The sequence below is a fragment of the Blastococcus sp. SYSU D00669 genome (assembly GCF_054050715.1).
Window position 1 is genome coordinate 57196 of sequence record NZ_JBJGZV010000009.1, and the last position, 55419, is coordinate 112614.

At 76.4% G+C, this 55419-nt stretch carries 59 protein-coding genes and 2 pseudogenes (2 of these 61 cut by a window edge); 30 read left to right on the top strand and 31 right to left on the bottom strand.

Annotated features, from left to right (window positions below; translation table 11 throughout):
- The 4 genes from ACI8AF_RS08615 to mraZ form a co-directional block, all read right to left on the bottom strand.
- A protein-coding gene (locus tag ACI8AF_RS08615) for a peptidoglycan D,D-transpeptidase FtsI family protein (RefSeq protein ID WP_456539277.1) crosses the window boundary here: on the bottom strand, positions 1 to 1461 show its 5' portion. It extends 372 nt beyond the left edge of the window; the window shows 1461 of its 1833 coding nt (coding positions 1–1461); its start codon is at positions 1459 to 1461; its stop codon lies beyond the left edge, outside the window.
- Between the two features lie 2 nt (positions 1462 to 1463).
- Positions 1464 to 2060 (bottom strand): hypothetical protein, encoded by a 597-nt coding sequence (locus ACI8AF_RS08620; RefSeq protein ID WP_456539278.1) that lies wholly within the window; start codon positions 2058 to 2060, stop codon positions 1464 to 1466.
- On the bottom strand, positions 2057 to 3031 hold the full coding sequence (rsmH, locus tag ACI8AF_RS08625) for a 16S rRNA (cytosine(1402)-N(4))-methyltransferase RsmH (protein ID WP_456539279.1): 975 nt from the start codon (positions 3029 to 3031) through the stop codon (positions 2057 to 2059). Before rsmH ends, ACI8AF_RS08620 begins: the two co-directional genes overlap by 4 nt.
- 383 nt (positions 3032 to 3414) lie before the next feature.
- Positions 3415 to 3849, bottom strand: a complete 435-nt coding sequence (gene mraZ / locus ACI8AF_RS08630) for a division/cell wall cluster transcriptional repressor MraZ (RefSeq protein ID WP_456539280.1) — start codon at positions 3847 to 3849, stop codon at positions 3415 to 3417.
- Between the two features lie 246 nt (positions 3850 to 4095).
- Here mraZ and ACI8AF_RS08635 point away from each other — a divergent pair, with 246 nt between their 5' ends.
- Genes ACI8AF_RS08635 through ACI8AF_RS08645 form a run of 3 tightly spaced genes read left to right on the top strand, consistent with a single transcriptional unit; the run spans position 4096 to position 8871 of the window.
- Entirely contained in the window at positions 4096 to 5079 is a 984-nt protein-coding gene (locus ACI8AF_RS08635) for an AAA family ATPase (RefSeq protein ID WP_456539281.1), read from the top strand.
- A gap of 4 nt (positions 5080 to 5083) precedes the next feature.
- Positions 5084 to 6475, top strand: a complete 1392-nt coding sequence (locus tag ACI8AF_RS08640; RefSeq protein ID WP_456539282.1) for a DUF58 domain-containing protein — start codon at positions 5084 to 5086, stop codon at positions 6473 to 6475.
- Positions 6472 to 8871 carry a transglutaminase family protein gene (locus tag ACI8AF_RS08645; RefSeq protein ID WP_456539283.1) on the top strand — a complete coding sequence of 800 codons (2400 nt, stop codon included), beginning with the start codon at positions 6472 to 6474 and terminating at the stop codon, positions 8869 to 8871. The genes ACI8AF_RS08640 and ACI8AF_RS08645 overlap by 4 nt, the downstream gene beginning before the upstream one ends.
- A gap of 159 nt (positions 8872 to 9030) precedes the next feature.
- On the opposite strand, the gene ACI8AF_RS08650 is transcribed toward ACI8AF_RS08645, so the two are convergent.
- Both ACI8AF_RS08650 and dinB read right to left on the bottom strand, forming a co-directional pair.
- Positions 9031 to 9429 (bottom strand): DUF3040 domain-containing protein, encoded by a 399-nt coding sequence (locus ACI8AF_RS08650; RefSeq protein ID WP_456539284.1) that lies wholly within the window; start codon positions 9427 to 9429, stop codon positions 9031 to 9033.
- Between the two features lie 124 nt (positions 9430 to 9553).
- A complete protein-coding gene (dinB, locus tag ACI8AF_RS08655; RefSeq protein ID WP_456539285.1) occupies positions 9554 to 10882 on the bottom strand; it encodes a DNA polymerase IV in 1329 nt (442 codons plus the stop codon).
- A 198-nt stretch (positions 10883 to 11080) separates the two neighbouring features.
- On the opposite strand from dinB, the gene ACI8AF_RS08660 reads away from it, so the two are divergent.
- Genes ACI8AF_RS08660 through ACI8AF_RS08670 form a run of 3 tightly spaced genes read left to right on the top strand, consistent with a single transcriptional unit; the run spans position 11081 to position 13562 of the window.
- Positions 11081 to 11365, top strand: a complete 285-nt coding sequence (locus ACI8AF_RS08660) for a BatC protein (protein WP_456539286.1) — start codon at positions 11081 to 11083, stop codon at positions 11363 to 11365.
- Positions 11362 to 12642 (top strand): cupin domain-containing protein, encoded by a 1281-nt coding sequence (locus ACI8AF_RS08665; RefSeq protein ID WP_456539287.1) that lies wholly within the window; start codon positions 11362 to 11364, stop codon positions 12640 to 12642. The genes ACI8AF_RS08660 and ACI8AF_RS08665 overlap by 4 nt, the downstream gene beginning before the upstream one ends.
- Positions 12639 to 13562 carry a sucrase ferredoxin gene (locus tag ACI8AF_RS08670; RefSeq protein WP_456539288.1) on the top strand — a complete coding sequence of 308 codons (924 nt, stop codon included), beginning with the start codon at positions 12639 to 12641 and terminating at the stop codon, positions 13560 to 13562. The genes ACI8AF_RS08665 and ACI8AF_RS08670 overlap by 4 nt, the downstream gene beginning before the upstream one ends.
- Here ACI8AF_RS08670 and ACI8AF_RS08675 read toward each other — a convergent pair.
- From ACI8AF_RS08675 to ACI8AF_RS08700, 6 genes are all read right to left on the bottom strand, one after another.
- On the bottom strand, positions 13559 to 14728 hold the full coding sequence (locus ACI8AF_RS08675; RefSeq protein WP_456539289.1) for an alkaline phosphatase family protein: 1170 nt from the start codon (positions 14726 to 14728) through the stop codon (positions 13559 to 13561). The genes ACI8AF_RS08670 and ACI8AF_RS08675 overlap by 4 nt on opposite strands.
- The gene (locus ACI8AF_RS08680) at positions 14725 to 15474 is read right to left on the bottom strand and encodes a class I SAM-dependent methyltransferase (RefSeq protein ID WP_456539290.1); all 750 of its coding nucleotides are present in this window, start codon (positions 15472 to 15474) and stop codon (positions 14725 to 14727) included. The genes ACI8AF_RS08675 and ACI8AF_RS08680 overlap by 4 nt, the downstream gene beginning before the upstream one ends.
- A 10-nt stretch (positions 15475 to 15484) precedes the next feature.
- Positions 15485 to 15979 carry a VOC family protein gene (locus tag ACI8AF_RS08685; RefSeq protein ID WP_456539291.1) on the bottom strand — a complete coding sequence of 165 codons (495 nt, stop codon included), beginning with the start codon at positions 15977 to 15979 and terminating at the stop codon, positions 15485 to 15487.
- Positions 15980 to 16069: 90 nt separating this feature from the next.
- Positions 16070 to 19780 carry a DNA polymerase III subunit alpha gene (locus ACI8AF_RS08690; RefSeq protein WP_456539292.1) on the bottom strand — a complete coding sequence of 1237 codons (3711 nt, stop codon included), beginning with the start codon at positions 19778 to 19780 and terminating at the stop codon, positions 16070 to 16072.
- Positions 19777 to 20274, bottom strand: coding sequence for an SAV_6107 family HEPN domain-containing protein (locus ACI8AF_RS08695; RefSeq protein WP_456539293.1), 498 nt, complete (start codon positions 20272 to 20274; stop codon positions 19777 to 19779). The genes ACI8AF_RS08690 and ACI8AF_RS08695 overlap by 4 nt, the downstream gene beginning before the upstream one ends.
- On the bottom strand, positions 20274 to 20621 hold the full coding sequence (locus ACI8AF_RS08700) for a DUF6504 family protein (RefSeq protein WP_456539294.1): 348 nt from the start codon (positions 20619 to 20621) through the stop codon (positions 20274 to 20276). Before ACI8AF_RS08700 ends, ACI8AF_RS08695 begins: the two co-directional genes overlap by 1 nt.
- Positions 20622 to 20919: 298 nt before the next feature.
- Here ACI8AF_RS08700 and ACI8AF_RS08705 point away from each other — a divergent pair, with 298 nt between their 5' ends.
- From ACI8AF_RS08705 to ACI8AF_RS08730, 6 genes are read left to right on the top strand one after another with little or no spacing between them, the layout of a single operon-like run.
- Complete coding sequence (locus ACI8AF_RS08705) at positions 20920 to 21450, top strand: YbaK/EbsC family protein (protein WP_456539295.1); 531 nt, start codon at positions 20920 to 20922, stop codon at positions 21448 to 21450.
- A complete protein-coding gene (locus tag ACI8AF_RS08710) occupies positions 21447 to 22019 on the top strand; it encodes a GNAT family N-acetyltransferase (protein ID WP_456539296.1) in 573 nt (190 codons plus the stop codon). The genes ACI8AF_RS08705 and ACI8AF_RS08710 overlap by 4 nt, the downstream gene beginning before the upstream one ends.
- Positions 22020 to 22024: 5 nt before the next feature.
- Positions 22025 to 23602, top strand: coding sequence for a phytoene desaturase family protein (locus ACI8AF_RS08715; RefSeq protein ID WP_456539297.1), 1578 nt, complete (start codon positions 22025 to 22027; stop codon positions 23600 to 23602).
- Entirely contained in the window at positions 23599 to 24375 is a 777-nt protein-coding gene (locus tag ACI8AF_RS08720) for a carotenoid biosynthesis protein (protein ID WP_456539298.1), read from the top strand. The genes ACI8AF_RS08715 and ACI8AF_RS08720 overlap by 4 nt, the downstream gene beginning before the upstream one ends.
- Entirely contained in the window at positions 24372 to 25508 is a 1137-nt protein-coding gene (locus ACI8AF_RS08725) for a glycosyltransferase family 2 protein (RefSeq protein WP_456539299.1), read from the top strand. Before ACI8AF_RS08720 ends, ACI8AF_RS08725 begins: the two co-directional genes overlap by 4 nt.
- Positions 25505 to 26152: a flavin reductase family protein gene (locus ACI8AF_RS08730; protein ID WP_456539300.1), complete on the top strand. Its 648-nt coding sequence runs from the start codon at positions 25505 to 25507 to the stop codon at positions 26150 to 26152. Before ACI8AF_RS08725 ends, ACI8AF_RS08730 begins: the two co-directional genes overlap by 4 nt.
- A gap of 23 nt (positions 26153 to 26175) precedes the next feature.
- Here ACI8AF_RS08730 and ACI8AF_RS08735 read toward each other — a convergent pair whose 3' ends face one another.
- Both ACI8AF_RS08735 and ACI8AF_RS08740 read right to left on the bottom strand, forming a co-directional pair.
- The gene (locus ACI8AF_RS08735; RefSeq protein ID WP_456539301.1) at positions 26176 to 27153 is read right to left on the bottom strand and encodes a carbohydrate kinase family protein; all 978 of its coding nucleotides are present in this window, start codon (positions 27151 to 27153) and stop codon (positions 26176 to 26178) included.
- A gap of 57 nt (positions 27154 to 27210) precedes the next feature.
- Positions 27211 to 27903 carry a CDP-alcohol phosphatidyltransferase family protein gene (locus ACI8AF_RS08740; protein WP_456539302.1) on the bottom strand — a complete coding sequence of 231 codons (693 nt, stop codon included), beginning with the start codon at positions 27901 to 27903 and terminating at the stop codon, positions 27211 to 27213.
- A gap of 55 nt (positions 27904 to 27958) precedes the next feature.
- Between ACI8AF_RS08740 and ACI8AF_RS08745 the strand changes: the two genes are divergently transcribed.
- Genes ACI8AF_RS08745 through ACI8AF_RS08755 form a run of 3 tightly spaced genes read left to right on the top strand, consistent with a single transcriptional unit; the run spans position 27959 to position 31653 of the window.
- On the top strand, positions 27959 to 28765 hold the full coding sequence (locus ACI8AF_RS08745) for a lipase family alpha/beta hydrolase (protein ID WP_456539303.1): 807 nt from the start codon (positions 27959 to 27961) through the stop codon (positions 28763 to 28765).
- 44 nt (positions 28766 to 28809) lie between these two features.
- Positions 28810 to 30516, top strand: coding sequence for a LuxR C-terminal-related transcriptional regulator (locus ACI8AF_RS08750; protein ID WP_456539304.1), 1707 nt, complete (start codon positions 28810 to 28812; stop codon positions 30514 to 30516).
- 36 nt (positions 30517 to 30552) lie between these two features.
- A complete protein-coding gene (locus tag ACI8AF_RS08755; RefSeq protein ID WP_456539305.1) occupies positions 30553 to 31653 on the top strand; it encodes a class I SAM-dependent methyltransferase in 1101 nt (366 codons plus the stop codon).
- Here ACI8AF_RS08755 and ACI8AF_RS08760 read toward each other — a convergent pair.
- Positions 31620 to 31919, bottom strand: coding sequence for a hypothetical protein (locus ACI8AF_RS08760; RefSeq protein WP_456539306.1), 300 nt, complete (start codon positions 31917 to 31919; stop codon positions 31620 to 31622). The genes ACI8AF_RS08755 and ACI8AF_RS08760 overlap by 34 nt on opposite strands.
- Positions 31919 to 32092: a hypothetical protein gene (locus ACI8AF_RS08765; RefSeq protein ID WP_456539307.1), complete on the bottom strand. Its 174-nt coding sequence runs from the start codon at positions 32090 to 32092 to the stop codon at positions 31919 to 31921. Before ACI8AF_RS08765 ends, ACI8AF_RS08760 begins: the two co-directional genes overlap by 1 nt.
- 129 nt (positions 32093 to 32221) lie before the next feature.
- On the opposite strand from ACI8AF_RS08765, the gene ACI8AF_RS08770 reads away from it, so the two are divergent.
- The 3 genes from ACI8AF_RS08770 (at position 32222) to bla (ending at position 34598) form a co-directional block, all read left to right on the top strand.
- Positions 32222 to 32890: a hypothetical protein gene (locus ACI8AF_RS08770; RefSeq protein WP_456539308.1), complete on the top strand. Its 669-nt coding sequence runs from the start codon at positions 32222 to 32224 to the stop codon at positions 32888 to 32890.
- A gap of 52 nt (positions 32891 to 32942) precedes the next feature.
- A complete protein-coding gene (locus ACI8AF_RS08775; RefSeq protein ID WP_456539309.1) occupies positions 32943 to 33581 on the top strand; it encodes a dihydrofolate reductase family protein in 639 nt (212 codons plus the stop codon).
- 87 nt (positions 33582 to 33668) lie between these two features.
- On the top strand, positions 33669 to 34598 hold the full coding sequence (gene bla, locus ACI8AF_RS08780) for a class A beta-lactamase (protein WP_456539310.1): 930 nt from the start codon (positions 33669 to 33671) through the stop codon (positions 34596 to 34598).
- Here the strand turns inward: bla and ACI8AF_RS08785 are convergent.
- From ACI8AF_RS08785 to ACI8AF_RS08810, 6 genes and pseudogenes are all read right to left on the bottom strand, one after another.
- Positions 34591 to 35169, bottom strand: a complete 579-nt coding sequence (locus tag ACI8AF_RS08785; RefSeq protein WP_456539311.1) for a GNAT family N-acetyltransferase — start codon at positions 35167 to 35169, stop codon at positions 34591 to 34593. The two genes, bla and ACI8AF_RS08785, sit on opposite strands and share 8 nt — an antisense overlap.
- Before the next feature lie 14 nt (positions 35170 to 35183).
- Positions 35184 to 35993 carry an ABC transporter permease gene (locus ACI8AF_RS08790; protein WP_456539312.1) on the bottom strand — a complete coding sequence of 270 codons (810 nt, stop codon included), beginning with the start codon at positions 35991 to 35993 and terminating at the stop codon, positions 35184 to 35186.
- On the bottom strand, positions 35990 to 36919 hold the full coding sequence (locus tag ACI8AF_RS08795) for an ATP-binding cassette domain-containing protein (RefSeq protein WP_456539313.1): 930 nt from the start codon (positions 36917 to 36919) through the stop codon (positions 35990 to 35992). Before ACI8AF_RS08795 ends, ACI8AF_RS08790 begins: the two co-directional genes overlap by 4 nt.
- On the bottom strand, positions 36916 to 38025 hold the full coding sequence (locus tag ACI8AF_RS08800; RefSeq protein WP_456539314.1) for a sigma-E factor regulatory protein RseB domain-containing protein: 1110 nt from the start codon (positions 38023 to 38025) through the stop codon (positions 36916 to 36918). Before ACI8AF_RS08800 ends, ACI8AF_RS08795 begins: the two co-directional genes overlap by 4 nt.
- Before the next feature lie 47 nt (positions 38026 to 38072).
- Complete coding sequence (locus ACI8AF_RS08805; protein WP_456539315.1) at positions 38073 to 38333, bottom strand: HNH endonuclease signature motif containing protein; 261 nt, start codon at positions 38331 to 38333, stop codon at positions 38073 to 38075.
- A gap of 86 nt (positions 38334 to 38419) precedes the next feature.
- Positions 38420 to 38710 (bottom strand): annotated as a pseudogene (locus ACI8AF_RS08810) (DUF222 domain-containing protein); the annotation flags it as partial.
- Positions 38711 to 38719: 9 nt separating this feature from the next.
- Here ACI8AF_RS08810 and ACI8AF_RS08815 point away from each other — a divergent pair.
- Complete coding sequence (locus ACI8AF_RS08815; RefSeq protein WP_456539316.1) at positions 38720 to 39334, top strand: hypothetical protein; 615 nt, start codon at positions 38720 to 38722, stop codon at positions 39332 to 39334.
- Here ACI8AF_RS08815 and metF read toward each other — a convergent pair.
- The gene (gene metF / locus ACI8AF_RS08820; protein WP_456539317.1) at positions 39318 to 40208 is read right to left on the bottom strand and encodes a methylenetetrahydrofolate reductase [NAD(P)H]; all 891 of its coding nucleotides are present in this window, start codon (positions 40206 to 40208) and stop codon (positions 39318 to 39320) included. The genes ACI8AF_RS08815 and metF overlap by 17 nt on opposite strands.
- Positions 40209 to 40334: 126 nt before the next feature.
- On the opposite strand from metF, the gene ACI8AF_RS08825 reads away from it, so the two are divergent.
- From ACI8AF_RS08825 to ACI8AF_RS08835, 3 genes are read left to right on the top strand one after another with little or no spacing between them, the layout of a single operon-like run.
- Complete coding sequence (locus ACI8AF_RS08825; RefSeq protein ID WP_456539318.1) at positions 40335 to 41528, top strand: polyprenyl synthetase family protein; 1194 nt, start codon at positions 40335 to 40337, stop codon at positions 41526 to 41528.
- Positions 41525 to 43006, top strand: a complete 1482-nt coding sequence (gene crtI, locus ACI8AF_RS08830; RefSeq protein WP_456539319.1) for a phytoene desaturase family protein — start codon at positions 41525 to 41527, stop codon at positions 43004 to 43006. The genes ACI8AF_RS08825 and crtI overlap by 4 nt, the downstream gene beginning before the upstream one ends.
- On the top strand, positions 43003 to 43938 hold the full coding sequence (locus ACI8AF_RS08835) for a phytoene/squalene synthase family protein (RefSeq protein WP_456539320.1): 936 nt from the start codon (positions 43003 to 43005) through the stop codon (positions 43936 to 43938). Before crtI ends, ACI8AF_RS08835 begins: the two co-directional genes overlap by 4 nt.
- Here the strand turns inward: ACI8AF_RS08835 and ACI8AF_RS08840 are convergent.
- The 3 genes and pseudogenes from ACI8AF_RS08840 to ACI8AF_RS08850 all read right to left on the bottom strand — a co-directional run.
- A pseudogene (locus ACI8AF_RS08840) lies at positions 43935 to 44177 on the bottom strand (hypothetical protein); the annotation flags it as partial. The gene ACI8AF_RS08835 and the pseudogene ACI8AF_RS08840 sit on opposite strands and share 4 nt — an antisense overlap.
- On the bottom strand, positions 44141 to 44482 hold the full coding sequence (locus ACI8AF_RS08845; protein ID WP_456539321.1) for a lycopene cyclase domain-containing protein: 342 nt from the start codon (positions 44480 to 44482) through the stop codon (positions 44141 to 44143). The pseudogene ACI8AF_RS08840 and the gene ACI8AF_RS08845, both read right to left, overlap by 37 nt.
- Before the next feature lie 7 nt (positions 44483 to 44489).
- Positions 44490 to 44813: an Rv2175c family DNA-binding protein gene (locus tag ACI8AF_RS08850; protein ID WP_456539322.1), complete on the bottom strand. Its 324-nt coding sequence runs from the start codon at positions 44811 to 44813 to the stop codon at positions 44490 to 44492.
- 61 nt (positions 44814 to 44874) lie between these two features.
- Between ACI8AF_RS08850 and ACI8AF_RS08855 the strand changes: the two genes are divergently transcribed.
- From ACI8AF_RS08855 to ACI8AF_RS08885, 7 genes are all read left to right on the top strand, one after another.
- Complete coding sequence (locus tag ACI8AF_RS08855) at positions 44875 to 45294, top strand: pyridoxamine 5'-phosphate oxidase family protein (RefSeq protein ID WP_456539323.1); 420 nt, start codon at positions 44875 to 44877, stop codon at positions 45292 to 45294.
- A 107-nt stretch (positions 45295 to 45401) separates the two neighbouring features.
- A complete protein-coding gene (pknB, locus tag ACI8AF_RS08860; protein ID WP_456539324.1) occupies positions 45402 to 47399 on the top strand; it encodes a Stk1 family PASTA domain-containing Ser/Thr kinase in 1998 nt (665 codons plus the stop codon).
- A 2-nt stretch (positions 47400 to 47401) separates the two neighbouring features.
- Complete coding sequence (locus ACI8AF_RS08865; RefSeq protein ID WP_456539325.1) at positions 47402 to 48328, top strand: deoxyribonuclease IV; 927 nt, start codon at positions 47402 to 47404, stop codon at positions 48326 to 48328.
- 90 nt (positions 48329 to 48418) lie between these two features.
- Entirely contained in the window at positions 48419 to 48613 is a 195-nt protein-coding gene (locus ACI8AF_RS08870) for a (2Fe-2S)-binding protein (protein ID WP_456539326.1), read from the top strand.
- A gap of 38 nt (positions 48614 to 48651) precedes the next feature.
- Positions 48652 to 49149: a bacterioferritin gene (gene bfr / locus ACI8AF_RS08875; RefSeq protein WP_456539327.1), complete on the top strand. Its 498-nt coding sequence runs from the start codon at positions 48652 to 48654 to the stop codon at positions 49147 to 49149.
- 79 nt (positions 49150 to 49228) lie between these two features.
- Positions 49229 to 49555 carry a GYD domain-containing protein gene (locus ACI8AF_RS08880; protein ID WP_456539328.1) on the top strand — a complete coding sequence of 109 codons (327 nt, stop codon included), beginning with the start codon at positions 49229 to 49231 and terminating at the stop codon, positions 49553 to 49555.
- Between the two features lie 148 nt (positions 49556 to 49703).
- Positions 49704 to 50867 (top strand): S8 family peptidase, encoded by a 1164-nt coding sequence (locus tag ACI8AF_RS08885; protein WP_456539329.1) that lies wholly within the window; start codon positions 49704 to 49706, stop codon positions 50865 to 50867.
- Positions 50868 to 50875: 8 nt separating this feature from the next.
- Here ACI8AF_RS08885 and ACI8AF_RS08890 read toward each other — a convergent pair whose 3' ends face one another.
- The 3 genes from ACI8AF_RS08890 to ACI8AF_RS08900 are packed head-to-tail and all read right to left on the bottom strand — an operon-like array spanning position 50876 to position 54295.
- Positions 50876 to 51913 carry a threonine aldolase family protein gene (locus tag ACI8AF_RS08890; RefSeq protein WP_456539330.1) on the bottom strand — a complete coding sequence of 346 codons (1038 nt, stop codon included), beginning with the start codon at positions 51911 to 51913 and terminating at the stop codon, positions 50876 to 50878.
- Positions 51906 to 53243: a class II 3-deoxy-7-phosphoheptulonate synthase gene (locus ACI8AF_RS08895; protein ID WP_456539331.1), complete on the bottom strand. Its 1338-nt coding sequence runs from the start codon at positions 53241 to 53243 to the stop codon at positions 51906 to 51908. The genes ACI8AF_RS08890 and ACI8AF_RS08895 overlap by 8 nt, the downstream gene beginning before the upstream one ends.
- A 26-nt stretch (positions 53244 to 53269) precedes the next feature.
- Positions 53270 to 54295 (bottom strand): 6-phosphofructokinase, encoded by a 1026-nt coding sequence (locus tag ACI8AF_RS08900; protein ID WP_456539332.1) that lies wholly within the window; start codon positions 54293 to 54295, stop codon positions 53270 to 53272.
- Between the two features lie 125 nt (positions 54296 to 54420).
- Here ACI8AF_RS08900 and ACI8AF_RS08905 point away from each other — a divergent pair, with 125 nt between their 5' ends.
- Positions 54421 to 54816: a PaaI family thioesterase gene (locus ACI8AF_RS08905; protein WP_456539333.1), complete on the top strand. Its 396-nt coding sequence runs from the start codon at positions 54421 to 54423 to the stop codon at positions 54814 to 54816.
- 17 nt (positions 54817 to 54833) lie between these two features.
- On the opposite strand, the gene ACI8AF_RS08910 is transcribed toward ACI8AF_RS08905, so the two are convergent.
- Both ACI8AF_RS08910 and ACI8AF_RS08915 read right to left on the bottom strand, forming a co-directional pair.
- Entirely contained in the window at positions 54834 to 55409 is a 576-nt protein-coding gene (locus ACI8AF_RS08910) for a GNAT family N-acetyltransferase (RefSeq protein ID WP_456539334.1), read from the bottom strand.
- 1 nt (position 55410) lies between these two features.
- Positions 55411 to 55419: the 3' portion of an N-acetyltransferase family protein gene (locus tag ACI8AF_RS08915; RefSeq protein WP_456539335.1), read on the bottom strand. It continues 486 nt past the right edge of the window; the window shows 9 of its 495 coding nt (coding positions 487–495); the start codon falls outside the window, past its right edge; it ends in the stop codon at positions 55411 to 55413.

Below are 55419 nucleotides of genomic sequence, written 5' to 3' on the forward strand. Positions count from 1 at the left end.
GGTCCCCTCGGGCGCGGTCTCCCGGGTCACGGTGCCGTCGGCCGCGGTGACCGACTCGACGACCCGGGGCGGGATCCGCACGCCGCCGTTGGCGATGGCCTGGTACACCGACGCCATCTGCAGCGTGGTCACCGAGACGCCCTGCCCGATCGGGACGTTGGCCGCGCGGCTCTCCGTCCAGTCGGCGGAGTCCTGCAGGATGCCGTCGCTCTCCCCGGGCAGTTCGATGCCGGTGGCGCTGCCGATGCCGAAGGCCCGCAGGTACCGCTCGAGGGTCTCGTCGCCCACCTCGCGGGCCAGCATGATCGTGCCGACGTTGCTGGACTTGGCCAGGATGCCGGTGACCGTCCAGTCGATCGGCTCGTGGTCGTGCGCGTCGGTGACCACCCGGTCGCCGGCCTGGATGTGGCCGTCGACGGTGAGCACCGTGTCCGGGGTGGCCACGCCCTCCTCCAGCGCCGCGGCGAGGGTCACCGCCTTCATCACCGAACCGGGCTCGAAGACGTCGGACACCACGGGGTTGCCCAGCAGGTCCGGGTCGGTCTGCGAGTACTCGCCCGGGTCGTAGCCGGGGCAGGAGGCCATCGCGACCACCTGGCCGGTGCGCACGTCGAGGACGACGGCCGAGGCGCGGGTCGTGGCGCCGTCGGCGCACGCCTCGGCGAGCCGCTGCTCGGTCACGTACTGCAGGTCCTGGTCGAGGGTGAGGGTGACCGTGCTGCCGTCGACGGCCGAGGTGGACTCGTCGATCCCCGACGGGATCGGGTTGCCGCCGGTGCCCACCTCGACCCGGCGCTCGCCGTCGGTGCCGGCCAGGTCGTCCTGGAAGCGCCGCTCGACCCCGGCCAGCCCCTCGCCGTCGCGGCCGACGAAGCCGACCACCTGGCCGCCGACGAACCCCGCCGGGTACAGCCGCAGCGGGTCGTCCTCGAAGAAGATGCCGCCGAGCTCCAGCTCGGAGATCTGGTCGGTCACCTCGGGCAGGACCTGCCTGGCGAGGACGGCGTAGCGGCTGTCCGCCGACAGCTCCTCGGTCAGCTCGGAGACCGGGACGTCGAGCAGCGTGGTCAGCGCCAGCGCGGTGCGCTCGGGGTCGGCGATCACCGTGGGGTCGGCGACCACCCGCGAGGCGTCGACGGTGTAGGCGAACGGGTTGCCGTCGCGGTCGACGATCTCGCCGCGCAGCGCGGCGATGGGATAGGTGCGCAGCCGGTCCTGCTGGGCGGCGGTGGCGTAGTCGCCGCCGTCGACGCCTTGGAGGAAGACCAGGCGGACCAGCACCAGCGTGAGCAGCAGGACGAGGGCGATCAACCCCCACCGGTTGCGGCGGCCGCGCTGCTCGATCGTCAGGCCGCCGGAGCTGCGCCGGCTGCCCGGCGGGCGGCGCGGGGTGAACGGGCTGGTGCCGCGCGGCGACGGCGGGCGGCCGGCCGGGCGCGGCGGACGCAGGGTGCTCGACACGGTCAGTCCACCCCCGACGCGCCGTCGTCCGACGGGTCCGGCGCGGGTTCCGGCTCACCGCGGACGGTGGAGCTGCCGTCGGGCTCGACCACCAGGTAGGCGGGCGGGCCGGCGGGCACCAGCCCCTCCTCCGCCGCCGCGCGGGCCAGTTCGGCCGGGGTGTTCCCCTGCACCACCCGCTGCTCGAGACGCTGGACGTCCTCCTGCCGCTGCGCGTTCTCGGTGCGCAGCTGGGTGGCCTTGAGCGAGTCGACCGCGATCGCGGTGTTGAGGAACAGCAGGCCCAGCGTCGTGGCGAGCAGCATGACCACGACCAGGAGCACGAACGGCGCGCGCCGCCGGGGCGTCGTCCGGGGGCGGCGGGCGGCCTCGCCGGCCGGCACCAGCCAGAGGTCCGGCCGCGTCGGGGTGCTGCGGGTGGCGCGGCCGGCGGCCCCGGTGGCGCTGGAGGGGCGGAGGTTCCCGGTGCGGACCACGCCGGTGCGGTGGGTCCGGGTGCGCGGCGCCGTCGTCCTCGGGGTCGCCTTCGGGGTCGTCGTCCTCGGGGTCGCCTTCGGGGTGCCGGACGGCGTCGCCGGGCGGCGGGCGGGCGTGGTCACGCGGCCCGCCGGGTGCGCTCGGCCGCGCGGACGCGGGCGGAGGCCGCGCGCGGGTTGGCCGCGGCCTCGGCGTCGGACGGCGCCTCGCCGCCGCGGGTCAGCAGCCGCAGCACCGGGCGGTGCTCGGGCAGCGGCACCGGCATGCCCGGCGGGGTGGAGTCGGTGGCGCCGGCGGCGAGGGTCTGCTTGACGAGCCGGTCCTCGAGGGAGTGGAACGTGATCACGGCGATCCGCCCGCCGACGGCCAGCGCGTCCAGCGCCGCCGGCAGGGCGCGGCGCAGGGCGCCCAGCTCGTCGTTGACCTCGATCCGCAGCGCCTGGAAGGTGCGCTTGGCCGGGTGCCCGCCGGTGCGGCGGGTGGCCGCCGGGATGGACTCGCGGACCAGCTCGGCCAGCCGCCCGGTGCCGGTGAACGGCTCGCGGTCCCGCTCGCGGACGATCGCGGCGGCGATCCGGGAGGCGAAGCGCTCCTCGCCGTACTCGCGCAGCACCCGCGCCAGCTCGCGGGCCGGGTAGGTGTTGACGACGTCGGCGGCCGACCGGGGCGCAGTGGGGTCCATGCGCATGTCGAGGGGGGCGTCGGCGGCGTAGCTGAAGCCGCGCTCGGGGCGGTCCAGCTGCAGCGAGGAGACGCCGAGGTCGAACAGCACCGCCTGCACCTCGGTCAGGCCGAGCCGGTCGAGGACGTCGGGCAGCTCGTCGAAGACGGCGGGGACGACGGTGGCCCGGTCGGCGACGCCCGCGGCCGCCAGCCGGCGCCCGGCCTCCGCCCGCGCCTCGGGGTCGCGGTCGAGCCCCACCAGCCGCAGCCCGGGGTGGGCGGTGAGCAGGGCCAGCGAGTGACCGGCCAGGCCGAGGGTGGCGTCGACGAGCACGGCGCCGTCGGCGGCGCAGGCGGGGCCGAGCAGCTCGAGGACCCGGTCGAGCAGCACGGGCACGTGCACCGGCGGCGCGTGCTCCTGGCTGCTCATCGTCGACTGCCTCTCGAACGGGTCGGGCGGCGTCCCCCGATGGTGACGGAGGGACGCGGCGGACTGTGGGAGCCCGGCGGCGAGGCGCGCGGATCGGCGCAGGGGTGCGGCCGAGGTGGGGCGGAGTGGGGGAAGTGGAGCCGAGTGGGGTGGCGTCCCGAGCCGGACGGGGGAGCCCGTCCCCCGCGGGGCCCGCCTGGCGCCGGGGAAGTGCGTCAGGTGGGGCCCCGCGGGGACGGGGTGGTCCGCCGTGCCCTGCGGGCTCCGGGTGCGTGGACCGAGCCGCGGGGAAGGCGGTTCGGGCCGGTCCTGATCGAGCCGCGGGGAAGGCGGCTCGAGCGGGTGCGTCGGGGTCCGGGCGGTGGCGGACGAGGTCTCGGGGGTCACGACAGCGTCGGCATCCCCTCGCTCTCCATGTCGGCGAAGGCGGCCTCCTGCTCGGCCACGTAGGCCTCCCAGGTGGCGGCGTCCCAGATCTCGAAGCGGGTGTCGACGCCGACCACGACCACGTCGCGGTCGAGGTGGGCGTACTCGCGCAGGTTGGCCGGGATGGTGATGCGGCCGGTCTTGTCCGGCTCGACCTCGACCATCGAGCCGAAGCTCATGCGGGCGCGCATGCGGGCGGCCGCGGTGTCGGCGGGGGCCATCTGCTGCAGCGCGGCGCTCTGCTCGGCGACGCGGGACATGGTGAGGCCGTAGAGGCAGTGCTCCTGGCCCTTCTTGATCACCATGCCCTCGGCCACCTGCTCGCGGAAGCGGACGGGAAGAGCGAGCCGGCCTTTCTCGTCGAGCCGCAGCGGATAGCTGCCGACGAACACCGGATCACCCCCGTCACTGGTCCTCCCCCGGTTGCGCAGCTCCCCCTGGACCGGGAGCTGCTCCCCACCGGGCGACACAGTAACCCACTAGCCCCCACTGGACACCACTCGACGCCGTGTCGTGACCTTCTCGGCCCCCTCCTCCCGCCGCAGGTCAGTGCCGCCAGGAGGCCGGTGGGGGGCCGGTGGGGCGCGGTGGGGCGCTCGACCCCCTCCGGACGCGCCGGGCCACGTACCTTGGTGCGCGTGACGGAGGCGACACGGACCGCCGACGGAACGGCCGGGTCCTCGGTCGACGTCGCAGCGGAGGGCGCGCGGATCGCGGCCAACATCGGCCGGGTCATCGAGGGCAAGCCGGACGTCGTCCGTCTCGCGCTGGTGGTCCTGCTCGCCGAGGGGCACCTGCTCATCGAGGACGTGCCGGGCGTGGGCAAGACGACCCTGGCCAAGGCCCTCGCCGCGTCGATCGACGCCAGCGTCCGCCGCATCCAGTTCACCCCCGACCTGCTGCCGAGCGACGTGACCGGCGTCAGCGTCTACGACCAGGAGACGCGCGAGTTCGAGTTCAAGCCGGGCGCGATCTTCGCCAACCTGGTGGTCGCCGACGAGATCAACCGGGCCTCGCCCAAGACCCAGTCGGCGCTGCTGGAGTGCATGGAGGAGCGCCAGGTCACCGTCGACGGCGTCAGCTACGAGCTGGCCCGCCCGTTCCTGGTCATGGCCACCCAGAACCCGATCGAGATGGAGGGCACCTACCCCCTCCCCGAGGCGCAGCGCGACCGGTTCACCGCGCGGGTGTCCATGGGCTACCCCGACCGCGAGGCGGAGCTGGCCATGCTCGACGAGCGGGCCACCGCCGACCCGCTGGCCTCGCTGCCACCGGTGGCCGACGCCGCGACGGTCCAGGCGCTCATCGGCGCCGTGGGCGGGCTGCACGTCTCCGAGGCGGTCCGCCGCTACGTCGTCGCCCTGGTCGACGCCTCCCGCCGCTCCCCCGACCTGCGCCTCGGCGCCTCGCCGCGCGCCGGGCTCCAGCTGCTGCGCGCCGCCCGCGCCGCCGCCGCGCTCTCCGGCCGTGACCACGTGCTGCCCGACGACGTCCAGGCGCTGGCCGCGCCGGTGCTGGCGCACCGGCTGCTGCTCACCGCCGACGCCACCCTGGCGCGCCGCAGCGCCGAGCAGGTCGTCGCCGACCTGCTGGCGACGGTGCCGGTCCCCCGCGGGCGCTGACGCGGTGCGGGGGCGGGTCGGGACGGCGCTGTCGTCCCTGACGCTGCGCGGGCGGTGCCTCATCGCGGCCGGCGGCACCCTGCTCGCGCTCGGCGCGCTGCTCGGCGAGCGGGCGCTGGTGCAGCTATCGGTCTTCGTGCTCGCGCTGCCGCTGCTGTCGGCGGCCGCCGTGGCGCGCGAGCGGTTCCGGCTGGCCTCGCGGCGCACCGTCACCCCGGCGCGGGTGCCGCGCGGGGAGGACGCCGACGTGCTGCTGGAGGTCACCAACGCCGACAGCCGCACCGGCGGGCTGTGGCTGCTGTCCGAGCAGCTGCCCGCGGAGCTCGGCCCCTCCCCCGGGTTCGTGGTGGAGCGGCTGGCCGGTGGGGAGTCGGCGGCGCTGACCTACCGGGTGCGCGGCACCCGCCGCGGCCGGCACACGCTCGGCCCGCTGCGGCTGCGGCTGGTCGACCCGTTCGGCCTGGTCCTGCGCACGGCCACCGGCGCGGACACCGTGCCCCTGGTCGTCGTCCCGCGGGTCCGGGCGCTCGGGCCGGGGGGTCCGGCCGGCGGGCACGGCGGGGGCGGCGAGGGCGACCGGCGGTCGATCGCCGTCCACGGCGACGACGACGTGAGCGTGCGCGAGTACCGGCACGGCGACGACCTGCGCAAGGTGCACTGGCGGACCACCGCCCGCACCGGCGAGCTCATGGTGCGCCTGGAGGAGCGGCCGTGGCGGGCGCAGGCCACGCTGCTGCTCGACACGCGCACCCGCGCCCACCTGGTGGCCAACCGCGACGCCGCCGCCCGCGGGGCCGCCGAGGTCGCCGGGCCGCCCGGCGACGACTGCCCGCCGCCGGACAGCCTCGAGTGGCTCGTCGAGGCGGCGGCCAGCATCGGCGTCACCCTGGGCCGGCGGGGCGCGACGCTGCGGCTGGTGACCGAGGCCGGGGAGCTGTCGACGACGGGCGGCCGGGGCGGGCTGGCGCCCGCGGAGCTGCTCGACGCGCTGGCCGGCCTGCGCCCGTCGAAGGTCTCGGGCCTGGCCACCGGGGTGGAGCAGCTGGCCCGGGCCGCCGGTGACGGCCCGGTGGTCTGCCTGCTCGGCGCGGTGGGGTCCGACGACGTCGCCGACCTGGTCCGCGCGCGCTCGGGGCCGACCACCGACTTCGCCGTCCTCGCCGACATCGGCAGCTGGGCCGACGCCGGGCTGGTGCGGGGCCGTCGCTCCCCCGCGGCCACCGCGCGGGCCGAGCTCGACCAGCAGCGCGACGACGCCGCCACGCTGCTGCGCGCCGCCGGCTGGCGGGTCGCGATCGCCCGGGCCGACGTCGCGGTCGAGCAGGTCTGGGCGGAGCTGACCGGGCCCGACGCCGGCGCCCTCCCGGTGGTCGGCGGCGTGGGGGTGCCGGCGTGAACCGGCGGGACGTCACCTCGGCGGTGGCCGCGGCCGCCGCGACGCTGCTCGGCGCCTTCGCGCTCACGCCGGTGTTCGCCGGCCGGGCCTGGTTCGGCCCGGTGCTGGCCACCGTCGTCGTCGTCCTCGCCGGCGGGCTGCTGCTGCGCAGCGCGGGACCGGCGCTGTGGGCCAGGGTCTCGGGCGACCGGCCGGTGCCGCCGCGCCTCGGTGCGCTGGCCGTGCCGCTGGTGCCGATCGGCCAGATCGCCCTCATCGTCTGCCTGCTCGTCTCGCTCTACGCGCCGGCGCAGGCCCTGTTCGGCGTCGTCCCCACGCCGGCCGCCGTCGCCGACCTGCTGCGGGTGCTCGCCGACGGCTCGGCCGAGCTGCGCGAGCAGGCCACCCCGGCGCTGCCGCTGCGCGGCCTGCTGGCGCTGACCGTCGTCCTGGTCGGCCTGGTGGCGATCGCGGTCGACCTGGTCGCCGTCGCCGGGCGGCAGCCGGCGCTGGCCGGCCTCGGGCTGCTGGTCCTCTACTGCGTGCCGGTGGCCACGATCACCGGCGGGATCGGGCTCACCGCCGTCGCCGCCCCGGCCGCCGGGCTGGCGTTGCTGCTGTGGGCCGACCAGAGCCGGCGGCTGGCCCGCGGCGGCCGCTCGGGCCGCCGGGCGCCGCTGGGCACCGGCACGCTGCTGGCCCTGCGCACCGGGGTGCTCGCCCTGGTGGCGGGGCTGGTGCTCGGCGCCGTGGTGCCGACCCTCGCCGAGAACTCCTTCACCACCGGGCTGGGCGGCGGCGCCGGGGACAGCAGCGCCACCGGCACCTCGCTCGACCCGGTCGCCGCGATGCAGGGGCAGCTGACCCTGCCCGAGGCGATCGACCTGCTGCGGGTCGACGCCACCGTCGACGACCCCGGCTACCTGCGTGCGGTGTCGCTGGACTTCTACGACGGGCAGGACGGCTGGACGCTGTCCAACCTCGACGGCGAGACCTCCATCGCCGACGACGACCAGCTGGCCCCGGTGCCCGACCGCGAGCAGAGCCGGCCGGTCTCGGCGACGATCACCGCGCTCGGGCACACCGACCGCTTCCTGCCGGTGCTCACCTCGCCGCAGGAGGTCGACGTCACCGGCGACGGCGACGACGACTGGCGCTTCGACCCCACCACCGGCACGGTCTTCGGCCGCGACGTGACCACCGCCGGCCTGACCTACGACGTGCGCGCCGCCCAGCCGCAGCCGGGCGTGGAGGCGCTGGAGTCCTCCCCGGCGCTGGCCGGCTCCTCGACGCTCCAGGCGCGCTACACCGAGCTGCCGCAGCTCGACCCGACGGTGGTGGACCTGGTCCGGGAGCTGACCGCCGACGCGGCGACGCCCTACGCGCGGGTGCGGGCGATCCACTCGTTCCTGACCGACCGGGCCAACGGCTTCGTCTACAGCCTGTCGACCGCGCCCGGGACGACCGGTGACGACCTCGCCGACTTCCTGCGGCTGCGGCGCGGCTACTGCGAGCAGTACGCCGGCGCGATGGCGGTCATGGTCCGCGCGGCCGGCGTGCCCGCCCGCGTGGCGCTGGGCTACACGCCGGGCGACCAGCAGCCCGACGGGACGCGGCTGATCACCAGCGACGACGCGCACGCCTGGGTCGAGGTCTACTTCGCCGACCTGGGCTGGGTGCCGTTCGACCCGACGCCGATCGCCACCGAGCGCCGGGTCGAGCTGCCGTGGGCACCGCGCGGTGACGCCCCCGAGGAGGGCGAGCCGGCCGCCGAGCCCTCGGCGCCCACCGCCTCGGCCACCGCCGGTGCCACCGTCGAGATCGACCGCGACGACCAGTTCGTGCCGCTCGACCTGCCGCAGGAGCAGACGGCGCCGTGGCTGCGCCCGGTCCTCCTCGGTGCGGGCGGGGCGGTGCTGGTCCTCGCGCTGCTGGCCGGTCCGGCGCTCGCGCGGGGCGTGCAGCGGCGCCGGCGGCTGGCCGACGGCAGCGCCGCCGCGCTGTGGGACGAGCTGGCCGCCTCCGCGCGCGACCTCGGGGTGGGCCTGCACGCCGCGCGCACCCCGCGGCAGACCGCCCGGCAGCTGGCCGCGGTGGTCACCGGGACCGCCGGAGCAGGGGCCGCGGTGCGCCGGCCGGACTCCGCCGACGAGGCCGCCGCCGTCGACGCGCTGCGCCGGCTGGCGCTGGCCGAGGAGGCGGCGAGCTACGCGCGGCCGGGTGCGGCGGCCGATCCCGGGCTGGCCGCCGCGCTGCGCACCGCCCGGCGGGGGCTGGTGCGGGCGACGCCGCGCCGGGCCCGGCTGCTGGCCCTGCTGTGGCCGGCCTCGCTGATGTCCGGTGCCGGGCGCCGGGCGGTCGAGACGCTGGGCCGCCGGCTCACCGCGCTGCTCCGCCGCCGCCCCCGCCCCGCCTGAGGCCGCCCGCCGGGATCAGCGGCGGCGACCCGCGCGGCGTGGTCGCGACCCGCGCCGCACACCGTGGAGATGGCGACCACACGCCGCGGGAGAGCGCCCCCCGGGAGATGCGAACGGCCGCCGTCCCGGAGGGGACGGCGGCCGGTCGGCGTCGGGCGGCTACTGGTCGTAGCGGCGGCGGAAGCGCTCCTCGAGGCGGTTCTTCAACGGCTGCTTGCGCGGACGGCCCTTGCGGCCGGTCGCACCGCGCGGACCCGCGGCACCCGGAGCGCCGGCCTCGACGGCACCGGTGGCGGACTTGTAGTTGAGGACGCCGAGCGCGGCACCGCCGAACATCACGAGGAAGCCGGCGACCCCCAGCCACACCGAACCGGCGACGGCGCCGCCGATCAGGCCGGCCAGGCCGACGAGCACCAGCAGCGCACCCAGCTGCAGCTTGCGGCGCGCCTTGACGCGGCGGTCACCGCTGCGGACCGAGGAGGCGAACTTCGGATCGTCGTCGACGAGGGCGCGCTCGATCTGCTCCAGCAATCTCTGTTCGTGCTCGGAGAGCGGCACGTCGACCTCCAGTGGGCCCAAGCCAAGACCGCCGGCACGTCCGGCCGGCGTGACATCGAGGATACGAGCCGATCGCAGGGTGCGAAAGGCGAGTCTGCGGCGACCCGCCGGGTTCCTGCGGAGATCACTCCCCCGGGTGCCCCCCGGCCGTCGCCGGAGCGGCCGGGGGGCCCTGGTCGGCGGCCGCCGTCCCGCGCCGGGCCCGCTCGGGACGCGGGATCACCCGGCTCGCGGCGAGGCCGCCCTCCCCCTCCCCGCGGGCCCACCGGTCGCGGTGCAGCAGCGTGGCGGGGCGCACCGCCCCGGCCCCGAACCGGCGGGCGGCCCGGTCGGCGGCCAGCTCGGCCTCGCGCCGGCCGTGCTCGCGGGCCCCGAGCTCGAGCTGCCGCGGTGCGGAGTCGGCGTCGACCAGCCGCTCCGCGCGCACCCCCACCAGCCGGATGCGCGCGCGGTCCAGGCCGAGGGCGTCGAAGAGGGCGCGCGCGGTGTCGTAGAGCTCCTGCCCGACGTCGGTCGGGACGGCGAGGGTGCGGCTGCGGGTGATCGTGGCGAAGTCGGCGAAGCGCACCTTGATGCTCACCGTGCGGGCCAGCGCCCCGTGCGAGCGCAGCCGCCCGGCGGTGCGCTCGGCCAGCCGCAGCAGCTCCCGGTGGATCACCGCGGGGTCGTCGACGTCGGTGGCGAAGGTCTCCTCCGCCCCGGTGGAGCGCTCCGGCTCGTCGGGGACGACGCGGCGGGGGTCGCGGCCCCACGCCAGCTCGTGCAGGTGCGACCCGGCCGCCGCGCCGACCGCCCGCTGCAGGGTGCGCGCCGGCACGTGCGCGAGGTCGCCGACGGTGCGCAGCCCGAGCCGCAGCAGCTGCTCCTCGGTCTTCGGGCCCACGCCCCACAGCGCGCCGACCGGCAGCGGGTGCAGGAAGTCCATGACCTCGGCCGGGCGGACGACGAGCAGCCCGTCGGGCTTGGCGGAGGTGGAGGCCAGCTTGGCCACGAACTTCGTGGGCGCCACCCCGACCGAGCAGGTGATCCCCTGCTCGTCGTAGACGCGGGCGCGGGTGTACTCGCCGATCTCGGCCGCGTCGCCCAGCCGCCGGCCGGCGCCGGCGACGTCGAGGAAGGCCTCGTCCAGCGAGAGCGGTTCGACCAGCGGGGTGATCGACCGGAACAGCGCCATGACCGACCGCGACACCTCGGCGTAGAGGGTCATGTCGCCGGGGAGGACGGTGGCCGTCGGGCACAGCCGCAGCGCCCGGGCCGTGGGCATGGCGGCGTGCACGCCGAAGCGCCGCGCCTCGTAGGTGGCCGAGGTGACCACCCCCCGGTTGCCCGCACCCCCGACGATCACCGGCGTGCCGGCGAGCTCCGGGTGCCGCCGCACCTCGACGCTGGCGAAGAAGGCGTCCATGTCGACGTGCAGGACGGTGCACCCCTCGGCGCGGCCCGGCGACGGCATGACGGCCCCTCCTCCCAGCTCGAACACGTGTTCGATACCCGGGCAGCGTAGCGGGCAACCGGAGCACCGCCCGGACGGCGCGCGCGGGGCGTTCCGTGGTGCACGACCTTTCAGGTGTGCGCCGTGATCGACTGCGGTAGGAAGGGCGCCGGAGGGGTGCCCACCCGAGGTCGCCCCGAGTCAGGAGCGGAGGAGCCAGTGGCGCTCGACGACGACGACATGACCAGCACGGAGGGCCCGGCCGACGGCGGTGCCTCCGGCACCCCCGGGGTGCACGACGGCGGGGCCGACGGCGGGGCTGACGGCGGGGCCGACGGCGGGGCCGACGGCGGGGCTGACGGCGGGGCTGACGGCGGCGCGGACGGCGGTGCCGACGGCGGTGCCGACGGCGGTGCCGACGGCGGTGCCGACGGCGGCGCGGACGGCGGTGCCGACGGCGGGGCCGACGGCGGCGCTGACGGCGGGGCCGACGGCGGCGCGTGAGCGAGGACCTCACCACGCAGGGCCGGACGGGACCGTCGTCCCGCCCGGCCCTGTGGCGGTGCACGCACACCGATCCCGAGGACTTCGCCCGCGACCACTGGGCCCGCCGGCCGCTGCTGGCCCGCGCCGAGGAGACCGGTGAGTCCTTCGCCGACCTGCTGACCCTCGACGCGGTCGACGAGCTGCTCACCCGCCGCGGGTTGCGCACCCCGTTCCTCCGGATCGCCAAGGACGGCGCCGTCGTCGACCCCAAGCGGTTCACCGGCTCCGGCGGCGCCGGCGCCGAGGTGGCCGACCAGGTCACGTCCGACGCGGTGCTGCGGCTGTTCGCCGAGGGCAGCACCGTCGTCCTGCAGGGCCTGCACCGGCTGTGGCCGCCGCTGATCGAGTTCGCCGACCAGCTGGCCGCCGACCTCGGCCACCCCACGCAGGTCAACGCCTACGTCACGCCGCCGTCCTCGCGCGGGTTCAGCCCGCACTACGACGTCCACGACGTCTTCGTGCTGCAGTTCGCCGGCGAGAAGCACTGGCGCATCCACGAGCCGGTGCTCCCCGACCCGCTGCGCACCCAGCCCTGGCAGGACCGCTCGGCCGCCGTCGCCGCGGCCGCGGAGCGCGAGCCCGTCGTCGACACCGTGCTGCGGCCGGGCGACGCCCTGTACCTGCCCCGCGGCTACCTCCACTCCGCCGAGGCACTGGGCGCGATCAGCGGCCACCTGACCATCGGCGTGCACTCCGTGACCCGCTGGGCGGCCGCGGAGTCGGCGCTCGACCTCGTGCGCACGCTCGCCGCCGACGACCCCGAGCTGCGCCGCTCGCTGCCGCTGGGGCTGGACCTGGCCGCACCGGCCTCCGTGGCCGACGACGTCGCCGCGGTGATCGCCGGCCTGCGCGACTGGCTCGGCCGGGTCGACCCCGAGGAGGTCGCCGACCGGCTGCGGGCGCGGACGTGGGCGCAGGTCCGGCCCGAACCGGTCGCCCCCCTGGCCCAGTCCGCGGCGGCCGCGGCGCTCGGCACCGACACCGTGCTGCGGCTGCGGCGCCGGCTGCGGGTGCAGCTGCGCCCCGCCGCCGACGACCGCGTGACGCTGGTCGCCGGCCGGCGCACCCACGAGCTGCCCGCCGCCACCGCGCCGGCCCTCGCCGAGCTGCTGGCCGTCGGGGAGCTCAAGGTCGGCGACCTGCCCGGCCTCGCCGCCGACGAGCAGGTGACGCTCGCCCGCCGCCTGGTCACCGAGGGGGTGGCCACCGTGCCGGACGCAGCCGGGACGGCGTGAGCACCTCCCCCGGCAGGACGCGCCCGGCGGGGCGGCTCGACCCGTCGCGCTGCTCGGTGCAGGCCCTGGCGCGCGGCGACCTCATGGTGGCCACGGCCTCGCTGGCCCAGCGCTGGGTGCTCGTCGAGCAGCCCGGGCCGTGGGGGCGCGACGCGCTGGCCCAGTCGCGGTTCGACCCGGCGGTGGCCCCGCTGCTGGCCCGCCGGTCCCGCGCGGAGAACGTGCGGCTGCTCCTGGTCCGCCGCCCCGGCGACCGGCTGACCGACTCCGGCCGGCGGTGGGCCTACGTCGACTCCCGCCCCGGCAGGGAGGGCCTGTGGTGGTCGGTCCGGTCCAGCGACGCCGACCTGCTCGAGGCGCCGTGGGACGGCTCGGTCGGCGAGCCGGCGCACGGCCCGGTCTACCTGGTCTGCACCCACGGCGGGCACGACGCCTGCTGCGCCCTGCGCGGGCGGCCGCTGGCCCGGAGCCTGCCGGCGCCCGGCCCGGCCGACGTCTGGGAGTGCAGCCACCTCGGCGGCGACCGGTTCGCCGCGAACGTCGTCGTCCTCCCCCACGGCTACTACTACGGGCAGGTGCCCGGGGACGGCGCCGAGCTCGTCGCGGCGCACGGCGCCGGACGGGTGGCGCTGCCCTGGCTGCGGGGCCGCGCCGGGTTCGCGATCCCGGCGCAGGCGGCGCAGCACCTCGTGCGGGAGGAGCGGGGCCTGCTGGGCGTCGACGACCTGCGACCGCTGGGCGTCCGGCACCTCACGCCGGCCGGCGCGGAGGTCGAGCGCTTCACCGTGACCCTGGCCGGCCCCGACGGCGCGCTCGCGGCCACGGTGGAGAGCCGCCCGTCGGAGCACGCGGCGCTGCTGACCTGCTCGGCGCGGCACCCGGCGCACGTGCGCACGTGGCAGCTGGAGTCGCTGGTCTAGAGCGCGGCGCCGCGGGCGAGCAGCAGCGGGATCGCGAGCTCGGTCGCGGTGAGCGACCCGTGGTAGGCCGCCAGCCGGCTGGGCCCCGGCTCGAACCGGCTCGAGGTGATCGCCCAGCTTCCGCGGGCCAGCGCGACGACGTCGCCGACCCGCGCGGCCACGGCCGCGTCGACCGCGCCGAAGACGCCGCTGGCGATGGCCTCGTCGCGGCCGGCCACCCAGGCACGGGGGCCGAGGACGCCGCGCCAGCGGTCGAGCAGGTCGGCCTCGGCACCGGGCAGGGCGTGCACGTAGCGGGCGCGCGGCTCGCCGGCCAGCACGCGGACGCCGTCGAGCAGCTCGGGCTCGTCGTCGACGTCCAGGCGGGTGTCGGCGGGGACGTCGAGCATCCCGTGGTCGGCGGTGACCAGCAGCGCCGCGTCGTCGGGCAGGCCGGCGACCAGCTGCTCCACCACCCGGTCGACGATCGCCAGCTGCGCGCGCCAGCTGTCGGAGTCGACGCCGCGGACGTGGCCGGTGAGGTCGAGCTCGGGGATGTAGGCGTAGACCAGCGCCCGCGGCGCCGCGCGCAGGGCCTGCAGGGCGACCGCCGTAAGGTCGCCCGGGCTGACCACGCCCGCGTAGTCGGCACCGCGGTAGGCGGCCTCGGACAACCCGGAGCCGCGGTAGGCGTAGGGGCCGACGGCGGTGACCGCGACGCCGGCGTCCCAGGCCTGCTCGAACACCGTGCGCCGGGCCTGCCAGGCCAGCGGGTCGGGGTCGTCGGTCCACCGGGTGTGGTTGAGCAGCCGGTTCTCGCCGGGCACGTCGGTGACGAACCCCAGGACGCCGTGGCTGCCGGGCGGCAGGCCGGTGCCCAGGGTGGTGAGGCTGACCGGGGTCGTGCTCGGGCAGGGGGCCTGCAGGTCGCCGACCGGGGCGGCGAGCGCGGCCAGGATCGGGGCGAGGCCCGCGTGCGCGCGCACCAGGTCGGCGCCGAGCCCGTCGACGAGCAGGACGAGGACCCGGCGGGCGCCGCCGAGCGCCGCGGTGAGGCCGAGGGGGTCGGCGGGCAGGTCGCCGCGCTCGACCGGCACGCCGACCGCCGCCGCGGCGCCGGGCAGGACGTCGGCGAGGGTGGCCGTGCCGTAGCGCGGGCGGACCAGGTCCGGCGGGAGCGCGCTCACGGCCGGGTGGCGAGCACGTGCAGGCCGGTGGCGACGTCGCGGTAGGGCGAGGTCTCGGCCAGCGCCAGCTCCAGCGCCCGCACGTTCGCCGGGTCGGCGCCGGAGGCGGCGTCGAGCAGGTCGGCGACCACCGAGACCCCGCGCCACGTCGTCGCCCGCAGCCCCGCCCCCTCGACCAGGGCGAGCAGCTCGTCGGGGCCGAACCGCCGCCGGGCCGGCCGGGCGCGGGTGGGGGCGGGATCGCGGTCCTCCACCAGGGCCAGGGCCTCGACCGGGTGCCCGGAGAGGGCGCGGGCCAGGACGGCGCCGGCGCGGTTGACCGTCGCCACGCTCACCTGGCCGCCGGGCCGCAGCACCCCGGCGATCTCCCGCAGCGTGACCGCCGGGTCGTCGACCACCTCGAGCACGGAGTGGCACAGCGCGAGGTCGAACCCGCCCGCGCCCCCGGCCGCCGGCAGCACCTCGTGCAGCAGGTCGCCGTCCCCCTGCATGGCCCGGACCCGGGCGCCGACGCCGGCCGTGCCGGCGCGGCGGCCCAGGGTGGCCAGGGCGTCGGCGCTGGGGTCGACGACGGTGACCTCGTGGCCGAGCTGGGCCAGCGGGACGGCGAAGATGCCGCTGCCGCCGCCGACGTCGAGGACGCGCAGCGAGGTGCCGGCGCGGACGACCGGGTCGAGGGCGGCCCAGACGGCCGCGGTGCGGGCGGACGGCTGCTCCGCGGCGGGCGAGGCGGGGGCAGGCGGCACCCGGCCGAGCCTAGTGGCGCCGCTGGGCCGGCACGTGGTCGGCGGCGCGCTCCAGCTCGGCGATGTCGATCTTCTTCATCGTGAACATCGCCTGGACGGCGCGCTGCCGGCGCTCGGGATCGGGGTCGTTCTGCAGCTCGATCAGGCGGATCGGCACGACCTGCCAGGACACGCCGAAGCGGTCCTTGAGCCAGCCGCAGGGCGCCTCCTCGCCGCCGTCGGTCAGGCGGGTCCAGTAGTGGTCGACCTCGTCCTGGTCGGTGCACATGATCTGGAAGGAGATGGACTCGTTGAAGGACCAGCCCTGGGGGCCGCCGTTGAGGCCCACGTACTCGGTGTCGCCGAGGCGGAAGCTCACGGTCAGGGCCTGGCCCTCGCGCTGGGGGTCCTCGGCGCCGTAGCGGACGGTGCCGAGCAGCTCGGCGTCGGGCCAGACCGACGTGTAGAACCGCGCCGCCTCCTCGGCCTCGGTGTCGAACCACAGGCAGATCACGGTCCTGGGCATGGTCGCGTCCTCTCGTGCGGGGTCCGTCGCAGTGAGAACCGCCGGGCCGCCCGGAACTCATCGCTCGGCCGGCCCACCCCGCGGTGACGCTCAGTGGCCCGAGCTGCCGGGGCTGGAGTGCCAGAGCTTGCGCGGTGCGGCGGCGCGGCGGGCGGCGAGCTTGGTGTCCTCGCCGGCCGGCTTGATGTCGGCGTAGGGCGACATGCGGAAGCCGGTGGGGTGCACCAGCACCGGGCGCACCATGACCGGCCGCGACCCGTGGGACGCCGCGGCCCCGGCGATGGCCTGCTCGGTGTACCGGCCGGGAGCGGCCATCTGCTCGGCGACCGCCGCCAGCCCGCCGGCCTCCCAGGCCTCGTGCAGCGCCGGCAGCTCCCACGCCCCGGTAGCCCGCAGCGACACCCCGCGCGGTCCGGTGCGGCGGACCACGCCGCGGATGACCAGCAGCCACGAGTGGAACACCGTCGCGGCGTAGGGGCCCTGCACGTCCTCGAAGAAGGTGGAGTCGGTGCAGCCGGTGCCGTCGTCGAGGGTCACGAAGACCACCCGCCGCCCGGAGCGGATCGGCGGCGTCTGGGTGGCCACCTTGACGCCGGCGACCAGCACCTCGGACTCGCTGCGGCAGGTGAGCACCTCGCTCGCCGGGACGGCGCCCAGCTCGGCCAGGAAGCGCCGGTAGAAGTCGACCACGTGCCGGCTGGCGTCCAGGCCCAGCACCTCGAGCTCGGCGCGCACCAGCTCGGCGTCGGTGAACTCGGGCAGCCCGCTGCTGTCGGCCCAGTCGGGGGTGGCCTCCTCCTCCGGCAGCTCCAGCCCCATGAGGTCGAGGCTGAGCTGCCCGCGGGCCGTGGCCCGGGCGCCGCTGCGGGTCCACCGGTCCAGCTCGCCGATCTGCAGCAGCAGGTCGCGCCGGTTGACCTGCCGACGGCGCCGGGTGGGCCGGCCGGCCTCGCGGTCGCGCAGCCCGAAGCCGTAGAGGGAGTCGAACCCGCCGGCCAGCACCAGCCGCTCCACCACCGGCCGGGACACCGCGGCCCGCTGCCAGAAGTCGGCCAGCGACCGGTACGGCTGGCCGTCGACGATCCGCCCGACCTCCTCGTCGGAGATGCCCTTGACGTCGGCCAGCGCCAGCCGGATGCCGTAGCGGGACGGGTCGGGCATCGACACCGGCATCCACTCCGGCAGCGGCCGGGGCTCACCCTCGTCCTCAGGGTCGGGGTCCAGCCGTTCCACCCGGTAGGTGTCGGCGGAGGCGTTGACGTCGAGGCCCAGCACGCGGATGCCGAAGTTGCGGGCGTCGTCGAGGATGAGCCGCTTCGGGTACATGCCCGGGTCGTGGGTGAGCACCCCGGCGAGGAAGGCCGCCGGGTGGTGCGTCTTGAGCCACGCCGACTGGTAGGTGGGCAGGGCGAACGCCGCGGCGTGCGCCTTGCAGAAGCCGAACGAGCCGAAGGCGGCCAGCACCTCCCACACCCGCTCGGCGACCTCGACCGGGTAGCCGGCGTCGAGCACGGCGGGCATGAACCAGGCGCGCACCTCCGGGTGGGCGTCCTTCTCCCCCAGCGCCCGGCGCACCTCGTCGGCCTCGGCCAGGGTCACGCCGGTCATCCGGGAGACGATCTGCAGCACCTGCTCGTGGAAGACCACCACCCCGGCGGTCTCCTCGAGGCAGAACTCCAGGTCGGGGTGCGGGTACTCGGTCTCCCGCCAGCCGTTCCGGGCCATGAGGAACGGCGTCACCATGTCGCTCTTCACCGGCCCGGGCCGGAACAGCGAGATGTCGATGACGATGTCCTCGAAGGTCTGCGGCCCGAACTTGCCGACCAGCTCCCGCTGCCCCGGCGACTCGATCTGGAACATGCCGAGCGTCCGGGTGCTGCGGATCAGCTCGAACGTCGTCGGGTCGTCGCGGGGGATGGCGTCGATGTCCACGGTCTCGCCGTCGACCCGCTCGATCTCGTCGAGGGCGTGCGCGATCGCCGACTGCATGCGGATGCCCAGCAGGTCGAGCTTGAGCAGCCCGAGCTCCTCGACGTCGTCCTTGTCGAACTGGCTCATCGGGTAGCCGAGGAAGCTGTTCTCCACCGGCGTGCGGTCGAGCAGCGTGGCGTCGGAGAGCAGCACGCCGCACGGGTGCAGGGCGATGTGCCGGGGCAGGCCGTCGAGCCGGGCGACCAGGTCGAACATCAGGTCGAGGTCGCCGGTCCCGCCGCCGCGCTTCGACCCCATCCGGCTGGCCCGCAGCTCGGGCAGGTCGCGCAGCGCGGCGTGCACCTGGTTGGCCCGGATGTGCGGGAACGCCTTGGCGATCGCGTCGACCTCGGCGATCGGCATGCCCAGCGCGGCGCCGACGTCGCGGACGGCGTGCCGCACCCGGTAGGTGTCCATCATCGAGATGCAGCTGACCCGGTGGGCGCCGAAGCGGTCGATCACCGCGTCGTAGACCTCCATCCGCCGGGCCGACTCCACGTCGATGTCGATGTCGGGCAGCTGGTGGCGCAGCGGGGAGATGAAGCGCTCCATCAGCAGGCCGTAGCGGATCGGGTCGACGTCGGAGATGCCGAGCAGGTAGGTGACCAGGCTGCCGGCGCCGGAGCCGCGGGCGGCCGCGCGGACCCTCGAGCTCTTGATGAGGTCGACCACGTCGGCGACGGTGAGGAAGTAGGAGGGGTAGCCGAGGGAGTCGATGACCGCCAGCTCCTCCTCCAGCCGCACGCGGACCCGCTCGGTCAGCGCCATCCCGCGGCGGCCCAGGCCGGCCTCGCACCGCGCGCGCAGCACCTGCGAGGGGCCCATCCCCCGCTCGGCGGCGGTGGTGACGACGTCGAGCTCGGGATAGCGCACGGTGCCGATGCCGAGGTCGTCGCGGACGTCGACGGCGCACTGCTCGGCCAGCCGCGCGGTGCCCTCGAGCAGCCGCAGCGCGGCGTCGCGGTCGGGACCGACGAGGTCCTCGGCGACCTCGGCCATCTCCTTGCCCGACTTCAGGTAGCCCTCGGCGGTGCGCCGGTCGACGTGCCGCAGGTCCAGCGGCACGAGCCGCCGGGCGGCGTCGAGGACGTCGGCGGTGGGCGCGTCGAGGGCGTCGACGTAGCGGACGGCGTTGCTGAGCACCACCGGCACCTGCTGCTCGGCGGCGAACCGCAGCATCGCCTGCGCCCGCGCCCGGTCGCCGCGGCCGCGGTGGTGGACCAGCTCGACCGCCAGCCGCCCGGGCCCGAACACCGCGCGCCAGGCGGCCAGGACGGCGGCGGCCTCGTCGGCCCGGCCCTCGGCCAGCGCCCGCCCCACCGGCGACTGCGGCCCGAGCAGCGCGACCAGGCCCGGGGCGTGCTCGGCGGCGACCGCCAGCGAGCTCACCGGCTCGCCCCGGGTGCCGCGCAGGTGGGTGGCGCTGGTCAGCCGGCACAGCGAGCGCCACCCCTCGCCGTCGCGGGCGAGGAAGGTGACCCGCGGCAGCCGCGGGTCGACGCTGGACCCGCCGCGCGCGGGCACCCGGCGGGCGGGCGACGGCCCGCTCAGCCGCGACGCCTCCCCCAGCGGCCGGGCCAGGGGCCGCGGGACGGCGGAGTCGACGGCCGGCGCCATCGCGAGGTCCACCCCGAAGATCGGCCGCACGCCGGCCGACCGGCAGGCGAGCGCGAACTTCACCGCGCCGTAGAGGCCGTCGCGGTCGGTGAGCGCGAGCGCGCCCATGCCGTGCTCGGCGGCCCGGGCGACGAGGTCGGCGGGATGGTTCGCGCCGTACCGCATCGAGTAGCCCGAGGCGACGTGGAGGTGGACGAAGGGGTCGGCGTTCACTTCCTCGAGCCGGACCCGCCGACCACCCGGGGACGGGGGGCGGCCGGCCGGACCGGCTCGGGGACGAGGGTGCCGAGGGTGTGCTCGACCACGGTGAGGAAGGCGCCGACGTCGCGGACCAGGTCGGCGGCCTCGCGCTCGGTGACCGCCCGGGAGAGCCCGGCCTCGGCCGCGGCCCGCTTGGCGGCGCCGGCGGCGAAGAAGGTGGCCCACTCCCCCAGCTCGGGCGCGACCTGGCCGAGCAGCACCCAGGCGCTGCGTGGCCGGCGGCGGCCGGCCTCCGGGCGGGTGCGGGCGGCGAGCACGGCGGCGGCGCCGCGCAGCGCGCCCAGGTGCGCGGTGGCGTACCGACGGCGGGGGTCGTCGGTGCACGCCGCGGCCTCGGCCAGGGCGCGGCGCGCCTGGTCGAGCAGCCCTGCGGCCGCCGGGGGCAGGGGCGGTGGCAGGGGCAGCTGGTCGGCGGACTCGAACGACATGGCTCGCGCGGCGCCCATCAGTCGTGCACCCGCACGAGCCACCAGCGGTTGCCGGCGGCGTCCCAGGACAGGTCGTAGACGCCGGCGAAGCTCATCCGCGACCGGCCGGCCCGCACCGCCTCGACCCGCCACACCTCGCGGGAGGCGACCAGCTCGGCCGAGGCGCCGGAAGAGGACCCGGAGGAGGCGGCGTGCTGCCGCCACCACGGGGCGGTCTCCACCCAGGAGTCGAGCAGCTCGCCCACGACGTAGCGCGACTGCCCGCGCCAGAACTGCGCCGGGCCGAGCGGGCCGCGCTCGACCTGCACCTCCTCGCCGAGCCGGGTCCGATCCCCGACCCCGGCCCCGCCGAGCACCCGGCTCATCGCACACTCCCCTGCTCTGCGTCGCCGCCGGTCCACCGCCCGGGCGGGGAAGGACCCGAGAGCGGCGGATGCCGGCTGCGCTCGGACCCACCTGGTGATCGAACATCTGTTCGAACACCAGGAAGTACACCGGACGGGCACGGGCCCGTCAAGTCGAGCGCCTCCCGGCGCGCCGCCCCTCTCGACCCCGATGGAAGCAGCCACCACCGACGGTTTCCGCGGTCGGCGGGGACCTGGGAGCAGGACCCGGGGGCGGATCGGGGCGCGCGGGTTCCGGGGCCGGTGGCAGGATTCCCCCATGACCCGTCCCGCGCACCCACGGGTCGCCGAGATGGCCGAGCTGCTGGCCGCCTCCGGCGCCTCCGGCCGGGTGCGCGAGCTGCCGGGCAGCGCCCGCACCGCCGCCGAGGCCGCCGCGCAGCTGGGGGTGCCGGTCGGCGCCATCGCCAGCAGCCTCGTGTTCGACGTCGACGGGGCGCCGCTGCTGGTCCTCACCAGCGGCGGCCACCGCGTCGACGAGGTCCAGGTGGCCGGCCTGCTCGGCGTCCCGAACGTGCGGCGGGCCTCGCCCGACTTCGTCCGCCGGCACACCGGCCAGCCGATCGGCGGCGTGGCCCCGATCGGCCACCCCGACCCGATCGGCACGCTGGTCGACGTCGAGCTCGCCCGCTACGACCAGGTGTGGGCCTCGGCCGGGCACCCGACGGCGGTCTTCCCCACCAGCTACGACGAGCTGCTCCGGCTCACCGCGGGCACCGCCGCCGAGGTCGGTGGCGCCCTCGAGCCGGGCACCGGCCCCGACGTCGAGGAGGCGGTGGAGGCACCGTGACCGGCACCCGGCCCGCCGTGCGGGTCACCGAGCTGCCCGTGCGGTGGATCCGCGACCACATGCACGAGGCGCTGGCCATCTACGGCCTGGCGATGGGCTACGACCCCTCGGTCGTGGCCGGGCGCTACGGCTACGCCATGCAGCACACCGAGCGCGCGGGATTCCGCGCGGTGGGCGCCTTCGCCGAGACGCCGGACGGCGAGGAGCTGGTCGGCTTCGGCTACGGCTACCTGGTCGCCCCTGGGCAGTGGTGGCACGACCAGGTGCGCGCGGCGCTGGACCGGCGGACGGCGAAGCGCTGGCTGCCCGGCGCGTTCGAGGTCTGCGAGCTGCACGTGCACCCCGACCACCAGAGCCGCGGCCTGGGCCGGCAGCTGCTGCACGCGCTGCTGGCCGACCTGTCCTACCCGGCGGCGCTGCTGTCGACCCCGGACGCCGACACCAAGGCCTTCCGGCTGTACCACGCCGACGGCTTCGTCGACCTCGCCCGGGGCCACCACTTCCCCGGCGACTCCCGCCCGTTCGCGATCCTCGGCGCCCGCCTGCCGCTGCGCCCCGCCGCGACCTGACCGGCGTGCCGCAGACCTCCACCGTCGACGCCGTCGTCGTCGGCTCGGGCCACAACGGCCTGGTCGCCGCCTGCTACCTCGCCCGCGCCGGCCTGTCGGTGGAGGTCGTCGAGCGCGACGACGTCCTCGGCGGCGCCGTCTCGACCGTCGAGCGCTGGCCCGGCGTGCGGGTGGACCGCGGCTCCAGCGCCCACGTGATCGTCCGGCACAGCGGGATCGTCGAGGAGCTCGACCTCGCCGCCCACGGCCTGGAGTACGTCGACTGCGACCCGTGGGGCTTCGCCCCCGGGGACCCGCCGCTGGTCTTCTCCCGGGACCTCGACGCCACCTGCGCCTCGATCGCGGCCGCCTGCGGTCCGGACGACGCCGCGGCCTACCGGCGCTTCGTCGAGGTCTGGGGCCCGCGCAGCCGGGCGGTCGTCGCCTCCTTCGGCCGCCGCCCGGCGGCGGGCAACCTGCTCCGCGCCTTCTGGCCGCTCGGGGCGCCCCGGGGCGGCCGACCCCGCACGCCCGGCGGTGATCTGGCCGTCGACTTCCTGGGCTCCGGCGACGCGCTGCTCGACCGGTGGTTCACCAGCGAGCGGCTCAAGGCCGCGCTGGCGTGGTTCGGCGCGCAGTCCGGCCCGGCGGTGTCGGAGCCGGGGACGGCGGCCATGGTCGGCTGGGTCGCGCTGCTGCACGACGTCCCGCCCGGGCACCCGGTGGGCGGGTCCGGGGGGCTGACGCAGGCGCTGCGGCGCCGGCTGGAGGCCGACGGCGGCCGGGTGTCGCTCGGCGACGCGGCCACCCGCCTGCTGGTCACCGACGGCCGGGTCACCGGGGTGGAGACGGCGTCCGGACGGCGGATCGCGGCCGGCACCGTCGTCGCCGCGTGCCACGTCCTGGCCACCCGCGCGCTGGCCGGCGACGCGGCTCCCCCGGCGCTGGCCGACGCCGACCCGCCGCTGGGCAACGGCTTCGGCCTCGTCGTCCGCTGCCTCACCGACGCCCCGCCGTCCTACCCCGGCGCCGGGCCCGGAGCGCTGGCCGGGCTGCAGCTGCTGTGCACCGACCGCGCCGAGCTCGCCGCCGCGCACGGCGACTGGCGGGCCGGCCGGCTGCCGCGCGTGCCCGTGCCGCTGGCCATGTCCTTCTCCGCGAGCGACCCGACGCTGGCCCCGCCCGGGCGGCACGTGGTCACGCTCTGGGGCCAGTGGTACCCGTACGACCTGGCGGACGGCGGCGACTGGACGGCGCTCGCCGACGCCGAGGCCGACCGCCTCATCGCCGCCGTCGACCGGTTCGCGCCGGGTTTCGCCGCCTCGGTGCTCGACCGCTACGTGCAGACGCCGCTGCGGCTGGAACAGGAGCTGGGCCTGGTGCGTGGCAACGTCATGCACGTCGAGATGGGTCTGGCCAGCATGTTCGCCCTCCGGCCCACGCCGGCGCTGGCCGGCTACCGGGTGCCCGGGCTGGCCGGCCTGTACCTGGCCGGGGCGTCCACCCACCCCGGTGGCGGGGTCTCCGGCAACTCCGGGCGCACCGCCGCCCGCCTGGTGCTGGCCGACCGGCGCCGGCGCCGCCTGGCGCGGTGGCGCCGGTGACGACGGCGACCGCGCCCGGGGTGGCCGCGCGGCACCTGCCGCTCGCCCTGGCCGGCCTGCTGGTGCTCACGGCGATCGCCTACCCGCTCACCGACGGCGGCGCCCGCGACGCGGTGAGCTGGGCGATCGTGCTGCTCGGCTCGGCGGTGTCGGTGGCCCACGCCGGGATCTCGCGCGGGTGGCGCACGGGGCTGGGCGTCGCGGCGCTCGTCGTCGTCACGTCGCTGGTCTTCGAGGCCGTCGGGCTGGCCACCGGCTTCCCCTACGGCAGCTACACCTACGGCGACGTGCTCGGACCGCGGCTGCTCGGCGTGCCGTTCCTGGTGCCGCTGGCCTGGCTGATGATGGCCTGGCCGAGCTGGGTGCTGGCGGCCCGCCTGGCGCGCCGGCCGGCGGTCCGCGTCCCAGTCGCGGCGGGCGTCTTCGCCGCCTGGGACGTCGTCCTGGACCCGCAGATGGTGCAGGCCGGCTACTGGACGTGGGCGCACCCCTCCCCCGGGCTGCCGGGCATCGACACCGTGCCGCTGACCAACCTGGGTGGCTGGCTGCTCGCCGGTCTGGTGCTCATGGCCCTGCTCGACGCGCTCGTGCGCCGCACCGCCACCCCACCGCGGATCGGGGACGCCGCGCCCCTGCTCGCCCTCGGCTGGATGACCCTCGGCGGCGCGCTGGCGCACGCCGGCTGGCTCGGGCTGCCGGGCTCGGCGGCGTGGGGTGCGGCGCTCGCCGTCCCGGTCCTGGTGGCGCTCGCCGTGCAGCGGCGCCGCGCGTGAGCGGCGCCGTCGTCCGGCTGCTGGCCGGTGCCTCGGTGGCCGGGGCGCTGCACGCCGCCGTCAACACCGCCCTGCTCCGCCGCCCGCCGGCGGCGCCGCCCCGGGTGGCGCGGCCGGTGACCGTCGTCCTGCCGGTGCGCGACGAGGAGCGGCAGGTGGCCGCCTGCCTGGGCGGGGTGCTCGACCAGCGGGGCGTGCCCGACCTCCGGGTGGTGGTCGTCGACGACGGCTCCACCGACGGCACCGCCGCGGCGGTCCGGGCGGTCGGCGACCCGCGGGTGCGGCTGGTCGCGGCCGGCGAGCCGCCGCCCGGGTGGCTCGGCAAGCCGCACGCCTGCGCCGTCGGCGCGGCCACCGCCGGGGTCGACGACGTCCTGGTGTTCCTCGACGCCGACGTGCGGCTGTGGCCCGACGCGGTCGCCGCCGCCGTGGCGGTGCTCGACGAGCACGACCTCGACCTGGTCTCGCCGTGGCCGCGGCCGCTGGCCGGCACCGCGGCCGAGCGGCTGGTGCAGCCGCTGTCGCCCTGGCTGTGGGCCACCACGCTGCCGCTGCGGCTGGCCGAGCGGTCGCCGCGACCGTCGCTGGCCGCCGCCAACGGGCAGTTCCTGGTGGTGCGCGGACGCGCCTACCGGGCGGCCGGCGGGCACGCCGCGGTGGCCGGCGAGGTGCTCGAGGACATCGCGCTGCTGCGGGCGGTCAAGCGGGCCGGCGGGCGGGGCGTGCCGGTCGACGGCTCGCGGCTGGCCGCCTGCCGCATGTACGAGGGGTGGGCGCAGCTGGGCGAGGGCTACGCCAAGTCGCTGTGGGCGACGGTCGGCGGCTCTCCCGCGGCGAGCGCGGCCGCGGCCGCCGCGCTGACCGCCGTCGGCGTCGTCCCGGCGCTGGCCGCGCTGCGCGGCTCGCGCGCCGGGCTCGTGGGCTACGCCGCGGGCGTGGCCGGCCGGGCCGTGGTCGCCGCCCGCACCGGCGGCCGGGTGTGGCCCGACTCCCTGGCCCACCCGCTGTCCCTGCTGCTGCTCGACGTGCTCATGGCCCGGTCGGTGGCCGGCCACCGGAAGGGGACGCTGAGCTGGCGCGGGCGCACCCTGCCCACGCCGGCCGCACCCGGGCTGACGACGATGGGGCGGTGACCTCGCCCGCTCGCGTCCTGTTCGACCCCGCCGAGATGAGGGGGCGCGACTTCTACCGGATCCTGAACTCCGTCGTCGTCCCCCGGCCGATCGCCTGGGTGTGCACCCGCTCGGCCGACGGGGTGGAGAATCTCGCGCCGCACTCCTTCTACACGGTCTCGTGCGTCAAGCCGCCGATCGTGCAGTTCACCTCGGTGGGCCGGAAGGACTCGCTGAACAACGCGGAGGCGACCGGCGAGTTCACCATCAGCCTCACGCCGCGGTCGCTGTTCGAGCAGGTCAACGCGACGGCGACGGACTTCCCGCCGGACCAGAGCGAGGCCGAGCACACCGGTGTCCGGCTCGAGCCGAGCGACCGGGTGGCCGCCCCGCGGGTGGCCGACTCGCCGGTGAGCATCGAGTGCACGCTGCACTCCACGATCAAGCTGGGCGACTGCTGGGTGGTCCTCGGGCGCGTCGTCGCGGTGACGGCCTACGAGTCGGCGGTCCGCGACGGCCGGCCGCGGATCGAGCACCTCGACCCGGTGGCCCGCCTGGGCGGCAACGAGTGGACGACGCTGGGCGAGGTCCTGGAGATCCCGCGGATCCCCTACCGCGACTGGTCGGAGGACCCGGGCATCGGCGAGCGCCTCCGCGGCGGCTGAGGGTGCTCCCGACCGGCGCCGCGTCAGGCGGGGAGGTGGACGGCGACCTCGTCGGCGGCGTCGGAGCCGAACGCCTCGGCGAACCGGGCGAGGAAGGCCCGCCGGTCGAGCGCGTACTCCTGCGTGCCGATGACCTCGACGGCCTCGGTGGCGATGGCCGAGCCGAGCTGGGCCGACCGCTCGGCCGACAGGCCCCAGGTGCGCCCGGCGATGAAGCCCGCGCGCAGCGCGTCGCCGCCGCCGGTGGGCTCCACCGGCTTGGTCTCGGGCACGGCCGCCACCGCGATGGGCTCCTCGCCCGCGCGGCGGACCAGCACGCCCTGGGCGGCGCGGGTGGTGACCCAGCTGCCGACGCGGTCGAGGACCTCCTCGAGCGTCCAGCCGGTCTTCTGCAGCAGCAGCGCGGACTCGTACTCGTTGGTGAAGAGCAGCTCGGCGCCCTCGACGAGCGAGCGGATCATCGCGCCGTCGGCCCAGGCGAGCTGCTGGCTGGGGTCGGCCGCGAACGCGTAGCCGCGCTCCCGGCACTCCTCGGTGTGCCGCACCATCGCGCGCGGGTCGTTCGGGCCGACGACGACGATGTCCGGCGCGCCGACCCGGTGCGCGACCGGCGCCAGCTCGATGTCGGCGGCCTCGGACATGGCCCCCGAGTAGAAGGAGGCGATCTGGTTGTTCTTGACGTCGGTCGTGCAGACGAAGCGCGCGGTGTGCTTCATCTCCGACCAGTGCACGCTCTTGGTGTCGACGCCGTGCCGGGACAGCCAGGCCTCGTAGTCGGCGAAGTCGCTGCCGACGGCGCCCACGAGCACGGGGTTGAGCCCCAGCAGCCCCATGCCGTACGCCATGTTCGCGCCGGCCCCGCCGCGGTGCTGCACGAGGTCGTCGACGAGGAACGAGAGCGACACGTTCTCCATCTGGCCCTCGACGAACTGCTCGCTGAAGCTGCCCGGGAAGGTCATCAGGTGGTCGGTGGCGATCGAGCCGGTGACTACGACGGGCACGGGAGGGGCTCCTCGGGGTTGACCGGCGCAGGAGGACGGCGCGGAACGCAGAACAGCCTACGGCCCGGGGTCCCGGTGCGCCGGTCGGTCCCCCAGCGCCCGGCGCAGCGACAGCCCCAGCTGGCCCACGGCCACCGCGCCCAGCAGGACGCCGACCGCCGTCCCCACCGTGACCACGGTGCCGGCGTGCGGACCGGCGCCGGCCAGCGCCAGGATCCCGGCGCCGCCCAGCGTGAACCCGGTCAGCGCCACCCGCGTGGGGCGCTCGAACACCGAGATCGCGCCCGTCTCGGTCACCCCGGCCTGCCCGGCGCGGGCGCGCAGGTAGTCGGGCAGCCAGCACACCGCCCCGAAGGCCGCGGCCAGCCAGCCGGGGGCGCCGGCCGCCCAGAGACCGGCGGCGTAGGCGGCCTCGGTCAGCCGGTCGACGGCGGAGTCGAGGACGAACCCGCGCCGCGACGCGCGGCCGGTCGCGATGGCCAGCGCGCCGTCCAGGCTGTCGAGCAGCCCGGACAGCCCGACGAGCAGACCGGCGGCCACCAGCCAGCCGCCGCCGGGGACGGCGAGCGCCGCGCCCCCGACCGCGACCAGCAGCCCCAGCGCGGTCGCGAGCAGGGGCGGCACCCCTGCCAGCGGGCGGGCCAGCGCGTACGCCGTCGACAGCCAGCCGCGGACCAGCGCGCTGGCGGTGGGATCGGTCCCGCCGTGCCACCGCGCCCACGCGGTCAGGTACTCCTCGCGGCTCAGCACAGGCGGCAGTCCACCAGCCCGTGAAGAGTCCGGCGAGAGCGGGGACAGTGGGAGCGTGCTCGCCGGCCTCTCCCCCGCCCGCCGACGCGTCGTCCTGGGGCTGCTGGCCGTGGTCGCCGCGGCGCTCGTCGCCCTCGCCGTCGTCCTGCTCGAGCCCGGCGACCCCGGGCGCTCGTCGGAGGCGGTCTCGCAGGACGAGGTGGGGCCGGTGCTGCTGGTCCCCGGGTACGGCGGCTCGACCGCCTCGCTGCAGGAGCTGGCCGGGCGGCTGACCGCCGCCGGGCGGGACGCCGTCGTCGTCCCGCTGCCCGGCAACGGCACCGGTGACCTCGCCGGGTCGGCCGACGCGCTGGCGGCGGCCGCCGAGCAGGCGCTCGAGCGCACCGGCGCCGACAGCGTCGACGTCGTCGGCTACTCGGCCGGCGGCGTCGTCGCCCGGCTCTGGGTGGCCGACGGCGGTGCGGACGTCGTGCGGCGGGTGGTGACGCTGGGTTCGCCGCACCACGGCACGGCGCTGGCCGACCTCGCCGGGCAGGTGGCGCCGGAGCAGTGCCCCGAGGGGTGCCGGCAGCTGGCGCCGGGCAGCGACCTGCTCGCCCGGCTCAACGCCGGCGACGAGACCCCCGCCGGCCCGAGCTGGGTCTCGATCTGGACGACGCAGGACGAGACGGTGACGCCGCCCGACTCCGCCCGGCTGGACGGCGCGCTGAACCTGACCGTGCAGTCGGTGTGCGCCGACGCGCGGGTCGGGCACGGCGGGCTGCCCCGGACGCCGCTGGTGATGGCGATGGTCGAGGCCGTGCTCGCGCCCGGCGACCCGGTCCCGCTGACCGCCGACGACTGCAGCCGCCTCGGGGGCTGACCGCCGCTAGGCTGGGCCGCCCCCGGACCGTGGGGAGGCCAGCCGTGAGCGACCCCGGACCCCTGCTGGCAGCCGCCCGCACCGCGCACGCGCAGCAGCGCTGGGACCAGGCGCACGCGGCGTTCGGCGCCGCCCGGGCCGAGGGCGGGCTGACCGCCGACGACCTCGCCGCGCTCGCCGACTGCGCCTGGTGGCTGGGCCGGGTCGACGAGTCGATCGCCGTCGGGGAGGAGGCCTTCCGGGCGGCGGTGCGCGAGGAGCGCCCGCGGGCGGCGGCGATGGCCGCGATCGGGGTGGCGGTCAACCTGGTCATGCGTGCCGACGAGGTCCCCGGGTCGGGCTGGCTGCAGCGGGCCGCGGCGCTGCTCGCCGGAGAGCCCGAGTGCGCCGAGCAGGGCTACCTCGCCTACCTGCTCGAGGTGGAGGGTGCGCTCGACCAGCCCGACCAGGAGCCGGTGCTGGCCGCGGCGCGGCGGGTCGTCGAGCGCGGACGCCGGTTCGCCGAGCCGACGCTGGTGGCGGCGGGCCTGCTCGGCGAGGGGCGGGTGCTGGTCCGCCGCGGCGCGGTGCCCTCCGGGCTGGCGTGCTTCGACCAGGCCATGAGCTACGTCCTCGCCGGTGAGGTGCTGCCCGAGTTCGCCGGCAACATCTACTGCCACCTGATGTCGGCGACGTACGAGCTGGGCGACCTGCGCCGGGCGTGGTCCTGGGTGCGGGCGACCGCCGCCTGGCTGGAGACGCTGCCCGCGGCGGTGCTGTTCACCGGCATCTGCCGGGTGCACCGGTCGCAGGTGCTGCAGTCCGCCGGGGCGTGGGCGCAGAGCGAGGCCGAGGCGGCCCGGGCCTGCGCGGACCTGGCCGACATCGCCTGCCTCACCGCCGCCGAGGCGCACTACCAGCTGGGCGAGCTGGCCCGGCTCCGCGGCCGCTGGGCCGACGCCGAGGAGTCCTACCGCCGCGCGCACGAGCTGGGCCGGACCCCGCAGCCGGGACTGGCCCTCCTCCGCCTGCGCCGGGGCCGGACCGACGCCGCCGGCGCGTCGATCCGGGCGGCGCTGCTCGCGCAGACGGCGAACCCGCTGGTCCGTGCCCGCCTGCGGGTGGCGCAGGCGGAGATCGCCCTGGCCGCCGGGGACACCACCGCCGCGGAGGAGGCGGTGACCGAGGTGGAGGAGGTCGCCCGCCGGTACGCCAGCCCGCTGTTCTCCGCGGCCGCCCGGCAGTGGCGCGGGGCGCTGCTGCTGGCGACCGGGCGGCCGCACGAGGCCCTCCCCCTGCTGGCCGCGGCGTGCGCCGGCTGGCGAGAGCTGGAGGCGGTGCACGACTGCGCCCGCGTCCGCGTCCAGCTGGCGGCGGCCTACCGCGCCCTCGGCGACGCCGACGGCGCCGAGCTCGAGCTGGCCGCCGCGGCCGAGGTCTTCGACCGGCTGGGCGCGGCGCCCGACGCCACCGCGGTCGCCGAGCTGCGCGGGATCCCCGCGCAGCCCGGGGGCCTGACGTCCCGGGAGGCCGAGGTCCTCGTCCTCGTCGCGGAGGGCCGGACCAACGCCCAGATTGCCGACGCGCTGGTCATCAGCCGCAAGACCGTCGCGCGGCACCTGTCCAACATCTTCACCAAGCTGGCCGTCACCACCCGGACCGCGGCCTCGGCGTGGGCCCACGCCCACTCCCTCGTCGGGACGAACGACCCATCCGGCGCCGGCGCGGGATGGACCGTCCGCCCGATGCCGGGCACCCCGCCGCGTTCCTAGCGTCGCCCCGTCGACCGACGACGGAGGAGGGGCGAGATGGCTGCGGACACGCGGACGACCGGCGCGGGGCCGGACACCGCTGCGGTCGAGGTCTTCGCGGAACGGCTGCTGGGCACGTTCACCGAGAGCGTGGTGACGCTGCTGGTGGACGTCGGCTTCCGCACCGGGTTGCTGGAGGCCGTCGCCGCCGGGGCGGGCACCAGCGAGGAGGTGGCCGAGCGGGCGGGGCTGGTCGAGCGCTACGTCCGCGAGTGCCTCGGCGGGCTGGCGACGGCGGGCATCGTCGAGTACTCCCCCGCGACGCGCACCTACTCGCTGCCGCCGGCCCGCGCGGCCTGCCTGACCGGCCCGGGAGCGCAGAACATGGCGTCGCTGAGCCGCATCACGGCGCTGCTCGGCCGGCACGTGGGTGAGGTCGCCGAGGCCTTCCGCACCGGCGGCGGCGTGCCGTACGCCCGGTTCCGCCCGGAGCTCACCGACGTGATGGACGAGGCCTCGCGGGGCCTGTTCGACGGCGTCCTGCTCGACGGGATCCTGCCGCTCACCGGAGACCTGCCCCGTCGCCTCGCGGCCGGCGCGCGGGCGGCGGACGTCGGGTGCGGCACCGGGCACGCGGTGAACGTGCTGGCGCGGGCGTACCCGCGGTCGCAGTTCACCGGCTACGACATCGCCGCCGACGCCGTCGAGCGCGCCCGCGCCGAGGCCGCCGGGTGGGGGCTGGCCAACGCCGCCTTCGAGGTCCGCGACGCGACCCGGCTGCCGGTCGAGCCGCCGTTCGCCGGGGTGTTCGCCTTCGACGCCGTGCACGACCAGGCCGATCCCGCCGGCGTGCTGGCCCGGGTGCACGACGCCCTCGAACCGGGCGGGGTGTTCGCGATGGTCGACATCAAGGCGGCCAGCGACCTCGAGGGCAACCTCGGCAACCCGCTGGCGCCCTGGTTGTACGGCGTGAGCACGCTGCACTGCCTGACCGTCTCCCTCGCCGAGGGCGGCGCCGGGCTCGGTGCGGTGTGGGGCGAGCAGGTGGCCCGCCGGATGCTGGCGGAGGCGGGGTTCGTCGACGTCGTCGTGCACGAGCTGCCCGACGACCCGGTCGACGTGCTCTACGTCGCCCGGAAGCGGGCGGACGCGCGATGAGCACGGCGGTGGTGATCGGCGCGAGCGTGGCGGGGCTGTGCGCCGCCCGCGTGGCCGCGGAACGCCTCGACCGGGTCGTGGTGGTCGACCGCGACCGTCTGCCCGCTGCGGCCGAGGCCCGTCCCCGGGTTCCGCAGGGGCGGCAGCCGCACCTCCTGCCGGCCGAGGGCGCCCGGCTCCTGGAGGCGTGGTTCGCCGGCGTCGGCGCCGAGCTGCGCGACGCCGGCGCGGTCGACCTCGACCTGTGCGCCGACTTCTCGTGGCATCAGGCGGGCGGGGTGCTGCGCCGTCCGGTCTCTGCGCTGCGCAGCCCCTCGATGTCCCGGCCGCTGCTGGAGCGGCTCGTGCGCGCGCACGTCGAGCAGCTGCCGGGGGCCGTCGTCCGGGACGGCGAGGCGGTCATCGGGCTGACGGTCGACGAGCCCGGCACCAGGGTCACGGGGGGTCCGGCTGGCGGACGGCGGCACCCTCTCGGCGGACCTCGTCGTGGACGCGACCGGGCGGTCGGCGCACAGCGTGGCCTGGCTGGCGGACCTCGGCTTCCCCCCACCGCACGACGGTGGTCCGGGTGGACACCCGCTACGTCTCGCGCACGTACCGCCGGTCCGGTGCGCCGGAGCGGGACGGGAAGGCGGCGGCGGTCGTCGACACCCCCGTGGCGCGGCGGCTGGGGATGCCGCTGCCGGTCGAGGACGGGCGCTGGATCGTGCTCCTCGCCGGCTTCGGCGACGAGTCGCCTCCCGTGGAGGAGGCGGCACGCCTCGCCTACGCGCGCAGCCTGCCCTCCCTCGTCATCGCCGACGTCATGGCGTCCTCGGAGCCACTGGGAGAGCCGGCCACCCACCGTTTCGTGGACGACCAGCGGCGGCACGTGGAGCGGCTGCGCCGGTGTCTCGACCGGTCGGGGGACGTCGACCGCGCCTTCGCCCGCCGGTCCTCGCCGCGGCGGGCAGGGCCGTCGCCGCGCCGTGGTCGATCGCGGTCGGGGGGCGACTTCGTCTTCCCCGACACCCGGGGGGCCGAGCCGCCGGGGACGGACGCGCTCAACAGGTACCTGACCAGGGCGACGCGTGCCGCCCACCACGACGACGCGGTCGTGCTGCGCCTGAGGGAGGTCCAGGCCCTCGTCCGCCGTCCCGAGTCGCTCCTGGCACCCGGGTTCGCCGTGCGGGTGCTGCGGCGCGGAGGGCGCGCGGTGGCGATGTCGACGAGTCCGGCGGAGGCGGCCCGCCGATGACTTCGGCAGGCCGGCCCGGTCTGCCCCTCGACGCCGACCCGAGGAGGCCTCCGTGCCCAAGCTGCGCGTGCACTGCCTGTCCGTGTCCCTCGACGGGTACGCGGCCGGCCCGGACCAGGGCCTGGACCACCCGCTCGGCGTCGGCGGGGAGGACCTGCACGCCTGGCTCGTCGCCACCGCGACGTTCCACCGGATGCAGGGCGCCGAGGGCGGCACCACCGGCCCGGACGACGACTTCGCCCGCCGCGGCGACGAGGGCATCGGCGCGACGATCATGGGCCGCAACATGTTCGGCCCCGTCCGCGGGCCGTGGGGGGACAGCGACTGGGCGGGCTGGTGGGGGCCGGAGCCGCCGTACCACCACCCGGTGTTCGTGCTCACCCACCACGCGCGCGACCCGGTCGAGATGGCCGGCGGGACGACGTTCTCCTTCGTGACCGACGGCATCGGGTCGGCCCTGGAGCAGGCGTTCGCGGCGGCCGGCGGCCAGGACGTCCGCCTCGCCGGCGGGGCGGCCACGGTCCGCGAGTACCTGCGCGCCGGCCTGGTCGACGAGCTGCACGTGGCCGTGGCCCCGCTGCTGCTCGGCACCGGCGAGCGGCTGCTCGGCGACGGCGTCGCCACCGACCTCGTCGTCGCCGAGCACGTGGCGACCGAAGCCGCCACGCACGTCCGGCTCGTCCGGCCCTGACCGGACCGGCACGGCCTGTCGGACTTGCCCTCGCGGCGGGTCCTGCGGTCTCGTGGGCACCCGGTGCGGAGGGACGGGAGGTCGGGCATGCGCCGGTTCGGCCGTCGCGCGCTGGTGTGCCTGGCCCTCCTCGCCACCGCGGCCTGCTCGTCGACCGCGGACGCCGACCGGGCGGCGCCCGGCACCGGCGCCGTCGCGACCGGCGAGGCGCCGGGCACCACCCCGCCGCCGGACGTGGCGGGTGAGCTCGCGGCGCTCGAGGAGCAGTTCGACGCCCGCCTCGGCGTCTTCGCGCTGGACACCGGCTCGGGCGCGACGATCGCGCACCGCGCCGACGAGCGCTTCGCGTACGCCAGCACCATCAAGGCCCTCGCCTGCGGCGCGCTGCTGGCGCAGACCTCGCCGGCCGACCTGCAGCGCGGCGTGCCGATCCAGCAGAGCGACGTGTCGTCGGCCTGGTCACCGGTGACGAGCACCCGGGTCGGCGGCAGCATGACCTTCGCCGAGCTCTGCGACGCCGCCGTCCGGTACAGCGACAACACCGCGCTCAACCTGGTCCTGCGCGAGCTCGGCGGCCCGGCCGGGCTCGACACGGCCCTGGAGCGCGCCGGCGACGACGTCACGAACGTCGCGCGGACCGAACCGGAGCTCAACAGCGCGGTGCCCGGCGACGAGCGGGACACCACCACCCCCCGCGCGCTGGCCACGACGCTGCAGGCGTACACCCTCGACGACGACGTCCTCGACGAGGCGGACCGCGCGCTGCTGCTCGACTGGCTCCACCGGAACACCACCGGGGACGCGCTGATCCGGGCCGGCGTCCCGGCCGACTGGGAGGTCGGCGACAAGACCGGCAACGGCGCCTACGGCACCCGCAACGACGTCGCCGTGCTCACCCCGCCCGGCCGCGCCCCGATCGTGCTCGCCGTCATGTCGAGCCGCGACGCCCAGGACGCCGAGCACGACGACGCCCTCGTCGCAGCGGCCGCCCGCGTCGTGGCCGGTGCGCTCAGCTGAGGGCGCGGCGCATCAGGACCCGCGGGAACCCGCCCGCCACGGCGTCGGTGTCGGCGGCCTTGGTGAACCCGGCCTTCTCGAACAGGCTGCGGGTGCCGACGAAGGCCATGGTCGTGTCGACCTTCCGGTCCCCGTTGTCGGCCGGGTACCCCTCGACCGCCGGGGCGCCCTGGGAGGCGGCGTAGTCGACCGCCCCGCGGACGAGCGCGTGCGCGATGCCCTTGCCGCGGTGGCCCGGGCGCACGCGGATGCACCAGAGGGACCACACGGGCAGGTCGTCGACGTGCGGGATCTTGGTGGAGCGCTGGAAGGGCAGCTCGGCGCGCGGCGCGACCGCGGCCCAGCCGACGACCTCGTCCCCGTCGTAGGCGAGCACCCCGGGCGCGACCGGGCGGCCGGTCAGCTCGCGGACGTACTCGCGGCGGGCCGGCCCGACGAGCTCCCGGTTGGTCTTCGAGTCGAGGCGGTGGCTGAGGCACCAGCAGACGTTGGAGGCCGGGTTCTTCGGCCCGAGCATCGTCGCGACGTCGTCGAACCGCGCGCTCGTCGCCGGCGCGATCTCGATCCCCACCCGGTGCACGCTAGTCAGCTGGTGACGTCCTTGGTGGCGAAGTTCGCCCACGCCCCGGCCAGCAGCACGCCCACGTACACGCCCTGCAGCGCCAGGCCGCGGACGATCTCCCGCCACAGGACCGGGTCGCGGAAGAAGTCGACGAACGACAGCCAGTAGCGCGTGGGCAGGTACGGCGCGATCGGCGAGGCGGCGTCGAGGGTGAACAGCAGCGACGAGGCGACCAGGACGGCGAGGGCGCCCATCGTCGCGCCCAGCGGCGAGTCGGTGAACGTGGAGAAGAACAGCGCGAACGCGGCCACGCCGAGCATCGACACCGCCACGTAGCCGATCGCCATCAGCGTGCGCAGGGTCAGCTCCTCGGAGCTCAGCGAGGTCCCCGACACCGACGTCCCGCCGGTCGGCTGCGCGTCGAAGAGCGTGCTGCCGAGCAGGTAGCCGACGGCGGCCACGACCACCACGGTGACCAGCACGAACGCCAGGACGGCGACGAGCTTGGCGACCAGCAGCCGGGTGCGGCCCGCGGGCCGGGCCAGCAGGTAGCGCAGGGTGCCCGCCTGGGCCTCGCCGGCGATCGAGTCGCCGGCGACCACCGCCACCGCGATGGGCAGGAACAGCGGCAGCACGATGGCCAGCGCGGCGAGGGTGAACAGCTGCCCGTTGGCCAGGACGGCGGACAGGAACGGCGGCCCCTCCCCCGGCCGCGGCGCGAGGTCGGTCAGGACCAGCAGCAGCGCCACGGCGATCGGCAGCGCGTTGAGGACGGCGATCGTCGCCCACGTGCGGGGCCGGCGGAACAGCTTGCGCAGCTCGACGGCGATCACCGGAGGGACCCCCGCCGCTCCACCCGGTCGGTGCTCGTGCCGGCCGCGGCCAGCACCACCTCCTCGAGCGTCGGGCGCTGCAAGGTCAGGCCGGTCACCGGCACGCCGGCCTGCACCAGGAGCGCGTTCACCTCCGCCGGGTCGTCGCCCTTCACCACCACCCGCCGGCCGTCGACCGCGGTGACCCGGCCGTCCAGCGCGGCCCGCACGTGCTCGGGTGCCGGGCTCTCCACGACCGTGGCGCCGGTCGGCGCGGTGAGCACGGCCAGCTGCTCCTGGAGCACCAGCCGGCCGCGGTCGAGCACACCGACCCGGGTGGCCATCTGCTCGACCTCGGCGAGCAGGTGGCTGGAGAGGAAGATCGTCGTCCCGCCGCGGTGCAGGTCGAGCAGCAGCGACCGGATCTCGGCGATGCCCTGCGGGTCCAGCCCGTTGGTCGGCTCGTCGAGCACCAGCAGCTCCGGACGGCGCAGCAGCGCGCCGGCCAGCCCCAGCCGCTGCCGCATGCCCAGCGAGTACGCCTTGACCGGGCGCCGTCCCACCCCGGCCAGGCCCACCTGCTCGAGCACCTCGTCGATCCGGGCGCGCCGGGTGCGCCGGCGGCCGCCGGGCCCCGAGGCGTCGAGCAGCGACAGGTTCTCCCGCCCGGACAGGTGCCCGTAGTGGGCGGGGCCCTCGATCAGCGCGCCCACCCGCGGCAGCACCCGCCGGCCGGCCCGCGGCATCCGCGCGCCGAGCAGCTCCACCTCGCCGCTGGTCGGCAGCACGAGGCCGAGCAGCATCCGCACCGTCGTCGTCTTGCCCGAGCCGTTGGCGCCGAGGAAGCCGTAGACGTCGCCCTCGCGGACGTCGAGGTCGATCCCGTCCACCGCGTGCAGCCGGCCGTACCGCTTGACCAGACCGCGGGTGACGATCACGGCGCTCACGGGCGGCTCCGCAGCTCGGGGAGCTCGCGCGCCGCGGCCTCGAGCGCCTCGAGGGTGACCGTGCCGGTGAGCACGTAGGACTGCTGCCCCGGCGAGCCGACGAGCATGATGCCCACCGGCCCGGCGGCCAGCCGGACGCCGAGCTCGTCGGACACCGCGGACGGGGTGGTGTCGGCGACGCGGCGCAGGTCCTGCGCGAGCCGGAAGGGCACCGGGACGACGGCGAGCAGCGTGACGCCGCGGCCGTACAGCCCGATGGCCTCCGGTGCGCCGGCGACCGTGCGGCGCGGCAGCCCGGCCAGCGTGCCGGGCAGCGCGACCGTGCGCAGCCGCTGGTCGGCGAGGGTCAGGACGTCCTCCTCGTAGTCGCGGCCGAAGTACGCGCCGCCGGGCGGGGTGAAGGCGACCACCTCCGCCGACGGCCGGCGCAGCTCCAGGTCGAGGAAGCGGGTGTCCAGCGCCGGGTTGGTCGCGTCCTCGGAGTACAGCTGCACCTGCAGCGGCAGGCCGGTGGCCGCGTCGACCCACAGGTCGATCCGCGCCACCGACGACGCCTCGTCAGCAGGCACCAGGCGCAGGCCGAGGGCGTCGCGGCCGGCGACCCGGGCGGCGCCGGTGCGGCTGAGCTCCTCGTCGGTGGCCTCGGAGAGGAGGCGGCGGGCCAGCGTGGGCGGCAGCAGGTCGGGCGGCTGGGGCAGTTCGAGCGGTGCCACGCCCGAGCGGGTGGCGCGGTTGGCCTCGTACTCCCACGTCCACGAGCCGCCCTCGTCGCGGTGCACGCCCGTCTCGCCGGTCGGGGTGACGACGTCGACGCGGTGCGAGGTGGCGCTGCGCCACCAGACGCGCATCGTCGTCCGGTCGCTGAACAGGTCGGCCAGGGCCGGTAGCTCGTCGCTCACCGGCAGGGCCAGCCCGCCGGCCGACTCGGCGTAGCCGGAGAAGCCGAGGTCGGCGGTGGCCAGGGCGGCGGTGCGCAGGTCGGCGGCGGAGACGTCGGCGTCCTCGGCCGGCAGCGCCCCGACGACCGACGGCAGCGCGGCGAGGACGGCGACCAGCGCGAGCACGAGCGCCCAGCGCCCCGCGGCACCGCGCCGCCGAGATAACACTCTGGTAACGGTACGAGGAATGCCTGTGCCCGGCCTGTGCGGACCGCTCAGCCGGCGCGGGCGAGCTCGGCGGGTGGCCGGATGGCGTGGATCTCGGTGCCGTCGGGCCGGTAGGCGTGCCACCGCCCCGCGTCGTCGCGCTCGATGCGGAAGCCGTGGTGGACCTGGGTGTGGTGCCGCTCGCAGAGCAGCCCGGAGTTGTCCAGGCTGGTCTCGCCGCCGAGCGCCCAGGCGAGCAGGTGGTGGACCTCGCACCGGTGGTGCGGGGCGTCGCAGCCGGCGAATGGAAGGACCCCGCTGCCCCCCACGCCTCGCCCGCTCGGCGCGGGCCCCTGCAGCGGGGCCGACGGCCCAGGTCGAGCGGTTCCCCGTGGGGGCCGAGCACGATCCGGGTGAGGTCGGCGTCGCAGGCCGCCCACCGGGCGCGGGCGGCGGAGAGGACCGCGCCGAAGCCGGTGCGGGCGGCGCCCCGGCCGGTCGTGGGGTCGAGCAGGTCGTCGAGGTCGACGGTGACCGCGACGCGGGGTTCGACGGTGCGCAGCAGCGGCAGGGTGCCGCAGCCGAGGTGGAGGTCGGCCAGCTGCACCGCGGCGTCGGCCTGCCGCTTTGACCGGGGCCGGGTGGGGGGCCACACGAACGGCGCTCGTGGCGATCGCCACGCGTGACTCCCGGCGACACGGGGCACCGCTCCCCCATGGCTCCGATCAGCGATGCGGTGATCGTCGACGTGCTGCGCCGGGTCGACCGGCTGGCCACCCCGCTGGTGCGCCGGCTCGGCCGCCCACCGGCCCTCCCCCTGGAGCAGCGCGACGACTGGTGGGCCGAGCAGGTCTCGCGGATCGCCGCGGTGGTGTCGGCCGCGCCGCGCTTCGCCGGCAAGCTCGCCGACCTGCTCCCCCTGCAGAACACCGTCGGGACCGCCGTCCAGTCGATCGTCGTCCTGGGCGTGGCCGGCGAGCACCAGGTGACCGACCCGGCCGAACGGGTCGCGCTGCTCGCCCGGGTGCTGCTCGACCGCAAGCTGCCGGCCGAGCAGGTCCGCCCGCTCATGACCCACGCGAGCGGCACCTACCGCGAGGAGGCCCTCGGCGCCAAGCGCGGGCCGGTGCGCACCGTGTGGCGGCTCTCCCGGATGCTCGGCCGCATCGACGAGTCGCTCGACGCGCGGCCGAAGGGCCGGCTGCACCACCGGGCGCTGTCCAACCTGCCGGTCGTCGGCGTCTTCGGCGGTTACGCGGCGGAGCGGGAGGGGCTGCGGCGCGCCGCGCGGCTGGCCCGCGAGGCGCTGACCGTCACGGCGCCGGGGTGAGCTCCGCCAGGTTGGCGTAGATCTCCCGCGTCGCCGTGGAGCGGTTCATGGTGATGAAGTGGATGCCGGGCACGCCCTCGTCGAGCAGGGTCCGCACCAGGTCCGTCGCCACGTCCACACCGAACGCACGCACCGCGGCCGGGTCGCCGTCCAGGGCGGCGAACCGCTCCGCGAGGTCCGCCGGGAACGCCTGACCCGACAGCTGGACGATCCGGTTGATCATCTTGACGTTGGTCACCGGCATGACGCCGGCGATGATCGGGACGTCGCAGCCCCGGGCGACCACCCGGTCGCGCAGCCGCAGGTAGTCCTCGGCGCGGAAGAACATCTGGGTGATGGCGAAGTCGGCGCCGGCGCGGCACTTGGCCACGAACATGTCGGCGTCGGTGTCGAAGTCCGGCGACCGCGGGTGCCGCTCGGGGAAGGCGGCCACGCCCACGCTGAAGTCGCCCATCGACCGGATCAGCTCGACCAGCTCGGCGGCGTAGCTGAAGCCCTCCGGGTGCGCGGTCCACTCGGCCTGGGGGTCGGCGCCGGGCGGGTCGCCGCGCAGCGCGAGCAGGTTCCGCACGCCCGCGGCCGCCAGCCGGCTCACCACGTGCCGCAGCTCGGCGACGCTGTGGTCGACCGCGGTCAGGTGGGCCAGCGGGGTCATCGTCGTCTCGGTCGCGATCCGCTCGGTGACGGCGACGGTGCCCTCGCGGGTGGTGCCGCCGGCGCCGTAGGTCACCGACACGAACGACGGCTGGAGCCGCTCGAGCTCGCGCAGCGCCGTCCACAGCTGGCGCTCGGCCTCCGCCGTCTTCGGCGGGAAGAACTCGAACGACCACGTCGGGCGCCCTCGGGCGAGCAGCTCGCGGATGGTCGTGGTCACGGAGGACGAGAGTACGTAACCGGAACCGGGGAGTCGGTGTGAGAAACACGGCTGCCCGGTGCATCCGGAGGCGGCCGCCGCGCCGAAGAGGTCTCGCCGCGCCCGCAGCCCCCCGAGGAGACGCCCGTGACCATCGACGGCAGGACCCGCCCCTCGGTGCTGGAGGAGTGGCGCCCCACCGGATCGGGCAATACTGATCACGTGACCGCCGGGACCCAGGACCTCGACGCACCGGACCTGCTGGCCGCCGTCGACCTCGACCGGCTGCGCGCCCGCGTGTGGCAGGCGCTCGAGGTGTTCCTCGACCGGCAGCGCCGCACCCTCGCCGGCATGGACCCCTCGCTCGGCGCGGTCACCGAGGAGGTGTGCGCCCTCGCCCGCGGCGGCAAGCGGCTGCGTCCGGCGTTCGCGTACTGGGGCTGGCGGGGCGCCGCACCCGAGGCCGGGGGCCCGGTGGAGGACGACGACGCGGTGCTGCGCGCGGTCGCCGCGCTGGAGTTCGTGCACGTCAGCGCCCTGGTGCACGACGACGTCATGGACGGCGCGAGCACCCGCCGCGGCCGCCCGTCCACCCACCTCGGCTTCGCCACCCGGCACGGCGCCGAGCGGCTCGACGGCGACGCCGGCGCCTTCGGCGTGGGCGCGGCGATCCTGGTCGGCGACCTCGCCCTGGTCTGGTCCGACGAGCTGCTGCGCTGCTCCGGCATCACCGGCGCCGCGCTCACCCGCGCCCGCGGCGTCTGGGACACCATGCGCACCGAGGTGACCGCCGGCCAGTACCTCGACCTGCTGCGGGCCGCCGGCGGGCTGCCCGGGCCGGACGGCGCGCTGACCGTCGCCCGGTACAAGAGCGCCGGCTACACGGTGCAGCGGCCGCTGCAGCTCGGCGCTGCGATCGCCGGCGCCGGCCCGCGGGTGTTCGAGGCCTACACCGCCATCGGCCTGCCCCTGGGCGAGGCGTTCCAGCTGCGCGACGACGTCCTGGGGGTGTTCGGCGACCCCGCCGTCACCGGCAAGTCGGCCGACGACGACCTCCGCGAGGGCAAGCAGACCCTGCTCGTCGCCCTGGCCGAGCTGGAGGCCGACGAGACCGGGCGCACGCTGCTGCGCGAGTCGCTGGGCAACCCCGACGCCGGCCCCGACCAGTTCGACGCGCTGCGCCACCTGATCGACGCCACCGGCGCGCGGGAGCGGGTGGAGGAGCGGATCGCCGAGCGCACCGCGCAGGCCCGCGCCGCCATCGCCGCGGCCCCCATCGCCGAGGACGCCCGCGCCGCGCTCGACGCGCTCGCCGTCGCGGCCACCTCCCGCACCGCGTGAGGACGGTCCCCGGTCGCACCGACCGCGTCGTCGTCGTCGGCGCGGGCCTGGCCGGCCTGGCCACCGCGCTGCGGCTGCGCGGCGCCGGCCGCGAGGTCACCGTCGTCGAGCGCGGTGCCGGCCCGGGCGGCCGGGCCGGGGTGGTGACCCGCGGCGGGTACACGCTCGACACCGGCCCGTCGGTGTTCACCGCGCCCGAGGTGCTCGAGGACACCCTGGCGGCGGTCGGCGACAAGCTCGCCGACCGGCTGCAGCTCGTCCCGCTCGAGACGACCTACCGCGCGCAGTTCGCCGACGGCTCGCACCTCGACGTGCCCGCCGACCCCGACCGGTTCGCCGCCGCCGTCGAGGCGCTGTGCGGACCGGCCGAGGCCGCGGCGCTGCGCCGCTACCTCGGCGAGCTGGCCGAGCTCTACCGCCTGCAGCTCACCACCTTCATCGACCGCAACCTCGACTCCCCGCTCGACCTGCTCGGGCCGGAGCTGCTGACCCTCGTCCGCCGGGGCGGCTTCCGCCGGCTGTCGAACCACGTCGCGGGCCGCTTCGCCGACGACCGGCTGCGCCGGCTGTTCAGCTTCCAGGCGCTCTACGCCGGCGTCTCCCCGTTCCGCGCGATCGCCGCCTACGCCGTCATCGCGCAGCTCGACATCGGTGCCGGCGTCTGGCACCCGGTGGGCGGCATCGGCGCCGTCCCCCGGGCGCTGGCCGACGCCGCCGCCGACGCCGGGGTGGTGTTCCGGTACGGGACCGCGGTCCGCGAGCTGCCGACGTCCGGACGGCGGGTCAGCGGCGTGCGGCTGGACGACGGCGAGCTGCTGCCGGCCGACGCCGTCGTCGTCACCGCCGACGCACCCGCCCGGCTGGTGCCCGGCCTTCGCGGCCCCCGCCGGCCGGTGTACTCGCCGTCCTGCGTCGCGCTGCACCTCGGGGTGCGGGCGGAGCTGCCCGGCCAGGCGCACCACACGATCAGCTTCGGCGCCGCGTGGGAGCAGGTCTTCCGCGAGCTGACGGTCGAGGGGCGCCCGATGAGCGACCCGAGCCTGCTGGTCAGCATGCCGTCGGCGACCGACCGCTCCCTCGCCCCGGCGGGCGGGCAGGTGCTCAGCGTCGTCGCCCCGACGCCGAACCTCGACCCGCGCAGCGGCGGCAACCCGTCGATCGACTGGGCGGCGCTCGCCCCCCGCTACCGCGACGAGCTGCTGGCCACGCTGGAGGCCCGCGGGTGGACCGGCATCTCCGGCGCCGTCGAGGTCGAGGAGCTGGCGACGCCGCGGGACTGGGCCGCGCAGGGGATGGCCGCCGGCACCCCCTTCGCGCTGGCGCACACCTTCGGCCAGACCGGGCCGTTCCGCCCGTCCACGCTGCCGCGGTCCGGGCCGGAGAACGTCGTCCTGGCCGGGTCGTCGGTGCAGCCCGGCGTCGGCGTGCCCATGGTGCTGATGAGCGGCCGGCTGGCCGCCGAGAGGATCACCGGATGACGGCGGTCGCCGACCGGCAGGTTCAGCTCGACGCCGCATACCGGCACTGCGCGGCGATCGCCGCCCGGCACGGCAAGAGCTACCACCTGGCGACCCGCCTGCTCACGCCCGACCGGCGGCCGGCGGTGCACGCGCTCTACGCCGCCGCGCGCACCGCCGACGACCTGGTCGACGTCCCCGGTGCCGACCCGGCCGGCGACCTCGCCGACTGGTCCCGCGCCGCCCTGGCCGAGCTGGAGGCGGGCTGGTCCGACGACCCGGTCCGCCTGGCGCTGGTGCACACCTACCGCCGGTACGCCATCGACGTCGACCACCTGGTCGACTTCCTCGCCGCGATGACCAGCGACCTGACCGTCACCGGCTACGCCGACCTCGACGCGCTGGACCGCTACATGTGGGGTTCGGCGGCGGTCATCGGGCTCATGGTGCTGCCGGTGCTGGGCACCGCGCCGGGGGTGACCCGGGAGGAGGCCGCGCCGCACGCGATCGCGCTGGGCGAGGCGTTCCAGCTGACCAACTTCCTGCGCGACGTCGGCGAGGACGTCGACCGCGGCCGGGTGTACCTGCCCGCGGACCTCATGGCCGCGCACGGCGTCACCCGCGAGCAGCTGGCCGAGAAGCGCCACGACGCGCGGTTCGAGGCGCTCATGCGCGAGATGGTCGCGATCGTCCGGCGCCGCTACGACGACGCCGCCCCCGGGACGCCGATGCTCGCCCGCGAGTCGCGGGACTGCGTGCGCGCAGCGACCGACCTGTACGGCGGCATCCTCACCGAGATCGAGAAGGCGGGCTACCGGGTGCTCGACCGCCGGGTGCGGGTGTCGAAGCCGCGCCGCCTGGCGGTGTTCGCCCGCCGGTTGACCGCCGCCCAGCTGGCCAGGGTGAGCACGACCAGCGCGAAGCCGAACAGCAGGTCCTCCACCGGCGCGTAGGCGATCCGCGGCCCCCAGATCGAGCCCGGGTCGTAGACGACCACGTCCAGGCCGGTGAGCACGCCGTTCATGAGCAGCTGGAAGAACAGGACGATCGCGTAGGCGACCCAGAAGACCTTGCGGGTCACCATCCGGGTGCGCAGCACGGCCAGGTCGACGACGAGGACGGCGACGACGGCGACCACCGCGAGCGCGGAGTAGCTCACGACTCGTCCTCGGCGGGGTACCCGGCGTCCCACCGCGTCACCCGGCGCACCGCCTCCAGCGCCAGGACGGCGCAGATCGGGACGACGACGAAGAACAGGACCTCCTCGACCGGGATCCCGCCGGGCAGCCGGACGCCGAGGGTGCGCGCGTCGCTGTAGTCCCAGTGCCCCTGCGCGATCGCGTACAGCACCCAGGCGACGAAGACGACGAACCCGGGCGCGAGCGCGACCAGCAGCCGCCGCCAGCGGGCGTAGACGCGGGTGCGGAGGAACACCTCGAGCGGCGCGGTCACCAGCAGGCACCCGGCCAGCAGCGCGAGGTAGGTCAGGGGCCCCATGCGGGCGCTACAGCGCCAGCGCCTGGGCGCGGCGGGTGACCTCGGTGTGCCGGTCGCCGCGCAGCGCCTCGACCGGCGTGCCGGGCAGCGAGTCGTCGGCCCGGAAGAGCCACTCGAAGGCCTCCTGGTCGCTGAACCCGCCGTCGCGCAGCACGGTGAGCAGGCCGGGCAGGTGCTTGAGGACCGCCCCCTCCTTGAGGAAGTCGGCGGGGATCCTGCTGTTGCCGCTGCCGGGGACCGCCATCAGCTTGCCGTCGCGGATGAGCTGGCGGACGCGGTTGGGCGAGACCCCGAGGGTCTGGGCGACCTCCTGCGGGGTGAGCGTCTCCATGGCGCCGAGCTTATTCAGGACCGCCGCGGAATCGTCGGCCGTCCGCCCTAGCGTCGGCGACATGGCCCTCCTCCCCGACGAACGCGAGCAGTTCCTGGCCGAGCCGCACGTCGCCGCGCTGTCGGTCGCCGACGGCGACGGGCGCGGCCCGCTGACGGTGCCGATCTGGTACGGCTACGAGCCCGGCGAGCGGCTGCGCATCGTGACCCCGGCCGGGTCGCGCAAGGCGCGGCGGATCGCGGCGGCCGGGCGGTTCAGCATGCTGGTGCACCGGGTCGCCCCGTCGGTCCGCTACGTGTCGGTCGAGGGCCCGGTCGCGGCGACCCGGCCGGCCACCGAGGACGACGTGCGGGCGATGGCCCGCCGCTACCTGCCACCCGAGGCGGTCGAGGGCTACGTCGCGTTCTCCCTGGCCGACCACGGCGAGCAGGTGGTCGTCGAGCTGGACCCGGAGCGCTGGCTGTCCGCCGACCTGGGGTGACGACCGGCCCCGGGCAGGGGGCCACCCATTCGTCACAGCCGTCCCGGCGACCCCGCCCACCGCGTGGTTCGCCGGGAAGGGCCGCCGACGCTCCTACACTCGCTGGAGTGGACACCGCCGTGACCGATCCCGTCGTGGGGGTCGTCCTCGAGGGGCGCTACCGCCTCGAGGAGCGCGTCGCGCGCGGCGGCATGTCGACCGTCTACTCGGCCACCGACCTGCGGCTGCACCGCACGGTCGCGGTCAAGATCATGGCCGACCACCTGGTGCACGACCCGACGTTCGTCGACCGGTTCATCCGCGAGGCCCGCGCCGCGGCCATGCTCAGCCACACCAACGTGGTCTCGGTCAGCGACCAGGGCAGCGACCGCGGGATGGTCTACCTGGTCATGGAGCTGGTGCGCGGCCGCACGCTGCGCGACCTGTTGCAGGCCCGCGGCCGGCTCACCGTTGCCGAGGCCTTCGCCGTCCTCGAGCCGGTGCTCGCCGGGCTCACCGCCGCCCACCGGGCCGGCATCGTGCACCGCGACATCAAGCCGGAGAACGTGCTCATCGGCGTCGACGGCGTGGTCAAGGTGGCCGACTTCGGCCTGGCCCGCGCCGTCGCCGGGACCGGGCAGACCAGCGCCACCGGTGGCGTGCTCATCGGCACGGTCGCCTACCTCTCCCCCGAGCAGCTCGAGCGCGGCAAGGCCGACGCCCGCAGCGACGTCTACGCCGCCGGCGTCGTCCTCTACGAGATGCTCACCGGCCACCCGCCCTACGGCGGCGACACCCCGCTCGCGGTGGCCTACCAGCACGTCCACCACGACATGCCGGTCCCCTCCGCGGAGGTCCCGGGCATCGCCTGGCAGGTCGACGACCTCGTCGCCCGGGTCACCCGCCGCGACCCCGCCGCCCGACCGCTCGACGCCGGGGCCTTCCTCGCCGAGCTGGCCGACCTGCGCGACGACCTCGGCATCGAGCGGGTGCCGGTGCCCACCGGGCGCAGCTCGGCCCGCCCCGACACGCTGCGGCCGACCAACCGCTCGCACTCGACCCGTCCGCGGCACCCCAGCGACCCGGGCACGCGCGACATCCGCCCGGGCACCGAGGTGCTGAACACCCCGCGGCACGGCGGCAGCCGCACCAGCGTGCTCGGCGCCGGCCCGACGCAGAACGTGGTCGGCCAGCGCCCGCCGGTGCGTCCCCGGCCGGGCGTCCCCGACCACATCCGCCGGCGGCGGGCGCGCCTGGTCGTGGCGATCGTGCTGCTGCTCGCCGTCACCACCGGCGCCGTCGGCTGGTGGCTGGGCTCCGGGCGGTGGACGACCATCCCCGACCTGGTCGGCCAGCCGCAGGACACCGCCATCGGCCTGCTGCAGGAGGCCGGACTCGACCCCGACTGCTGCGAGGAGCAGTGGAGCGAGGAGGTCGCGGCGGGCGTCGTCATCGCCGCCGACCCGGCCGGCGGCGAGGCGATCCGCGGCACCGACGTCCGTCTGGTCGTCAGCAAGGGCCCGGAGCGCTTCTTCGTCGACGCGGCCCTGGTGGGCCAGCCCGAGGACGCCGTCGTGGCGGCGCTGCAGGAGCAGCCGGCGCTGCAGGTGACCGTCGAGCAGGAGTACGACGACGAGGTCGCCGCGGGCCTGGTCACCCGGTTCGACCCCGCGCCCGGCACGCCGCTCCCCCGCGGCCAGCTGGTCACCGTCTACGTCAGCCTGGGCCGTGCGCCGGTCGAGATTCCGAACGTGATCGGCTCGACGCCCGAGGCGGCCACCGCGACCCTCGAGCAGCTCGGCTTCACCGTCGAGCGCGCCGACGACGGCCGCAGCCGCGACGTCGCACCCGGCCAGGTCATGGCGGTCACCCCCGACCCCGCGGCCGGGCCGGCGCCCTACGGCAGCACCGTGACGATCCAGGTCTCCGCCGGCGTGCCGCGGGTGGAGGTGCCCGACGTCCGCGGCAAGGACGCGGCCGAGGCCACGGCGATCCTCGAGGGTGTCGGGCTGAAGGTGAAGGTGAGCACGTTCATCGCCGGCGACCGCGTGTACCAGCAGAGCCCCCGCCCCGGCGAGGTCGTCGACGAGGGCACGACCGTGCAGCTCGGTGTGAGCTTCGGGTAGCGGTGCACGAGCACGGCAGGACCGCGCCGCCGATCGGCGCGCAGATCCAGATCAAGGGCGGCCTGGCCACGGGCGGGCTCGCCTACACCGACGCCGTCGGCGCGCGCGCCGTCCAGGTGTTCGTCGGCAACCCGCGCGGCTGGAGGCTGACGCCGGGGAACCCGCAGCAGGACGCCGCCTTCACCGCGGGGTGCGCCGAGCGCGGCGTGCCGTCGTTCATCCACACGCCGTACCTGGTGAACGTCGGCTCCCCGACCGAGGCCACCGTCGAGCAGTCGATCGCGACGATCCGGCACAACCTGCTGCGCGGGGCCCGGCTGGGCTGCCGCGGCGTCGTGGTGCACGCCGGCTCCGCCGTGGGCGAGGACCGCTACGAGGCAGCGCTCCGGCAGCTGCACGAGCGGTTGCTGCCCGTGCTCGAGGAGATGCCCGACGACGGCCCGCGGCTGCTGGTCGAGCCCACCGCCGGCGGCGGGCGGTCGCTGGCCGCCACCGTGGAGGACCTCGGCCCGTACCTCGAGGCGCTCGAGGGCCACCCGCTGGTCGGCGTCTGCTTCGACACCTGCCACGCCTGGGCGGCCGGGCACGACCTGTCGCTCCCGGGCGGGATGACCGCGACGCTGGACGCGCTGGAGGCGACCGTGGGCCCCGGCCGGCTCGCCCTCGTGCACGCCAACGACTCCCTCGACGAGTGCGGCTCCAAGCGGGACCGGCACACCACGATCGGGGCGGGCACCATCTCGGGCGGCGACCACGGCGTCGGCCCCTTCCGGGAGCTGCTCGCCCACCCGTCGACGTCCGGCGTCCCGGTCGTCGTGGAGACCCCCAGCGAGCTCGACGGGTCGCCGTGGGCCGGCCACGCCCGGGACATCGCGCTGCTGTGCTCGCTCCGGGACGCCCCGGCCGAGGACTCCTCCGCCGCCGCCTGATCCCGGCGCTGACCTGCGAAGCTTGGCAGCGGGGGTAAGGGTCGGCTAACTTAGGCGAGCCTTTGCTTCCCCCGCACACCGGAGTGCCGCGTGTACGTCTGCATCTGCTACGCCGTCAGCGAGACGCGGCTGGCCGAGGTGATCGCCGAGGGCGCGCGCACCGAGGAAGAGGTCGGCGACGCCTGCGACGCCGGCACGGGGTGCGGCAGCTGCCTGGACCGCATCTGCGACCGGCTGCGCGCGGTCGACCCCATGCACGGGCTGGACGTCCCCGCCGTCGCGTGAGCCGATAGCCTCGGCGCAACCGAGCCGAGGAGGACCTCATGCAGGGTGACGCCCGCGTGATCGAGATGCTCAACGAGCAGCTCACCAGCGAGCTGACCGCCATCAACCAGTACTTCCTGCACGCGAAGATGCAGGAGAACTGGGGCTACAACAAGCTCGCCGAGTACACGCGCAAGGAGTCGATCGAGGAGATGACCCACGCGGAGCGGCTCACCGACCGCATCCTCTTCCTCGAGGGCCTGCCCAACTACCAGAAGCTGTTCGCCCTGCGGATCGGGCAGAGCGTGCGGGAGCAGTTCGAGTCGGACATGGCGATCGAGCTCGAGGTGGTCGAGCGCCTGCGGCCGGCGATCGCCTACTGCGAGCAGGTCGGCGACCGCACCACCAAGCGGCTGTTCGAGGACATCCTCGAGGACGAGGAGCACCACATCGACTACCTCGAGACGCAGCTGCACCTCATGGACACCCTCGGTGAGCAGCTCTACCTCGCCGGGCAGATCGAGCAGCCGACCACCGGGGCCACCCACACCGACTGACCGCGTCCTCCGTCCCGCCCGAGGTCCTCGGGCGGGGCTAGGCTGCGCCGTCTCACCTCACGGACGGGGGACCGCGGCGATGACGCTCTACCTGACGAGGTTCAGCTACACCCCGCAGACCTGGGCACGGCTGGTGGCGAACCCGGAGGACCGGCGCGAGGCGGCTCGCACGTACATCGAATCGGTCGGGGGCAGCCTGCACGGGTTCTGGTACGCCTTCGGCAGCCACGACGGCTACACGCTCTGGGAAGCGCCGGACGACGTCTCGATGGCGAGCGTCGCCATCGCCCTGAGCAGCGGCGGGGCGCTGCACGGGATGGAGACCACGGTCCTGCTCAGCGTGGACGAGACGCTCGAGGCCCTCCGCCGGGCCGCGCAGGTCGGCTACCGGCCACCGGGGGCGTAGCCCGCCCCGGCGCGTGCGGCGGCGCCGTGTACCCCCGGGTAGCTACACGGCGCAGCGGCGTGGTGACTTCAGGTGGCCGGGTCGCGTCAGTTGACTGCCGGGGCCGCGCACGCCGCCGGGGTGTGCCGCTACCCGAGACGAGACCACCGTGCACTCCCGCCGCTTCCTCGCCGCCGCCACCGCGGCGCTGACCGCCACCGGGCTCGGCCTCACCGCCGCACCCGCTGCGGCCGCCCCGGCCGCCCCCGGTCTCCAGTCCTACGTCGTGACGCTGGAGGACGGCAGCCCGGCCGCCGCCGTCGCCGAGCGCGCCCGCGCGATCGGCGGGCGGATCGAGCACGTGTACTCGACGGCGCTCGACGGCTTCGCCGTCACCCTCCCGCCGGGGCTGGCCGACCGGCTCCGGCAGCTGCCCGGTGTGACCGCGGTGGAGGCGGACCTCCCGGTCCAGGTCGCCGCTGCGCAGTCCGGCGCCACCTGGGGCCTGGACCGCATCGACCAGCGGAACCTGCCGCTGAACAACACCTACACGACCCAGGCCAGCGGCTCCGGCGTCACCGCCTACGTCATCGACACCGGCATCCTGCTCGACCACGCCGAGTTCGGCGGGCGCGCCACCTCCGGGTTCGACTTCGTCGACCGGGACACCGACGCGACCGACTGCAACGGCCACGGCACGCACGTCGCGGGGACGATCGGCGGGACCACGTACGGCGTGGCCGAAGGCGTCGCCCTGGTCGCCGTCCGCGTGCTCGACTGCGCCGGGAACGGCAGCATCTCCGGCGTCATCGCCGGGGTGGACTGGGTGACCGCCCAGCACGAGGCCGGCCGACCCGCGGTGGCCAACATGAGCCTCGGCGGGGGCGTGAGCAGCGCGCTGGACTCCGCGGTGGCCGGCTCCATCGCCGACGGCGTCACCTACGCGGTGGCGGCCGGCAACGGCAACGCGATGGGCGTCCCGCAGGACGCGTGCAAGTCCTCCCCCGCCCGGGTCCCCGGCGCCCTCACGGTGGGGGCGAGCGACCGGACCGACAGGCCGGCGTCCTTCAGCAACTACGGGAGCTGCGTCGACCTGTTCGCGCCCGGGGTGGGCATCACCAGCGCCTGGTACACCGGCCCCTCGGCCACCAGCACGATCAACGGGACGTCGATGGCGACCCCGCACGTGGCCGGCGTGGCGGCGCTCCACCTCCAGGGCAACCCGACGGCGAGCCCGGCGGCGGTGGCCACGGCCATCAAGGGCCTGACCACGAAGAACAAGGTCTCGACCAACCGCACCGCGAACAACGACCTGCTGTTCACCACCTACTGAGGCGGGGCTCAGCGCTCCAGCAGCGACGCCAGGACATCGGCCGCGCGGTCCACGGCCGCCCGGTCGACGTCCAGGTGGGTGACCAGCCGCAGCCGGCGGGCGCTCACCTGGCTGACCAGGACCCCCCGCGCCCTGGCCGCCTCGGCGACCATGGGCGCCGGGACGTCGTCGAGCACGACCATGTTCGTCTCGACGGTGGCCGGGTCGACGCCGAGCCGCTTGGCCAGCAGCTGCGCGTGCTCGTGGTCCTCGGCCAGCCGGTCGAGGTGGTGCTCGAGGGCGTGCAGCCCGGCCGCGGCGAGGACGCCGACCTGCCGCATCCCGCCGCCGAGCCGCTTGCGCCAGATGCGGGCGGCGGCGATCCGCTCCGCCGAGGCGACCAGCACCGAGCCGACCGGCGCACCGAGGCCCTTGGACAGGCAGACCGACGCGGTGTCGGCGAGCCGGCCGTAGGTGGCCAGCTCGGTCCCCGACGCGACGGCGGCGTTGAACAGCCGCGCGCCGTCGAGGTGGACGCCGACCCCGTTCTCCCGGGACCAGTCCCACAGCACCCGCAGCTGGTCGAGCGGCTGGACGAGCCCGCCGCCGCGGTTGTGCGTGTTCTCCACCGCGATCGCCGCGGTGGGCGTCAGGTACGGGTCGCCGCGCGGCCGCACCTGCTCGACCAGCGCCCGCGCGTCGAGCCGGCCGCCGGCCGACACCACCGTGCGCGTGGAGAGGCCGAAGACCGCGGCCGCCGCGCCCAGCTCGTAGGTGACCACGTGCGCGTCGGCGTCGCAGAGCACCTCCTGCCCGGGCTCGGCGAGCAGCCGCATGCCGATCTGGTTGCCCATGGTCCCGGTCGGCACGAACAGCGCCGCCTCGTGCCCCATGAGCTCGGCGACGCGCGCCTCGAGGGCGTTGACCGTCGGGTCCTCGCCGTAGACGTCGTCGCCGACCTCGGCGGCGGCCATGGCGCGGCGCATGGCCTCCGTGGGCCGGGTGACGGTGTCCGAACGGAGGTCGATCAGGTCAGCGGCCGGGGGTGGCGGGGTGGGACTAACCACGCAGCATCTCCGCGATCAGGAACGCCAGCTCCAGCGACTGCCCGGTGTTGAGCCGCGGGTCGCAGGCGGTCTCGTACCGGCTGTTGAGGTCCTCGTCGCTGATCTCCATGGCGCCGCCGAGGCACTCGGTGACGTCCTCGCCGGTCAGCTCGACGTGGATGCCGCCGGGCCAGGTGCCCAGCGCCCGGTGCACGTCGAAGAAGCCGAGGACCTCGTCGACGATCCGGTCGAAGTGCCGGGTCTTGTACCCGGTCGAGGACTCGTGGGTGTTGCCGTGCATCGGGTCGCACTGCCAGACGACGAGGTGCCCGCTGGCGGTGACCTTCTCGACGATGCCCGGCAGGACGTCGCGGATCTTCCCGTTGCCCATGCGGCTGATCAGGGTCAGCCGGCCGGGGACGCCGTCGGGGTCGAGCCGCTCGACGAGCTCCACCGCCTGCTCCGGCGTCGTCGTCGGGCCGATCTTGACGCCGATCGGGTTGGCGATCCGCGAGGCGAACTCGATGTGCGCGCCGTCCATCTGGCGGGTGCGCTCGCCCACCCAGACGAAGTGGGCGGAGAGGTCGTACGCGCGGCCCTCGTGCGTGCGGGACAGCGCCCGCTCGTAGTCGAGGATCAGCGCCTCGTGGCTGTTGTACAGCTCCACCGAGCGCATGGCGGAGTGGTCGATGCCGCAGGCCTTCATGAACGCCAGCGCACGGTCGATCTCGCGCGCGATGACCTCGTAGCGCACGCCCGCCGGGGAGCTGGCGACGAAGTCCTTGTTCCAGTCGTGGACGGCGTGCAGGTCGGCCAGGCCACCGCGCGCGTAGGCGCGGATCATGTTCATCGCCGCCGCCGAGTTGGCGTACGCGCGCACCAGCCGGGTCGGGTCGGGGATGCGCTTCTCGAGCACGGGCTCCAGCGAGTTGACCATGTCGCCGCGGTAGGACGGCAGGCCGAGCGCGTCGACGTCGGAGGACCGCGGCTTGGCGTACTGGCCGGCCACCCGGCCGACCTTCACCACCGGGACGCTCGCGCCGTAGGTGAGCACGATCGCCATCTGCAGCAGGGTGCGGGTGGTGCTCTGCAGGTGCGGCTCGGTGTTGAGGTCGAAGGTCTCCGCGCAGTCGCCGCCCTGCAGGAGGAACGCCTTGCCGCGGGCGACGTCGGCCAGCTGCGCGCGCAGGGTGTCGACCTCGGCGGGGGCCACGATCGGAGGCACCGTCGACAGCGTCTCCAGGACCGAGTCGAGGGCGCCGCGGTCGGGCCACGTCGGCTGCTGGGCGGCGGGCAGCGTCCGCCACCGGTCCAGGTCGGGGACCAGCTCAGCAGGTTCGGTGAGGCTCACACGCCCCAGGGTACGGGGGGCCCTGCCTAGCCGAAGAAGACCTCGGCCTCGGCGTACCGCTCGACCGGCACGAGCTTGAGCTGCGCGGTGGCGGCGGTCAGCGGGACGCGGACGATGTCGGTCCCGCGCAGCGCCACCATCACCCCCGACTGGCCGTCGTGCACGGCGTCGACGGCGGCCAGCCCGAAGCGCGTCGCGAGCACGCGGTCGAACGCCGACGGCGTCCCACCGCGCTGGATGTGGCCGAGGACGACCGCCCGTGCCTCGCGGCCGGTGCGCTCCTCGAGCAGCGCGGCCAGCGCCGCCCCGATGCCGCCGAGCCGGACGTGGCCGAACGCGTCGGTCTGCCCCGTCGTCAGCGTCAGCTCGCCGCCCTTGGGCGCCGCGCCCTCGCTCACCACGACGATCGGCGAGTAGCCGGAGGCGAAGCGGTGCTGGCAGTGCGCGACGACCGCGTCGACGTCGAAGGGGTGCTCGGGGATCAGGATGACGTTGGCGCCGCCGGCCATGCCGGCGTGCAGCGCGATCCAGCCGGCGTGCCGCCCCATCACCTCGACGACCAGCGTGCGGTGGTGGCTGTCGCCGGTGGTGTGCAGCCGGTCGATGGCCTCCATGGCCACGCCCACGGCGGTGTCGAAGCCGAAGGTGTAGTCGGTCGAGTCCAGGTCGTTGTCGATGGTCTTCGGGACGCCGACGACGCGCACGCCCGCCTCCGACAGCCTGGTGGCCACCCCCAGGGTGTCCTCGCCGCCGATCGGGATCAGCGCCTCGATGCCCAGCCGCTCGAGGTTGGCCAGCACCCGGTCGGCGCCGCCCTCCACGCCGTAGGGGTTGGTCCGCGACGTCCCGAGCACCGTGCCGCCGCGGGGCAGGATGCCGCGCACCGCCGGGAGGTCCATCGGCACGGTGTCGGCCTCGAGCACGCCGCGCCAGCCGTCGCGGAAGCCGACGACCTCGTCGCCGTGCTCGGTGACGCCCTTGCGGACCACCGCCCGGATGACCGCGTTCAGGCCGGGGCAGTCGCCGCCGCCGGTGAGGATGCCGATCCGCATGTGCCGTCCTCCGCACGAGGTCGCCGGGCCCGTCCGCGCCATGATGCCGCAGGTCGCGACGGCGACCGCAACCGGTGGGTGACAACGGTCACAGGCGTCACACGCGGTCCGGCAGGATCGCCCGGGTGAGCCCCGACGAGCTGCTGGCCCTCATGCCCTTCGCGCAGGTGTCCGGCGTGGAGCTCGAGCGGGCCGCCCCCGACGAGGTCGCCGGCCGCCTGCCCTGGTCACCGCAGCGGTGCACGGCCGGCGGCGTGCTCCACGGCGGGGCGCTGATGACGCTGACCGACTCGGTGGGCGCCGTGTGCGCCTACCTCAACCTGCCGGCCGGCGCGTCCACGTCCACCGTGGCGTCGTCGACGTCGCTGGTCCGCGGAGTGCGGTCGGGCGCCGCGCACGCGGTGGCGCGCCCGGTGCACGTGGGCCGCTCGTTCATCGTCGTCGGCGTCGAGGTCACCGACGACGACGGCCGGCTGGTCGCGCAGACCACGCAGACCCAGGCGGTGCTCGGCGGCGGCTGAGCACCGCGCGCGACCGCTCACACCGCGGTGGCCATCCCCCACACCGTCGGCCCACCGGCGGCGAGGTGCGTCTCGTGCCGCACCGCGAAGCCGTGCGCCTCGTAGAAGGGGACGTTGGCCGGGTTCATCGTCTCCAGGCAGGCGACCAGCCCGGCCCCGCGCGCCGCGGTCAGGCCGCGCTCGAGCACCTCGCCGCCGAGCCCCTGCCCCTGCGCGTCGGGGTGGACGCCGAGCAGGTGGAGGTAGGCGTGCGGCTCGGGTGGGCGCCGCTCCCCGATCACCGACATGGCGCCGCCGATGAGGGCGGCCCGCTCGGCGCCCATGAGGGCCACCATCAGGCCGGGCAGCGTGGGCAGCCCGTCGTCGTCCTCGTCGGCGGGCCCGGGCCACCGCCACATGGCGACGGCGACCGGTGCCCCGCGACGGACGACGTCGACCCGCCCGGCGCGCAGGTACTGCTCGGCGAACAGGCCGAACATCGCCGCGCAGCAGTGCGGCCGCGAGTCCGGGTCGGGGAAGAACCACGCCATCAGCGGGTCGTCGGCGAAGGCGCGGGCGAGGAGCGTGCGGGCCTCGGCGGCGGTCACGTCCACGTCAGGCCTG

Excerpts from the sequence above, each read along its gene's own strand:
- rsmH (WP_456539279.1), bottom strand. The coding sequence starts at position 3,031 with ATGAGCAGCCAGGAGCACGCGCCGCCGGTGCACGTGCCCGTGCTGCTC.
- dinB (WP_456539285.1), bottom strand. The coding sequence starts at position 10,882 with ATGCCGTCGCCGGGCCGCGCCGAGGGGTGCACCGTCCTGCACGTCGAC.
- ACI8AF_RS08685 (WP_456539291.1), bottom strand. The coding sequence starts at position 15,979 with ATGCCCAGGACCGTGATCTGCCTGTGGTTCGACACCGAGGCCGAGGAG.
- ACI8AF_RS08695 (WP_456539293.1), bottom strand. The coding sequence starts at position 20,274 with ATGGGCGCCGCGCGAGCCATGTCGTTCGAGTCCGCCGACCAGCTGCCC.
- ACI8AF_RS08700 (WP_456539294.1), bottom strand. The coding sequence starts at position 20,621 with ATGAGCCGGGTGCTCGGCGGGGCCGGGGTCGGGGATCGGACCCGGCTC.
- ACI8AF_RS08705 (WP_456539295.1), top strand. The coding sequence starts at position 20,920 with ATGACCCGTCCCGCGCACCCACGGGTCGCCGAGATGGCCGAGCTGCTG.
- ACI8AF_RS08755 (WP_456539305.1), top strand. The coding sequence starts at position 30,553 with ATGGCTGCGGACACGCGGACGACCGGCGCGGGGCCGGACACCGCTGCG.
- ACI8AF_RS08760 (WP_456539306.1), bottom strand. The coding sequence starts at position 31,919 with ATGCCACGAGAAGTCGGCGCACAGGTCGAGGTCGACCGCGCCGGCGTC.
- bla (WP_456539310.1), top strand. The coding sequence starts at position 33,669 with ATGCGCCGGTTCGGCCGTCGCGCGCTGGTGTGCCTGGCCCTCCTCGCC.
- ACI8AF_RS08815 (WP_456539316.1), top strand. The coding sequence starts at position 38,720 with ATGGCTCCGATCAGCGATGCGGTGATCGTCGACGTGCTGCGCCGGGTC.
- ACI8AF_RS08835 (WP_456539320.1), top strand. The coding sequence starts at position 43,003 with ATGACGGCGGTCGCCGACCGGCAGGTTCAGCTCGACGCCGCATACCGG.
- ACI8AF_RS08845 (WP_456539321.1), bottom strand. The coding sequence starts at position 44,482 with ATGGGGCCCCTGACCTACCTCGCGCTGCTGGCCGGGTGCCTGCTGGTG.
- ACI8AF_RS08850 (WP_456539322.1), bottom strand. The coding sequence starts at position 44,813 with ATGGAGACGCTCACCCCGCAGGAGGTCGCCCAGACCCTCGGGGTCTCG.
- ACI8AF_RS08855 (WP_456539323.1), top strand. The coding sequence starts at position 44,875 with ATGGCCCTCCTCCCCGACGAACGCGAGCAGTTCCTGGCCGAGCCGCAC.
- bfr (WP_456539327.1), top strand. The coding sequence starts at position 48,652 with ATGCAGGGTGACGCCCGCGTGATCGAGATGCTCAACGAGCAGCTCACC.
- ACI8AF_RS08880 (WP_456539328.1), top strand. The coding sequence starts at position 49,229 with ATGACGCTCTACCTGACGAGGTTCAGCTACACCCCGCAGACCTGGGCA.
- ACI8AF_RS08900 (WP_456539332.1), bottom strand. The coding sequence starts at position 54,295 with ATGCGGATCGGCATCCTCACCGGCGGCGGCGACTGCCCCGGCCTGAAC.